Source organism: Pseudomonas sp. SWI7, assembly GCF_006351945.1.
GTDB classification, from domain to species: domain Bacteria; phylum Pseudomonadota; class Gammaproteobacteria; order Pseudomonadales; family Pseudomonadaceae; genus Aquipseudomonas; species Aquipseudomonas fulva.
The window spans coordinates 2,688,051-2,745,721 of sequence record NZ_CP040930.1 but is presented as its reverse complement, the minus strand read 5'-3'; the positions used below and the strand labels follow the sequence as shown (position 1 = coordinate 2,745,721).

General features: G+C 62.6%; 50 protein-coding genes (2 of these 50 cut by a window edge). 21 read left to right on the top strand and 29 right to left on the bottom strand.

Annotated features, from left to right (window positions below; translation table 11 throughout):
• Positions 1–434 carry the 5' end (the start) of a diguanylate cyclase domain-containing protein gene (locus FH041_RS12595; RefSeq protein WP_027914561.1) on the bottom strand. 1,039 nt of this gene lie to the left of the window's left edge, so 434 of the gene's 1,473 nt are visible here — the first part of the coding sequence; it begins with the start codon at positions 432–434; its stop codon lies beyond the left edge, outside the window.
• 215 nt (positions 435–649) lie between these two features.
• Between FH041_RS12595 and FH041_RS12590 the strand changes: the two genes are divergently transcribed.
• Complete coding sequence (locus tag FH041_RS12590; protein ID WP_027914562.1) at positions 650–1,060, top strand: hypothetical protein; 411 nt, start codon at positions 650–652, stop codon at positions 1,058–1,060.
• Between the two features lie 33 nt (positions 1,061–1,093).
• Here FH041_RS12590 and FH041_RS12585 read toward each other — a convergent pair whose 3' ends face one another.
• Positions 1,094–2,200 (bottom strand): enoyl-CoA hydratase/isomerase family protein, encoded by a 1,107-nt coding sequence (locus FH041_RS12585; protein WP_088522931.1) that lies wholly within the window; start codon positions 2,198–2,200, stop codon positions 1,094–1,096.
• Between the two features lie 126 nt (positions 2,201–2,326).
• On the opposite strand from FH041_RS12585, the gene ung reads away from it, so the two are divergent.
• Positions 2,327–3,019 carry a uracil-DNA glycosylase gene (gene ung / locus FH041_RS12580; protein ID WP_027914564.1) on the top strand — a complete coding sequence of 231 codons (693 nt, stop codon included), beginning with the start codon at positions 2,327–2,329 and terminating at the stop codon, positions 3,017–3,019.
• A gap of 28 nt (positions 3,020–3,047) precedes the next feature.
• Here the strand turns inward: ung and FH041_RS12575 are convergent, their stop codons facing one another.
• From FH041_RS12575 to FH041_RS12555, 5 genes are all read right to left on the bottom strand, one after another.
• A complete protein-coding gene (locus tag FH041_RS12575; protein ID WP_027914565.1) occupies positions 3,048–4,082 on the bottom strand; it encodes an AbrB family transcriptional regulator in 1,035 nt (344 codons plus the stop codon).
• Positions 4,075–5,589: a tripartite tricarboxylate transporter permease gene (locus FH041_RS12570; protein WP_023534356.1), complete on the bottom strand. Its 1,515-nt coding sequence runs from the start codon at positions 5,587–5,589 to the stop codon at positions 4,075–4,077. The genes FH041_RS12575 and FH041_RS12570 overlap by 8 nt, the downstream gene beginning before the upstream one ends.
• Positions 5,590–5,592: 3 nt before the next feature.
• A complete protein-coding gene (locus tag FH041_RS12565; protein WP_049696475.1) occupies positions 5,593–6,051 on the bottom strand; it encodes a tripartite tricarboxylate transporter TctB family protein in 459 nt (152 codons plus the stop codon).
• 115 nt (positions 6,052–6,166) lie between these two features.
• The gene (locus FH041_RS12560; RefSeq protein ID WP_028687230.1) at positions 6,167–7,147 is read right to left on the bottom strand and encodes a tripartite tricarboxylate transporter substrate binding protein; all 981 of its coding nucleotides are present in this window, start codon (positions 7,145–7,147) and stop codon (positions 6,167–6,169) included.
• A gap of 32 nt (positions 7,148–7,179) precedes the next feature.
• On the bottom strand, positions 7,180–8,469 hold the full coding sequence (locus FH041_RS12555) for an OprD family porin (RefSeq protein WP_028687231.1): 1,290 nt from the start codon (positions 8,467–8,469) through the stop codon (positions 7,180–7,182).
• Between the two features lie 198 nt (positions 8,470–8,667).
• Here FH041_RS12555 and FH041_RS12550 point away from each other — a divergent pair, with 198 nt between their 5' ends.
• Both FH041_RS12550 and FH041_RS12545 read left to right on the top strand, forming a co-directional pair.
• A complete protein-coding gene (locus FH041_RS12550; protein ID WP_027914569.1) occupies positions 8,668–9,339 on the top strand; it encodes a response regulator in 672 nt (223 codons plus the stop codon).
• Complete coding sequence (locus tag FH041_RS12545; RefSeq protein ID WP_028687232.1) at positions 9,332–10,711, top strand: sensor histidine kinase; 1,380 nt, start codon at positions 9,332–9,334, stop codon at positions 10,709–10,711. The genes FH041_RS12550 and FH041_RS12545 overlap by 8 nt, the downstream gene beginning before the upstream one ends.
• 45 nt (positions 10,712–10,756) lie before the next feature.
• Here FH041_RS12545 and FH041_RS12540 read toward each other — a convergent pair whose 3' ends face one another.
• Positions 10,757–11,563: an HDOD domain-containing protein gene (locus FH041_RS12540; protein ID WP_023534337.1), complete on the bottom strand. Its 807-nt coding sequence runs from the start codon at positions 11,561–11,563 to the stop codon at positions 10,757–10,759.
• A 56-nt stretch (positions 11,564–11,619) separates the two neighbouring features.
• Positions 11,620–12,561, bottom strand: coding sequence for a folate-binding protein YgfZ (locus FH041_RS12535; RefSeq protein ID WP_027914571.1), 942 nt, complete (start codon positions 12,559–12,561; stop codon positions 11,620–11,622).
• Positions 12,562–12,696: 135 nt separating this feature from the next.
• Between FH041_RS12535 and FH041_RS12530 the strand changes: the two genes are divergently transcribed.
• The 3 genes from FH041_RS12530 to FH041_RS22810 all read left to right on the top strand — a co-directional run bounded on the left by FH041_RS12530 (position 12,697) and on the right by FH041_RS22810 (position 14,297).
• Positions 12,697–12,951, top strand: coding sequence for a succinate dehydrogenase assembly factor 2 (locus FH041_RS12530; RefSeq protein ID WP_023534507.1), 255 nt, complete (start codon positions 12,697–12,699; stop codon positions 12,949–12,951).
• Positions 12,935–13,393: a protein YgfX gene (locus tag FH041_RS12525; protein WP_027914572.1), complete on the top strand. Its 459-nt coding sequence runs from the start codon at positions 12,935–12,937 to the stop codon at positions 13,391–13,393. The genes FH041_RS12530 and FH041_RS12525 overlap by 17 nt, the downstream gene beginning before the upstream one ends.
• A 685-nt stretch (positions 13,394–14,078) precedes the next feature.
• Positions 14,079–14,297, top strand: a complete 219-nt coding sequence (locus FH041_RS22810) for a hypothetical protein (RefSeq protein WP_168199542.1) — start codon at positions 14,079–14,081, stop codon at positions 14,295–14,297.
• A 220-nt stretch (positions 14,298–14,517) separates the two neighbouring features.
• On the opposite strand, the gene nadB is transcribed toward FH041_RS22810, so the two are convergent.
• A complete protein-coding gene (gene nadB / locus FH041_RS12520; protein WP_110607312.1) occupies positions 14,518–16,122 on the bottom strand; it encodes an L-aspartate oxidase in 1,605 nt (534 codons plus the stop codon).
• A 433-nt stretch (positions 16,123–16,555) separates the two neighbouring features.
• On the opposite strand from nadB, the gene rpoE reads away from it, so the two are divergent.
• From rpoE to pdxJ, 10 genes are all read left to right on the top strand, one after another.
• Positions 16,556–17,137 carry an RNA polymerase sigma factor RpoE gene (gene rpoE, locus FH041_RS12515; protein WP_003252049.1) on the top strand — a complete coding sequence of 194 codons (582 nt, stop codon included), beginning with the start codon at positions 16,556–16,558 and terminating at the stop codon, positions 17,135–17,137.
• A 31-nt stretch (positions 17,138–17,168) separates the two neighbouring features.
• Complete coding sequence (locus tag FH041_RS12510) at positions 17,169–17,759, top strand: sigma-E factor negative regulatory protein (protein WP_023535291.1); 591 nt, start codon at positions 17,169–17,171, stop codon at positions 17,757–17,759.
• Between the two features lie 12 nt (positions 17,760–17,771).
• Positions 17,772–18,731: a MucB/RseB C-terminal domain-containing protein gene (locus tag FH041_RS12505; protein ID WP_132579072.1), complete on the top strand. Its 960-nt coding sequence runs from the start codon at positions 17,772–17,774 to the stop codon at positions 18,729–18,731.
• Between the two features lie 226 nt (positions 18,732–18,957).
• Complete coding sequence (locus FH041_RS12500) at positions 18,958–20,343, top strand: DegQ family serine endoprotease (RefSeq protein ID WP_371259679.1); 1,386 nt, start codon at positions 18,958–18,960, stop codon at positions 20,341–20,343.
• A 182-nt stretch (positions 20,344–20,525) separates the two neighbouring features.
• Positions 20,526–22,325: a translation elongation factor 4 gene (gene lepA / locus FH041_RS12495; protein WP_023535281.1), complete on the top strand. Its 1,800-nt coding sequence runs from the start codon at positions 20,526–20,528 to the stop codon at positions 22,323–22,325.
• Positions 22,326–22,330: 5 nt separating this feature from the next.
• A complete protein-coding gene (gene lepB, locus FH041_RS12490) occupies positions 22,331–23,185 on the top strand; it encodes a signal peptidase I (RefSeq protein WP_023535203.1) in 855 nt (284 codons plus the stop codon).
• A 157-nt stretch (positions 23,186–23,342) separates the two neighbouring features.
• Positions 23,343–24,032 (top strand): ribonuclease III, encoded by a 690-nt coding sequence (gene rnc / locus FH041_RS12485; protein WP_023535270.1) that lies wholly within the window; start codon positions 23,343–23,345, stop codon positions 24,030–24,032.
• Positions 24,025–24,927, top strand: a complete 903-nt coding sequence (era, locus tag FH041_RS12480) for a GTPase Era (protein WP_023535257.1) — start codon at positions 24,025–24,027, stop codon at positions 24,925–24,927. The genes rnc and era overlap by 8 nt, the downstream gene beginning before the upstream one ends.
• A gap of 79 nt (positions 24,928–25,006) precedes the next feature.
• Entirely contained in the window at positions 25,007–25,690 is a 684-nt protein-coding gene (gene recO / locus FH041_RS12475) for a DNA repair protein RecO (protein WP_027915379.1), read from the top strand.
• Between the two features lie 60 nt (positions 25,691–25,750).
• A complete protein-coding gene (gene pdxJ, locus FH041_RS12470; RefSeq protein WP_219857981.1) occupies positions 25,751–26,473 on the top strand; it encodes a pyridoxine 5'-phosphate synthase in 723 nt (240 codons plus the stop codon).
• Positions 26,474–26,481: 8 nt separating this feature from the next.
• On the opposite strand, the gene cmoB is transcribed toward pdxJ, so the two are convergent.
• The 7 genes from cmoB to FH041_RS12435 all read right to left on the bottom strand — a co-directional run bounded on the left by cmoB (position 26,482) and on the right by FH041_RS12435 (position 37,433).
• Positions 26,482–27,438 carry a tRNA 5-methoxyuridine(34)/uridine 5-oxyacetic acid(34) synthase CmoB gene (gene cmoB, locus FH041_RS12465; RefSeq protein ID WP_027915378.1) on the bottom strand — a complete coding sequence of 319 codons (957 nt, stop codon included), beginning with the start codon at positions 27,436–27,438 and terminating at the stop codon, positions 26,482–26,484.
• Complete coding sequence (cmoA, locus tag FH041_RS12460) at positions 27,435–28,178, bottom strand: carboxy-S-adenosyl-L-methionine synthase CmoA (protein ID WP_027915377.1); 744 nt, start codon at positions 28,176–28,178, stop codon at positions 27,435–27,437. The genes cmoB and cmoA overlap by 4 nt, the downstream gene beginning before the upstream one ends.
• Before the next feature lie 136 nt (positions 28,179–28,314).
• A complete protein-coding gene (locus FH041_RS12455; RefSeq protein ID WP_027915376.1) occupies positions 28,315–28,707 on the bottom strand; it encodes a protease inhibitor I42 family protein in 393 nt (130 codons plus the stop codon).
• A gap of 111 nt (positions 28,708–28,818) precedes the next feature.
• Complete coding sequence (lon, locus tag FH041_RS12450; RefSeq protein WP_027915375.1) at positions 28,819–31,239, bottom strand: endopeptidase La; 2,421 nt, start codon at positions 31,237–31,239, stop codon at positions 28,819–28,821.
• Between the two features lie 134 nt (positions 31,240–31,373).
• Entirely contained in the window at positions 31,374–33,785 is a 2,412-nt protein-coding gene (locus tag FH041_RS12445) for a glucose/quinate/shikimate family membrane-bound PQQ-dependent dehydrogenase (protein WP_028687583.1), read from the bottom strand.
• A gap of 27 nt (positions 33,786–33,812) precedes the next feature.
• Positions 33,813–35,147: a carbohydrate porin gene (locus FH041_RS12440; RefSeq protein WP_027915373.1), complete on the bottom strand. Its 1,335-nt coding sequence runs from the start codon at positions 35,145–35,147 to the stop codon at positions 33,813–33,815.
• 240 nt (positions 35,148–35,387) lie between these two features.
• Complete coding sequence (locus FH041_RS12435; RefSeq protein WP_027915372.1) at positions 35,388–37,433, bottom strand: TonB-dependent receptor; 2,046 nt, start codon at positions 37,431–37,433, stop codon at positions 35,388–35,390.
• A gap of 160 nt (positions 37,434–37,593) precedes the next feature.
• Here FH041_RS12435 and FH041_RS12430 point away from each other — a divergent pair, with 160 nt between their 5' ends.
• Positions 37,594–37,815: a VF530 family DNA-binding protein gene (locus FH041_RS12430; protein WP_027915371.1), complete on the top strand. Its 222-nt coding sequence runs from the start codon at positions 37,594–37,596 to the stop codon at positions 37,813–37,815.
• 1 nt (position 37,816) lies between these two features.
• Complete coding sequence (locus FH041_RS12425; RefSeq protein ID WP_027915370.1) at positions 37,817–38,440, top strand: Pr6Pr family membrane protein; 624 nt, start codon at positions 37,817–37,819, stop codon at positions 38,438–38,440.
• 140 nt (positions 38,441–38,580) lie between these two features.
• Here the strand turns inward: FH041_RS12425 and FH041_RS12420 are convergent, their stop codons facing one another.
• The 5 genes from FH041_RS12420 to FH041_RS12400 form a co-directional block, all read right to left on the bottom strand.
• Complete coding sequence (locus tag FH041_RS12420) at positions 38,581–39,342, bottom strand: siderophore-interacting protein (RefSeq protein WP_027915369.1); 762 nt, start codon at positions 39,340–39,342, stop codon at positions 38,581–38,583.
• Positions 39,335–39,871 (bottom strand): PadR family transcriptional regulator, encoded by a 537-nt coding sequence (locus tag FH041_RS12415; protein WP_027915368.1) that lies wholly within the window; start codon positions 39,869–39,871, stop codon positions 39,335–39,337. Before FH041_RS12415 ends, FH041_RS12420 begins: the two co-directional genes overlap by 8 nt.
• 84 nt (positions 39,872–39,955) lie before the next feature.
• The gene (locus FH041_RS12410; protein WP_027915367.1) at positions 39,956–43,105 is read right to left on the bottom strand and encodes a transglycosylase domain-containing protein; all 3,150 of its coding nucleotides are present in this window, start codon (positions 43,103–43,105) and stop codon (positions 39,956–39,958) included.
• 125 nt (positions 43,106–43,230) lie between these two features.
• A complete protein-coding gene (locus FH041_RS12405) occupies positions 43,231–44,850 on the bottom strand; it encodes an FMN-binding glutamate synthase family protein (protein WP_027915366.1) in 1,620 nt (539 codons plus the stop codon).
• 29 nt (positions 44,851–44,879) lie between these two features.
• Positions 44,880–49,208 carry a DEAD/DEAH box helicase gene (locus tag FH041_RS12400; protein ID WP_132579071.1) on the bottom strand — a complete coding sequence of 1,443 codons (4,329 nt, stop codon included), beginning with the start codon at positions 49,206–49,208 and terminating at the stop codon, positions 44,880–44,882.
• A gap of 131 nt (positions 49,209–49,339) precedes the next feature.
• On the opposite strand from FH041_RS12400, the gene FH041_RS12395 reads away from it, so the two are divergent.
• On the top strand, positions 49,340–49,753 hold the full coding sequence (locus tag FH041_RS12395; RefSeq protein ID WP_027915365.1) for an NUDIX domain-containing protein: 414 nt from the start codon (positions 49,340–49,342) through the stop codon (positions 49,751–49,753).
• Here FH041_RS12395 and metR read toward each other — a convergent pair.
• From metR to FH041_RS12360, 7 genes are all read right to left on the bottom strand, one after another.
• Positions 49,737–50,654 (bottom strand): transcriptional regulator MetR, encoded by a 918-nt coding sequence (gene metR, locus FH041_RS12390; RefSeq protein WP_023535218.1) that lies wholly within the window; start codon positions 50,652–50,654, stop codon positions 49,737–49,739. The two genes, FH041_RS12395 and metR, sit on opposite strands and share 17 nt — an antisense overlap.
• A gap of 117 nt (positions 50,655–50,771) precedes the next feature.
• A complete protein-coding gene (locus FH041_RS12385; RefSeq protein WP_027915364.1) occupies positions 50,772–52,100 on the bottom strand; it encodes a sigma-54 dependent transcriptional regulator in 1,329 nt (442 codons plus the stop codon).
• On the bottom strand, positions 52,097–54,001 hold the full coding sequence (locus FH041_RS12380; RefSeq protein WP_132579069.1) for an ATP-binding protein: 1,905 nt from the start codon (positions 53,999–54,001) through the stop codon (positions 52,097–52,099). Before FH041_RS12380 ends, FH041_RS12385 begins: the two co-directional genes overlap by 4 nt.
• A gap of 73 nt (positions 54,002–54,074) precedes the next feature.
• Positions 54,075–54,809, bottom strand: a complete 735-nt coding sequence (locus FH041_RS12375) for an amino acid ABC transporter ATP-binding protein (protein WP_027915362.1) — start codon at positions 54,807–54,809, stop codon at positions 54,075–54,077.
• Entirely contained in the window at positions 54,806–55,477 is a 672-nt protein-coding gene (locus FH041_RS12370; RefSeq protein ID WP_027915361.1) for an amino acid ABC transporter permease, read from the bottom strand. Before FH041_RS12370 ends, FH041_RS12375 begins: the two co-directional genes overlap by 4 nt.
• Positions 55,478–56,224, bottom strand: a complete 747-nt coding sequence (locus FH041_RS12365) for an amino acid ABC transporter permease (RefSeq protein WP_023535216.1) — start codon at positions 56,222–56,224, stop codon at positions 55,478–55,480.
• A gap of 142 nt (positions 56,225–56,366) precedes the next feature.
• Entirely contained in the window at positions 56,367–57,284 is a 918-nt protein-coding gene (locus FH041_RS12360) for a glutamate/aspartate ABC transporter substrate-binding protein (RefSeq protein ID WP_027915360.1), read from the bottom strand.
• 335 nt (positions 57,285–57,619) lie between these two features.
• Here FH041_RS12360 and FH041_RS12355 point away from each other — a divergent pair, with 335 nt between their 5' ends.
• Positions 57,620–57,671, top strand: the 5' portion of a protein-coding gene (locus FH041_RS12355; RefSeq protein WP_140174676.1) for an NEL-type E3 ubiquitin ligase domain-containing protein. It continues 4,061 nt past the right edge of the window; 52 of the gene's 4,113 nt are visible here — the first part of the coding sequence; the start codon lies at positions 57,620–57,622; its stop codon lies beyond the right edge, outside the window.

Below are 57,671 nucleotides of genomic sequence, written 5' to 3'. Positions count from 1 at the left end.
TCGCGCAGGCGGAAGTACCAGGCATCACGCCAGGCCTGGGGCTGGACCTGCTTAAGCACGCCCTTGGCCTGGTAGTAGGTCAGCGTGCGTTCGGAGACGAAAAAGGACGTGAAGATGTCCTGCTTGCCCGTCACCTCGCCCAGGTAGCGGGTCATGCGCTGGGCATCCTGCTCACCGGCCAGCACCCAGTCACGCAGGAAGGTGTCCTGGGCCATCATCGATGCGATCAGAACAGGGCGGATCAGGTCTTTCTGGATTTCCGAATAAACCGTGTCGGAAGTCAGGGGCAGTTCGGTATTGATGATGCCGTCACGTATGGCGCTGCGCGAGGAGAAATAACTCAGCAGCGACGTGGCGAGGAAACCGCAGGCCAGCAGCATCAGCAGGGCGGCGATTAACGAACGCTGCGATGACGGAGCGGAGCGTGAAGGCATGATCTTCCCATGATGTGTGCCGGGCCGCACATTCTAGTGTTCTGGGCACTAAATAACTGCAAGATTTTGTTTGGAAGCTGCAGCTGTATCAAATTATTACCAGTATGGCACTGCACGAGTTGGCGCTTGTCTGATTCCATGTCGATCAACGTGTTGTGCATCGACGCTCGGCAGCGTTCGCTGTGCGGGCACCTCAGCGGTCCGGGAGGCCGCCTATGTCCTATCGAATTCTGCTTGTGGCCCTGCTCGGGCTGACGCTTGGCGCCTGTGCGCCGTACGCTGGACGGTCGACCTACTACCGCTCCGACTATTACGTCACGGACCGGTATGTCTCGCCTGGCTACGCGCCCGGCTATTACCGCTACGGTCGTTATCCGGTGGCGCCACAACCGCGCTACTACTACCAACCGGTGCCTCGTTACCATGCGCCGCCCGGCTACCGACCGTTGCCGCCGCCCGACGTGCGCCGCTGGCACGGCAACCCGCGCTACGATTATGGTCATCGCCAGCGCTGGGACTACAGGCGTGACCGTGACCGGCACGACTACCGCAACGATGGCCCGCGCTATCAGGATGGAGGTCGACATCAAGGCGGCTGGGGTGACAGGCGTGGACGAGGACACTGATCAGGTGACAAGCACCCTGTCACTTACGCGCCGCTAGTGCAGGTCCGACAGTGGGTGATGGCCTTCCCAGGGTGCTTGGAAGTGTGCCTGTACCACGGCTGCGGGCACATGGTCCACATCCGGCCAGTGCCAGCGTGGCTGGTGATCCTTGTCCAGCAGGCGTGCGCGCACCCCTTCGCTGAACTCAGGGTGGCGACAGCAGTTCAGGCTCATGGCGTACTCCATCTGCAGCACCTGCGCCAGTGACAAGTACCGGGCCCGACGGATCTGCTCCCACACCAGATGAGCCGTCAGCGGGCAGCCCGCCAGCATGCGCTCGGCGGCTGCCGAGAGCAGTGGGTCCTCGTGCTGGCGCAGGCCCGCCACGGCCCGCCAGGCAGCGCCTGCGCAGGTGACATCGAGCAATGCGTCGATGAGCGCGCGGCGCGGCAACCACTGGGCTGTGGGTAGCGTTTGGCGGGCACAATGCTCCTCAGCCCTGAACAGGCTGTTGAGCTGGAGCGCGGTCTGCTCCTGCCAGTTCACCTGCAGCAGTTCATCGATCAACGCCGCTTGTCGGTCTTCGCCCATGAAGCGGTCGGCCAGCCCCAGGTCCAGCGCATCGCGCGCATTGACAGGCGCACCGGTGAGCCCCAGGAACAACCCCAGCTTGCCCGGCAAGCGGGCCAGGTACCAACTGGCCCCAACATCGGGGTACAGACCAATGCTGATCTCTGGCATGGCCAATGCGCTGCTGGGGGTCACGATGCGTACGTTGGCGCCCTGAAGCAAACCCATGCCGCCGCCCAGCACATGGCCATGGCCCCAGCACAGCAGCGGCTTGGGATAAGTGTGCAGGGCATGGTCCAGGCGATATTCGGCGGCGAAGAACGACGCGGCCAGCGGTGGCACGCTGCCAGGCTGCTCGCGGCACGCCTGGGCCAGCGCCCGCACGTCGCCACCGGCGCAGAAGGCCTTGGCGCCATTGCCACGCAGCAGCACACAGGCGATGCCCGGGTCTTGCGCCCAGCTGTGCAACTGCTCGGCCAGCGTCTCTATCATTGGCAGGTCGAGGGCATTGAGCGCCCTTGGCGCATCGAGGGTGACGATGCCCAGGCGAGCGCCGTCGGCGCCTGTCAGGACTTGGCAGTGAATGCTCATGGCTTACCTCATTCAGGTCACCGCTCAAGTATGGCCTGCCTGGTCGATCCCGCCGGGCACTGGTCGGATCGTTTGACAAGCGTCGGTGTCACCCCTAGTGTCGCCCCATTGTTTACGGAAGCCCACATGACTGACGACGATCGCATCAAACTCGAGCCCAGTTGGAAAGCCGCCTTGCGTGCCGAGTTCGAGCAGCCTTACATGCAGCAGTTGCGCGAGTTCCTGCGTGGTGAATATGCCGCCGGCAAGCAGATCTACCCGCCTGGCCCGCTGATCTTCAATGCACTCAACTCCACCCCCCTGGATCAGGTCAAGGTGGTGATCCTCGGCCAGGACCCGTACCACGGCCCAGGGCAGGCCCATGGCCTGTGCTTCTCGGTGCAGCCTGGCGTGCCGACGCCGCCGTCGCTGGTGAACATCTACAAGGAGCTGCATCGCGATCTGAATATTCCCATCCCCAACCATGGCTACCTGCAAAGCTGGGCCGAGCAGGGTGTGTTGCTGCTCAATACCACCATGACCGTGGAGCGGGGCAACGCGGCATCCCATGCCAAGAAAGGCTGGGAGTTCTTCACCGACCGTATCATCGAGGTGGTCAGCGAACAGTGCGAGCACGTGGTGTTTCTGCTGTGGGGCTCCCATGCGCAGAGCAAGCAGAAGCTGATCGACGGCACCAAGCACCTGGTGCTCAAGTCTGTGCACCCCTCGCCGTTGTCGGCGTACCGCGGTTTTCTTGGCTGTGGACATTTCAGCCGTGCCAACGGTTTTCTCGAGCAGCGCGGGCTAGCGCCCATCAACTGGGCGTTGCCACCGCTGTGAGCCAGGCGGGGCCGTCAGGCCCCACAGGTCATGAGGGCCGCGTGCTCATCCAGTAACGGAACAGGGGCTCGGCCAGGAACAGCACGAAGAGCAGGCGCATCACTTGCAAAGCGGTCACCAGGGGCACCGACAGTTGCAGCGTTTCGGCGGTCAGGCTCATTTCAGCGATGCCCCCGGGCATCATGCCCAGCGTCAGTGAGCGCAGGTCCAAGGCTGTCAGCAGGCTCAAGCCCCAGGCGGCAGCGCCAGCCAGGGCCATGCTCAAGGCAGTCGCCACCAGCGTGCGCCCCAGAAATGCCGGGGCTCGGCGGAAGAACGCACGGTTGAAGTGGCAGGCCAGGCCGCTGCCGATCAGCCATTGGCCGATCTGACTGGCGCCATTGGGCAGGGCAATCTGCAAGTCGGCGGCCAGGCTGAAGGTGGCTGCCACCAGCAGCGGCCCGAACAGCCATGGGTTGGGCTGTTGCAGCCGCTGCCAGAGCCACCCGGCGGCCACCCCCAGCGGTGCGATGAGGGCCAGCCAGGCCCAGCTGACGCTGCCGGTGTGGTTGAGCGCTACGCCATCGCCCAGCAGCAGCTTGAACAGCGCCGGCACGCACAGCACCACGGCCAGCACGCGCAGGCTCTGGGCTGCGGCTACCTGGCTCAGTACCGCGCCATTGCGCGCACCCAGGTTGACCATTTCACCGGAGCCGCCTGGCATGCTGGCAAAGAACGCGGTGGCGCGGTCCTCACCCGAGCGGCGCAACAACCACACGCCAAGCACGCTTGAGACCGTGGTGAACAAGGCGCCGAAGAAGATCAGGGCGAAATGACTGCCCACTTGCTCGATGACCTGGGGCGTGAAGTGCAGGCCGATGCCCAGGCCGATGATGCATTGCCCGCAGCGCCGGCCATTGGGTATCTCTGGCAACTGCCAAGGGCTCAGGCAACGTACCGCGATGATCGCCAGCAACGAGCCGACCATCCACGGCAAAGGCCAGCCGACCTTGCTGGCGGCGAAACCGCCAGCAAGGCCGACCAGCCCAGTTGCCCAGTACAGCGGCAACGCGCGATCAGGCATCGGCCATGGCCCGGCGCTGCAGGCTGCGTTTGCGCCAGATGCGCACCATGGGCAGCGCGAGCATGAGCGCTACCAGTGCCCAGACACCCATGCTGATCGGGCTCGACCAGAGAATGCCCAGCTCGCCATTGGAAATCGACAATGCACGGCGCAGGTTCTGCTCCATCAGGCCACCCAGAATGAAGCCCAGCAGAATCGGCGACAGCGGGAAGTCCAGCTTGCGCAGGATATAGCCCATGATGCCGATGCCGACCATCAGGAACAGGTCGAAGGTGGTGGCATGCACGGCGTAGACGCCGATCCCGGTGATGATGGCGATCACCGGCACCAGGGCCCAGTTCGGTACGGCCAGGATGCGGGTGAAGATGCGGATCATCGGGATGTTCAGGATCACCAGCATGATGTTGGCGATGAACAGCGACGCGATCAGGCCCCAGACGATGTCAGGTTGCTGTTCGAACAGCAGCGGGCCAGGGGTGATGTTGTAGAGGGTCAGCGCGCCGATCATCACCGCCGTGGTTCCCGAACCCGGTACGCCAAGGGTCAGCATGGGCACCAGGGCGCCACAGCAGGAGGCGCCGATGGCCGTTTCCGGTGCAGCCAGGCCACGGGCGTCACCCTTGCCGAACTTGCCGCTGGCACCGGCCATGCGTTTTTCGGTCATGTAGGCCACCGCACTGGCCAGCGTGGCACCTGCGCCTGGTAACACGCCCATCACGAAGCCCAGCAGGCCGCAGCGAATGTTCACCGCGAACACCGACGCCGCTTCCTTGAAGTTGAACAGCATGCGCCCGGTGGCCTTGACTGCCTGGTGGCCGTGGTGGGTCTTTTCCAGCAGCAACAGAATTTCGCTGATCGAGAACAGGCCCAGCACCAGCACGACGAACTGAATGCCGTCGGCCAAGTGCACGCTGTCACCGGTGAAGCGGTACACGCCACTGTTGGCGTCGATGCCCACCGCCGACAAAAACAGGCCGATCAAGGCGGCGATGAAGGTCTTGAGCGGCTTGTCGCCGGCCATACCGCCCAGGGCGACGATGGCGAACACCATCAGCACGAAATACTCGGCCGGGCCGAAGGCGATTGCCCACTTGGCCAGCAGGGGGGCGAACAGCACCATGCCGCAGGTGGCGATGAAAGCGCCGATGAACGAGCTCCAGGCCGACAGGGACAGGGCCACGCCCGCCAAGCCCTGGCGGGCCATTGGGTAGCCGTCCAGGGTGGTCATCACCGTCGATGCTTCGCCCGGGATGTTTAGCAGGATCGAGCTGATCCGGCCACCGTACTCGCAGCCCAGGTACACTGCAGCCAGCAGGATCAGCGCCGACTCCGGAGGCAGGCCCAGGGCGAAGGCGATGGGAATCAGCAGGGCCACGCCATTGATCGGGCCCAGGCCCGGCAGCAGGCCGACGACGGTACCGATCAGCGTGCCGGACAGGGCAGTGACCAGGTTGTAAGGGGACAGGGCGACGCCGAAGCCCTGGCCCAGGTAGCTCAAGGTATCCATGTGTCAGTTCTCCAGTACGCTCAGCAGGCCAAGGGGCAGGGGCACGTCCATGACGCGGTCGAACAGCCAGTAGAGGAAAAGGCTCATGCCAACCACGACGATGACGCTGTGCAGCCAGCGACCGCCATACAGGCGCGCCATGGGCACACCGGCCAGGATGGCGCTGAGGATGAAGCCAAGGGACTCGAAGGTGGTCGCGAAAATCAGCAGCAGGCCAATGCAGGCGGCGATCTTGGTCAGGGTCGCCTTGTCCAGCGCCGGCTCGTCGTCCTTGTGCACGATCGGCGTGGGGCGGATCGCCATGTACAGCAAGCCCAGGCTCATCAGGCCGAGCATCAGCAGCGGGTAGGCACGTGGGCCTACCGGCTCATAGGAAAACGCCGCCTGATACGGCCAGGCCATCACGGCCAGGGCGGCGCACACGGCCAGCAGAATCAGGGCGAAGATGCGTTGCAGGATCATGGAGGAATCCTCGGTAAGTAGCGATGGGAGCGGCACACCCGTGAACCTGGGCCAAGGCCCAGGCCATGCACGGCAGCGTCTGCCTGCTCCTGCCAGGAAAAACCGGCAGACTGGGTTACTGCACCAGGCCGAATTCCTTGGCCAGCATCTTGTAGTCAGCGACTTGCTTCTTGACGTAGCCATCGAGCTCTTCACCCGTCATGGCGAAGGGGAACAGCTCACGCTGGTCACGCAATTTGGCGAAGTCTTCGGAGGCCAGCATCTTGTCGAACGAGGCTTTCCACCAGGCGTAGTCTTCGTCGCTCACTTTCGGGCCGAGGTAGAAGCCGCGCACCACAGGCCAGACGATGTCATAGCCCTGTTCCTTGGCAGTGGGGATGTCCTTCATGGCCGGGTCGTCCAGGCGTTTTTCCGAGAACACGGCCAGCAGGCGCATGTTGCCGCTCTCGATGTGCGGCATGGAGTCGGAGATGTCGGTGGAGCCTACCTGGATATGGCCGCCGAGCAATGCCGTGGCGATTTCGCCGCCGCCTTCAAGTGCCACGTAGCGCAGGTCGCGTGGGTTGATGCCGGCAGCCTTGGCGATCAGGGCGGTTTGCATCCAGTCCTGGCTGCCTACGGTGCCGCCGGAGCCGATCACCACCTTGCTCGGATCTTTCTTCAGCGCCGCGACCAGGTCGTCGAGGGTTTTGTAGGGCGAGTCGCTCTTGACTGCGATCGCGCCGTAGCTGGTACCGACGGCAGCCAGCCATTTCACTGCATTTTCATCGAAGCGACCGAACTTGCCCTGGGCCAGGTTCAGCAGCGAACCGCTCGACCAGGCCACCAGGGTCCCGGCATCGGCTGGGCGTTGGGCTACTACCGCGTTGTAGGCCACAGCGCCGACACCGCCAGGCATGTAGGTCACGCGCATGGGCTTGCTCAGGATCTTCTCCTGCACCAAGGCGCTTTGCACCAGCTTGCAGGTCAGGTCGAAGCCGCCGCCAGGCGAGGCCGGGGCGATGCATTCGGGGCGTTTGGGTTCGGCGGCCAGGGCATTGCCTGCCAGCAGCAGGCAGCCGGTTGCCAGTACGATACGGCGCAGTGAAAAGGTCATGGTCTATCTCCGTAGGCGTTGTTGTTATCGGGTTACCACAGGGCGACGCTGTAGCTCACCAGCAGCCGCACTTCGTCGGCGTCACGGGCGAAATTGGAGCGGAAGGTCGCGTTTCGCAGGCGCACCGCCACGTTTTTGAGCGGGCCGTTCTGCACCACGTATTTCAGCTCGGTATCACGCTCCCATTCCTTGCCCTCGCCACCGCTGGCACGGCTGACGTTGTCGCCGCTGATATAGCGGGTCAGGAACGTCAGGCCAGGCACGCCGAGTGCGGCAAAGTTGTAGTCGTAGCGGGCCTGCCAGGAGCGCTCGTCGGCATTGGCGAAGTCGTTGATCTGGACGAAGTTGACCAGGTAGGGGTCGGCGCCATCGACATAGGGGAACGCGCTGTCGCCGGTCAGCTGCTGCCAGCCGGCGCTGAACTTGTGCCCACCCAGGGCATAACTGACCATGCCGTTGAAGGTGGTGTTGTCGATGCTGCCGGCCCTGGCAGCCCCTGCGTCATCGCTCAGCGCCAGGCGCAGGTCGAAGGCCAGTGCGCCTGGGCCTACGGCTTGGGTGGCGAGCAGGCCGATGAAGTGCTGGCGGTAGATGTCATCCAGTTGGGCGAAGTGATAGCTGCCGGTCAACCGGTCGCTGAACTGATAGTCCAGCCCCGCCAGCGACAGGTTGTCTGCGCTGAACGAGCCACCGAAGCGGCCGTTCTTGTTGTTCAGTGCCAGGTCTTCCCAGTTGGTGTCGTCACGGTCCTTTGCCTTGTCCAGGCGCCCACCAGTGAAGGTCAGGCCCTTGATTTCCTTGGAGGTGAGCAGACCGCCTTCGAAGGTTTGCGGCAGAATGCGGCCATCGTTGGGGCGCAGGGTGGGCAGGGAAGGGATCAGGGTGCCGATCTTCAGTTCGGTCTTGGAAATCTTGGCCTTGGCGGTCAGGCCGAGCTTTGAGTACTCGTCGGCAGCCTTGCCATTGTCATGGGTGGGCAGCAGGCCACTGCCGGTACGGTCAGGGCTTGAATCGAGCTTGATGCCCATCATGCCCAGCGCATCCACGCCGAAGCCTACGGTACCTTCGGTGTAACCGGATTCGAGGTTGAGCATGAACCCCTGGGCCCATTCGTCGCGCTTGGATTGTTGCGCACTGGTGCCATCGCGAAAGTCGCGATTGAAGTACATGTTGCGGGTTTCGAAGGTGGCCGTGCTGTCTTCGAAGAAGGCGGCCTGGCTGAGCGGGGCGACGCCGGCGAGCGCGAGGGCGCTGGCGATGGCGCTGGGGCGTGCGGCGAGGGAACGAGCAGGTGCGAGCGCCTGCGGCTGCAATGACAGCATCGTTGTGGCTCCGTTTCTTGTTCTTATTCGATTGCACCTTGCTGGTGCTTTATTCGGCGCTCGGGGCGACCGTGGTGCGATGCTAGGTAACGAACCTTTCGCTAACCTTTCAGCGTGAAAGGTTTGTCGCGCCGGCTTCACAGGCCGCGGCGGCGGGGTACACTCCGCGCCATCGCCCCACCTAACAGGGACAATCCGATGCGTGTGCTGCTGGTAGAAGATCATCTGCAATTGGCCGACAGTGTGGCCCAGGCCTTGAAAAGTCTGGGCCTGACTGTGGATGTGCTGCATGACGGGGTGGCTGCCGACCTGGCCCTTGGCAGTGAGGACTACGCCGTGGCCGTGCTCGACGTGGGCTTGCCGCGCATGGACGGCTTCGAGGTGCTGGCCCGTCTGCGCGGACGTGGCAAGACCGTACCGGTGCTGATGCTCACCGCCCGCAGCGACGTCAAGGATCGGGTCCATGGCCTGAACCTGGGGGCTGACGATTACCTGGCCAAGCCGTTCGAGCTGACCGAGCTTGAGGCGCGGGTCAAGGCGCTGTTGCGCCGTAGTGTGCTCGGGGGCGAACGCCAGCAGCGCTGCGGGCCGCTGGTGTATGACCTCGATACCCGACGGTTCACCTTGGATGAGGCCCCGTTGTCCCTGACTTCCCGCGAGCAGGGTGTGCTCGAAGCCTTGATCGCCCGGCCGGGCCGGGTGATGAGCAAGGAGCAGTTGGCGGCCCAGGTGTTCGGCCTGGACGAGGACGCCAGCCCCGATGCCATCGAGATCTACGTTCATCGCCTGCGCAAGAAGCTTGATGGCCATTCGGTGGCCATCGTCACCTTCCGCGGCCTGGGTTACCTGCTCGAGCATCGCGATGCGTGAGAATGTCAGCCTGCGTGGGCGCCTGCTGGGTAATCTGGCGCTGCTGCTGGTGGTCCTGATGCTGGCCAGTGGGCTCAGTGCCTACTGGAACGGCCGCGAGGCGGCGGACACCGCCTACGACCGGACACTGCTGGCGTCCGCCCGTACCATCGCTGCGGGCCTGTCGCAACGCGACGGGTCGTTGAGCGCCGATGTGCCCTATGTGGCACTCGACACCTTTGCCTACGACAGCGCAGGACGTATCTACTACCAGGTCCTGGACATCAACCAACGGCTGATTTCAGGGTATGAAAAACTGCCGCCCCCGCCGTCTGGTACACCGCGTACAGACGACTACCCCGCCTTGGCGCGATTCTATGATGCGACGTATCTGGGGCAGAACGTGCGAGTGGTCAGCCTGCTCAAAGCGGTGAGCGAGCCGAACATGAACGGCATGGCGGAAATTCGCGTGGCTGAAACCGATGAGGCGCGGGTGAGCATGGCCCGGGGCCTGATGGGGGATACGTTGCTGCGTCTGGGCATGTTGGCCCTGGGCGCTTTGGTGATGGTGTGGTTCGCCGTCAGTGCGGCGCTGCGACCGCTCGAGCGCCTGCGCACGGCGGTCGAGGAGCGCCAGCCGGACGATCTGCGCCCATTGCCGGTGGTACAAGTGCAGCCTGAATTGCGGCCACTGGTGGGGGCGCTCAACCACTTCACCGAGCGTTTGCGTGCACAGTTCGAGCGCCAGGCGCAGTTCATCGCCGATGCTGCCCACGAGCTGCGTACGCCCCTGGCGGCGCTCAAAGCGCGGGTGGAACTGGGTTTGCGCGCCAATGAGCCGCAACAGTGGCACCAGACGCTGGAAGCGGCGGCGCAGGGCACCGACAAATTGACGCACCTGGCCAACCAGTTGCTTTCACTGGCGCGTGTGGAAAACGGCGCGCGTGCGATCGCCGAGGGGGGCGCCCAGCGCCTGGACCTCAGCCAACTGGCGCGCGAGCTGGGCATGGCCATGGCGCCGTTGGCGCACAATCGTGGCGTTGCACTGGCCCTCGAGGCGCAGGCACCGGTATGGCTCAAAGGCGAGCCGACGTTGCTCAACGAGCTGTTGAGCAACCTGGTCGACAATGCCCTGGCCCACACCCCAAAGGGCGGCAACGTCATCCTGCGCGTGCTCGCGCCTGCGGTGCTCGAGGTGGAGGACGACGGCCCCGGCATTCCAGAAGCCGAGCGCGAGCGGGTGTTCGAGCGCTTCTATCGCCGTAGCGCCCTGGGCAGCGGGTTGGGCCTCGCGATCGTGGGGGAGATCTGCCGGGCTCACCTGGCGCAGATCAGCCTGCATGATGGCGACAACGGCGGGCTGCGCGTGCGGGTGAGTTTCATCGCTGACTAAGCGTGGGCGCTCGGATCAATCCGGCCGCCAGGCAGAGCGAAGCCCTCAGCGCAACAAGCTGCGGGCTTCGAGCAGATCCTCGGCGTGCAGCTCGCTCCCCATGGGCAAGCCCAGGTGCCGGTAGGCTGGCAAGGCCGCCAGCGGCCTCTCTCGCCCACGCTGGCTGATGCAGCGGGCGATCTGGACCACATCGATGTAGTCGATGCGGTCGGTCTGTCGATCCAGGTCCTGAACCAGGCCTGGCAGCTTGACCAGCTGTTCGGGAAACTCCCATGCCTTGAGTATCTTGTCGCCCAGTACGGGCTGGATCAGTTCGATGACATGGTGCAGGCAGACCGGATCGGACAGCAGCTCGTTGTGCTCTTCGGCGTAGATCAGAACTGGCAGCGCGCCGATCTGGTTGACCAGGCCGCCCAGTGCCGCCTGATCAGGCTTGAGCCGCGTGTAGCGCCGGGCCAACTCGTAACTCATGCCGGCGACCTCAAGGCTGTTGGCCCAGATTTCGCGCAGTTTTTGCTCAACTGCAGGCGAACGCGCGTGGAAGATCTGCTCGATGACCAGGCCGATGGCCAGATTGCAGCTGTAGTTGATGCCCAGGCGAGTGATCGCCGTGTGCAGCTCGGTCACCTCGACCGTGGCCCGCAGCAGCGGGCTGTTGACCACCTTGATCAGGCGTGCCGACAAGGCGGCATCGCGGCCGATCACCCGGCTCAAGGCCGCCACGCTGATCTCGCTGTCTTCGGCGGCCTCGCGGATGCTCAAGGCAACCTCAGGCAAAGTCGGAAGTACCAGGTCATCCTTTTCAATGGCATCCAGCAGTTGCGCCTGGACCATTTCGGCCAGCTTGTTCATGGACGTGTCTACCGCAGTGGTGAAGCGGCCCCGCTGTCAAAGCGGGGCGGGGCTGGTCAGCGCTGGATTTCCCTGTCGCGGTCCAGTTCGTAGGGCAGGGGCAGTACCTGCAGGGGCGGGCCTTCGAGATGACCCAAGTGCAGGTTGCCATCCTCCACGGCATCGGCTGCGATCACCGCGAGCAGCTCACAGCCACTGCCGGTGCTGGCCGCCATCACCACATCGCCTACCGAGGAGCCATGCACGGGGGAGAAGAGCTGCTCCCCAGGTGCCGGCAGGGTTTGCTGATCGATTGCCAGGCGGTACATGCGACGCTTGAGCTTGCCCAGGTACTGCATGCGTGCAACGATTTCCTGGCCGGTGTAGCACCCTTTCTTGAAGCTGACGCCATCGACGGCTTGCAGGTTGATCATTTGCGGAATGAACTGCTCGCGGGTAGGCCCCAGCACCTGACCGATCCCGGCGCGGATCTGCCCCAGCAGCCATGGGTTGAGGCCGGCTTCGGGTAGTGTGTCGGCCAGGGTCTTGCGAACCTCGCCTGCCTGATCTGCCGGTACCCAGAGCTCGGTGCGGCCGGTGCTGACCGTTACAGCGATCAGCCCTTCCTGCCGCGCCGTGCTGCCGGCTTCGGGCGCCAGTTCCAGCCCCAGTGCCACAAGCGCTGCCTGGCCGTCGTGCAGGCCGAAACGCACCCAGGCGGCGCTTTCGTCGGTCAGGGTGGCCTTGGAAAACACAGCGTATTTCTTCAGGTCGGCCAGCTGAGGCTCCAGCAATTCACTGGCCATGGCCAGGAGGTAACCGTTGCCTTCAGGCAAGATTCTGAAGCTGGACTGCATGCGCCCCTTGACCATGCAACGTGCGCCAAAGCTGGCGTATTCGGGGCTGAGGTAGTTGATGTTGCAGGTCAGCTGGCCCTGCAGGAATTTGCCTGCATCGGAGCCGCGGACAGCGAGAATGCCTTCGTGGGACAGAGGGCAGAAGAAAGCGGTATCGGCCATGGGTCATCGCGGTGGCTTAAAGTCTGGGGCCATCATAGAACGCTGGTAACAAAATAGGTAGGTGACTTAGACCAACAGTTGGCTGTCGCTTCGCGCGGCTGGCTGTATACTGGCGGGCCACTCGAGGAGGGCCCCATGGTCGAACAAACTGAACTCAACCGGCTTTTCTGGCATAGCCGCCGCGGTATGCTGGAACTGGACGTCCTGCTAGTGCCTTTCACCCAGGAGGTCTACCCCAGCCTCAACGAAACCGATCGTCAGTTGTATGTTCGGCTGCTGAGCTGTGAGGACCAGGACATGTTCGGCTGGTTCATGGAGCGTACCGAGTCCGAGGACCCGGAGTTGCAGCGCATGGTTCGCATCATCCTGGACCGTGTCCAACCCAAGTGAGTGGTTCGAATGCCGCTGGCAGGGCTCACGCCTGTTGCTGGTGGCCTACCTGATCAGCCAGGCGCTCGCCTGGTTCGCCGTGCTTGTCAGCCCGTTACCGTTCTGGTTGGGGCTGCTGGTGATCGCTGCATGTAGTGTTCATGCGGCGTGGGCTATTCCGCGTCGTATTCTGTTGACGCATGTTCAGGCTGTCACCGGGCTTCGTCGTGACGGAGCCGGCTGGTGGGTGTTTTCACGGGCCCGGGGGTGGCAGCCTGTGCGGCTGTGTCGTGACAGCATCGCGTTGCCCGCGCTCGTAGTGCTGAGATTCGTACCGGTTGGGGCAGGGTGGGGGCGCAGCCAATGTGTGCCCTGGGATGCGCTTGGGATCGATGAGCATCGGCGTTTGCGGGTGAGGTTGAAGTTCAGCCGCAGGCGCTGGGTGGCGCCCATGCAGCACTAAACTATGCAGGCTGGCGCCGCGTCTGCCCTTGCCCTTGCCCTTGCCCTTGCTCTTGCTTTGGCTTCTAAGCGCGCGGTAGTTCAGGCACTGCAGATCGCGACTTCAGGAGGCCGAGCGCAGGGCTTGCGGAGGGAGGTGACAGGCATGGATGCCTGTCAAGCGCTGGGCCCCAGGATGGGGCCTGCAGCGCGGTCCTCCCGGGAGCAAGCCCGGAGCGAGGGAACCCCGGAGCGTAGCGTAGGGGCCGGATGATAGGAGCAGGCGGTTTTTGCTTACTTTTTGACAAGACAAAAAGTGAGCCGCCGTAAGGGCGGAAGGGTGACTGTGCGCCACCCGCGCCAATGAATACCAACTTGCTGTATGCGCCCACGCTTTGAACTTCGAATTTCGAACTTCGAAGTTCGAGCTTTGAGCTTTGAGCTTTGAGCTTTGAGCTTTGAGCTTTGATTGCATTGGTGTGGGTATTGAAAGAGAGCATAGTCCATTTGCGATGGCGACGCTTAATCACCTTTTCGCCCTTACGGCGAGTCACTTTTTGTCAAACGCCACAAAAAGTAACCAAAAAAGGCTGCGCTCCGTTCATACGGCCCCTACGCTGCGCTTCGGGGTTCCCTCACTCCGGTCTTGCTCCCGGGAGGACCGCGCTGTAGGCCCCATCCTGGGGCCCAGCGCTTGACAGGCATCCATGCCTGTCACCTCCCTCCGCAAGACCTGCGTTCGGCCTTCTGAAGTCGCGAAGATCAAAAGCAAGATCAAGATCAAGATCAAGATCAAGATCAAGATCAAGATCAAGATCAAGATCAAGATCAAGATCAAGATTAAGATTAAGATCAAGATTAAGATTAAGATCAAGATCAAGATCAAAGGCAAGAGCGTTGGGGTGCTTCGTGGGTGCGAGTTATGAAAGATTCAGAAAGTTAATATATGAGCTCGCGTTATACCGGTTTTATATCAGGGGTATGCTGTTTGGCACAGTGCTCGCTGTTAAACACATCTCAATAAGCAGCAGCGTATCCCTAAACAGCACGCACGCGCGTAGAAGCGGTCTTGCCGGGACGCCAGACCGGCCCCGACAATGTGGGCCGCGAAGCTAAATCCTGCAGTCCCCATCTTCCCCCAACCATTCAATCGGGCTCAAGCACCGTGTCTCTGGCCTCGCCAAGCATCGCCGGATAATCCAACGTGTAATGCAACCCCCGGCTCTCCTTGCGCTGCATCGCCGAGCGAATCATCAACTCCGCCACCTGCGCCAGATTGCGCAACTCGATCAAATCCCGACTGACCTTGTAGTTGCTGTAGAACTCGTCGATTTCATCGAGCAACAACCGCACGCGATGCTGCGCCCGCTGCAACCGCTTGCTGGTTCGCACGATCCCCACGTAATCCCACATGAAGCGCCGTAGCTCATCCCAGTTATGCGCAATGATCACATCCTCGTCCGAGTCCGTGACCTGGCTGGCATCCCACCCAGGCAAGGCCATTGGCATGCCGACATTCTCGAGGTTCGCCTGGATGTCGGCCGCCGCAGCCCGACCGTAGACGAAGCACTCCAGCAGCGAGTTGCTGGCCATGCGATTGGCGCCATGCAGCCCCGTGAAGCTGGTTTCACCAATCGCATACAGCCCCGGTACATCCGTGTGCCCCCGGTCGTCCACCATGACGCCACCACAGGTGTAGTGCGCTGCCGGCACCACAGGTATCGGCTGGCGGGTGATGTCGATGCCAAAGCCCAGGCACCGCTCGTAAACGGTAGGGAAATGGTTCTTGATGAACTCGACAGGCTTGTGCGAGATGTCCAGGTAGACGCAGTCCACCCCCAGGCGCTTCATTTCATGGTCGATCGCCCGTGCCACGATGTCGCGCGGGGCAAGCTCCTCGCGTGGGTCGAAGCGGGGCATGAAGCGCTCCCCGTTGGGCAGGCGAAGCAGGGCGCCTTCGCCACGCAAGGCCTCGGTGATCAAAAAGCTCTTGGCCTGCGGGTGATAAAGGCACGTAGGGTGGAACTGGTTGAACTCAAGGTTCGCGACCCTGCAGCCAGCCCGCCAGGCCATGGCGATACCATCGCCGCACGCGCCATCTGGGTTGCTGGTGTACAAGTACACTTTCGCCGCCCCACCCGTGGCCAACACCGTGAACCGCGCGCCGAACGTGTCCACTTGGCCCGTGTTGCGGTCCAGCACGTAGGCACCCAGGCAGCGCTCGCCGTCCAGGCCCAGGCGCCGCTCGGTGATCAGGTCCACCGCCACACGCTGCTCCAGCAGCTCGATGTTCGGGCGCTGCCTGGCCTGGGCCAGCAAGGTGTTGAAGATGGCCGCGCCCGTGGCGTCGGCGGCATGGATGATGCGCCGGTGGCTATGGCCGCCTTCACGTGTCAGGTGAAATTCGAAGCCTGCGTCGACCACGCCGTTGGGCTCATCCCGGGTAAACGGCACGCCTTGCTCGATCAGCCACTCGATGGCTTCGCGGCTGTGCTCCACGGTAAAGCGAACAGCGTCTTCGTGGCACAGGCCACCGCCGGCATTGAGGGTGTCCTCCACGTGGGACTGAATCGTATCGGCGCCGTCCAGTACGGCCGCTACGCCCCCTTGGGCCCAGTAGGTCGAACCGCTGGCCAGGTCACCCTTGCTCAGCACCGCAATGCGCAGATTCGCAGGCAGGTTCAGGGCCAGGCTCAGGCCCGCTGCGCCGCTGCCGATAACCAGGACATCATGTTGGAATTGTTGGCTCATGTCAGGACACTAGTAATCTTCGGAGGGGGCACGGCACAATAGTCATGCGTCGATGGCATTGTGAAACTATCGTTTAATGGCCGGGTGGCCTTTATAGCAGCCTCGGGTGGCCCTTTTCCATGCCGCTCGCCCGGTAACGGCAGGCATTGTGGGAACTTTCCAGCGTGGCTGGAAATCCTATGAAGGCTGCCCGCACGCCAACAATTTGCCGCGGCGACGCAGGGTGGTAGCTCGACATTGGGCTCACCTGCGTATTCGTAACCTGATTATCGACGTTGTCGGCTGCTGCCGTGCCGCGTCTTCCGTGCACGCCGCTCAAGGTCTGCAGGAAACTTGCTTGGAGGGGAGAACTTTTGCGCAAAGCCCGAGTCTATGGTTGCAAGCCTGAGCGATGGCTGCTGCAACGCTCCTTCGAGATCACCGAGGAGTGTTCATGCTAACCCAGGAAGAAGATCAGCAACTGGTCGAGCGCGTACAACGCGGCGACAGGCGAGCTTTCGATCTATTGGTGCTGAAGTACCAGCACAAGATTCTCGGGTTGATCGTGCGGTTTGTCCATGACACCCACGAAGCCCAGGACGTTGCACAAGAAGCGTTCATCAAGGCGTACCGTGCGCTTGGCAACTTCCGCGGTGACAGTGCGTTTTATACGTGGCTGTACCGCATCGCCATCAACACGGCGAAGAACTACCTGGTGTCCCGTGGAAGACGGCCGCCAGACAGCGATGTGAGCTCCGAGGATGCGGAGTTTTACGACGGCGATCATGGCCTCAAGGATCTTGAGTCTCCAGAGCGCTCCTTGTTGCGGGATGAGATCGAAGGCACTGTCCATCGCACCATTCAGCAACTGCCAGAAGACTTGCGTACGGCGCTGACCCTGCGAGAGTTCGATGGCCTGAGTTACGAAGACATTGCCAGCGTCATGCAATGTCCAGTGGGTACCGTGCGCTCTCGTATCTTCCGCGCTCGGGAGGCCATTGACAAAGCCTTGCAGCCTTTGCTGCAGGAAACCTGAGACAGCGGCTACAGCCAAGAGAGGAACCGCCATGAGTCGTGAAGCTTTGCAGGAATCGCTGTCCGCGGTAATGGATAACGAAGCGGACCAACTGGAATTGCGTCGGGTGTTGAATGCCGTCGACGATGCCGAAACCCGTGCTACCTGGTCCCGTTACCAGGTAGCCCGTGCAGCCATGCACAAGGAGCTGCTGCTGCCTAACCTGGACATCGCCTCGGCGGTATCCGCAGCGCTGGCCGATGAGGCCGTGCCTGCCAAGGCCAAGCAAGGCCCATGGCGCACCGTAAGCCGCGTGGCTGTTGCCGCGTCGGTGACCCTCGCCGTACTGGCAGGTGTGCGCCTGTACAACCAGGATGATATTACCGGTGCCCAGCTTGCGGCCCAGCAGCCTGTTCAGCAGGGTGTGACCGTGCCGCAGGCCCAAGGCCCTGCCGTGCTGGCCGGCTACAGCGAAAGCAGCGATCAGCCGACTGGCCCGATGGCCAACGGTGTTTTGCAGAACCAGGCTGGCTGGGACCAGCGGCTGCCAGGTTACCTGCGCCAACATGCCCAGGAGTCCGCTCTGAAGGGTTCTGAAACCGCACTGCCTTACGCTCGCGCCGCCAGCCTGGAAAACCGCTAATTAGGGAGGCTCATGCGCGCGCTACCTCTCCTGTCGCTGCTGCTCGGCAGCTGCATGACGGTGCTAGCGTTGGCAGCCAATTCTTCGCCCGAGGCGAACGAGTGGCTGAACAAGCTGGCACAGGCCGAGCAACGACAGAGCTACCTGGGCTCCTTCGTTTACGAACGTAACGGCAGCTTTTCAACCCACGATATCTGGCACCGTGTCCAAGAGGGCAAGGTCAGCGAGCGGCTGCTGCAGCTCGATGGCGTCGCCCAGGAAATCGTGCGCGTCGATGGCAAGGTACAATGCGTCAGTGGCGGGCTTGCCGAAGGTATTTCGGCGCCGCCCGATAGCGCGCCACGCCGCCTTGACCCCCTCAAACTCATGAGTTGGTACGACCTGTCCGTGTCCGGCAAGTCTCGTGTTGCAGGCCGGGACGCGGTGGTCGTGTCACTTTCACCGCGTGATCAGCACCGTTACGGTTACGAGCTGCATCTGGACCGTGCAACGGGCTTACCGCTGCGCTCGCTGATGCTCAACGAGAAAGGTCAACTGCTTGAGCGGTTCCAGATGACCCGGCTTGAAGCACGCATGCCTACCGATGAAGACCTGCGCCCCAGTTCGGCCTGCAAGCCCGTGGTGGCAGCGGCGCCTGCCGGTGGGGCTGTCTCTGGGTGGCGCTCCGATTGGCTACCGTCGGGGTTCGAAGTGGTCAATAGCGCCATCCGCCGCGAACCTGGGCAGGGCAGCCCGGTCAGCACCTTGATGTATGACGACGGTCTGGCGCGTTTCTCTGTCTTCATCGAGCCTGTGAAGGGCGAGGCTGGCGTTGATGTGCGTACCCAGTTGGGCCCGACATCGGCAGTATCGCGGCGCCTGAGTACGCCAAAGGGCCAGATGATGGTGACCGTCGTTGGCGAGATTCCGCTAGGCACGGCCGAACGCGTTGCCTTGTCGATGCGTCCTCAAGACGCTCAGGCGGGCCAGTGAGCAAAGGCTAATGGCGAGCGGTCCCGCTCAGGGCGTGGCTTTTTGAAATGAAATTAAAGCATTGTCATTTGCAATCTGACGGCAAATTTTCTATAGGTCAGGCTTCTGGGAGCCTGGCCATTGCTGCGTTGTGCAGGGTCGTTTCTTAATTACCGCTCGTTGTGACGGGAGCCGTATGTCAATACCTCGTTTGAAACCCTATCTATCGTTCTTCGCGGCCGTGCTGATGCTCGGGCAAGTGCTGACGGTCCAGGCTGAAGAAGCCCTGCCGGATTTCACGACGCTGGTCGAGCAAGCCTCGCCGGCGGTCGTCAACATCAGTACCAAGCAGAAGCTTCCGGACCGTCGCATCGCCGCAGGTCAAATGCCGGATCTCGAAGGCCTGCCGCCAATGTTCCGCGAATTCTTCGAGCGCAACCTTCCGCAGCAACCGCGTGCACCGCGTGGTGACCGTCAGCGTGAGGCACAGTCACTGGGCTCGGGCTTCATCATTTCCAGCGACGGCTATGTACTGACCAATAACCATGTCATCGCCGATGCCGACGAAATCATCGTGCGCTTGTCCGACCGCAGCGAATTGCAAGCCAAGCTGGTGGGTACCGACCCGCGCACTGACGTCGCATTGCTGAAGGTGGAGGGTAAGAACCTGCCTACCGTCAAGCTGGGGGATTCTGAAAAGCTCAAGGTCGGCGAATGGGTATTGGCCATCGGCTCGCCGTTCGGCTTTGACCATTCGGTGACCAAAGGTATCGTCAGCGCCAAGGGCCGCACCCTGCCCAACGACACCTATGTGCCGTTCATCCAGACCGACGTTGCGATCAACCCGGGCAACTCGGGTGGGCCGCTGTTCAACATGAACGGCGAAGTGGTAGGGATCAACTCGCAGATCTTCACGCGCTCCGGTGGCTTCATGGGCCTGTCGTTCGCGATCCCGATCGACGTGGCCATCGATGTCTCGAATCAGCTGAAGAAGGACGGCAAGGTCAGCCGTGGCTGGCTGGGCGTCGTCATCCAGGAGGTCAACAAGGACCTGGCTGAATCCTTCGGTCTGGACAAGCCTGCCGGTGCGCTGGTCGCTCAGGTGCTGGAAAACGGCCCGGCTGCCAAAGGGGGCCTGCAGGTCGGTGATGTCATCCTGAGCATGAATGGCCAGCCGATCGTCATGTCTGCCGACTTGCCGCATCTGGTAGGTGGCTTGAAGGATGGTGCCAAGGCCAAGCTGGACATCATTCGCAACGGCAAGCGCCAGACCCTTGATGTCAGTGTTGGCGCACTGCCAGACGACGATGCCGACATCGGCGCCGGTGCCGGCGACAGCAATGTCGAGCGCAGCAGCAATCGCCTGGGCGTTTCGGTGGCCGATCTTACTGCCGAGCAGAAGAAATCCCTGGAGCTCAAGGGCGGCGTGGTCATCAAGGAAGTGCAGGATGGTCCGGCCGCGCTGATCGGCCTGCGTCCGGGTGACGTCATCAGTCACCTGAACAACCAGGCCATCGGTTCGGCCAAGGAATTCACGCAAATCGCCAAGGAGCTGCCGAAGAACCGCTCCGTGTCCATGCGCGTGTTGCGCCAGGGGCGCGCCAGCTTCATCACCTTCAAGCTCGCCGAGTAAGCGCGGCGAATACGGGAGGAGGGCAGCGACAGCTGCCCTTTTTCATGTGCAGTGACATTTCAATGCCAAGCTGCAGGTGACGGCCGGGCAGAGGAATCTCCCACATCCTGGCAGCTTCAGGTACAATTGCCGGCTATTTTTCGGCGGGCGTCCGGCTCGCAGCCTTTTCCGAGTGTTGACCCGTGAGTGATTTGAGTCATATCCGCAATTTCTCCATCATCGCCCACATCGACCATGGCAAGTCGACGCTGGCCGACCGTTTCATTCAAATGTGCGGTGGCCTGACTGCGCGCGAAATGGAAGCCCAGGTGCTCGACTCCATGGACCTGGAGCGCGAACGCGGGATCACCATCAAGGCCCACAGCGTCACGCTCAACTACAAGGCCCAGGACGGCAAGGTCTACCAGCTCAACTTCATCGATACCCCCGGCCACGTCGACTTCACCTATGAAGTCTCGCGCTCGCTGGCGGCGTGCGAAGGGGCGTTGCTGGTGGTCGATGCCGGCCAGGGTGTCGAGGCCCAGTCCGTCGCCAACTGCTACACGGCCATCGAGCAAGGCCTGGAAGTCATGCCGGTTCTGAACAAGATGGACCTGCCACAGGCCGATCCCGATCGCGTCAAGGACGAAATCGAGAAGATCATCGGCATCGATGCCACCGATGCCGTGGCCTGCAGTGCCAAGAGCGGCATGGGGGTGGACGAGGTGCTCGAACGCCTGGTGCACACCATTCCCGCACCGACCGGCGATATCGACGCGCCACTGCAAGCCCTGATCATCGACTCCTGGTTCGACAACTACCTGGGCGTGGTCTCGCTGGTGCGCGTGCGCCATGGTCGCGTCAAGAAAGGCGACAAGATCCTGGTCAAGTCCACCGGCAAGCTGCACCTGGTCGACAGCGTGGGCGTCTTCACGCCCAAGCACACCCAAACCGCCGACCTCAAAGCCGGCGAAGTGGGCTTCATCATCGCCAGCATCAAGGACATCCACGGTGCCCCGGTCGGCGATACCCTGACCCTGTCTTCCACCCCGGAAGTCGAAGTGCTGCCTGGGTTCAAGAAGATCCAGCCGCAGGTATACGCCGGTCTGTTCCCGGTCAGTTCCGATGACTTCGAAGACTTCCGCGATGCCTTGCAGAAGCTGACGCTCAACGATTCGTCCCTGCAATACATGCCCGAAAGCTCCGACGCCCTGGGCTTTGGCTTCCGCTGCGGGTTCCTGGGCATGCTGCACATGGAGATCATCCAGGAGCGCCTGGAGCGCGAGTACGACCTGGACCTGATCACCACCGCGCCCAGCGTGATCTACGAGCTGGAACTCAAGACCGGTGAAACCATCGTCGTCGACAACCCGTCGAAGCTCCCAGACGTCTCGTCGGTCACCGACTTCCGCGAGCCCATCGTGACCGCGACCATCCTGGTGCCACAAGAACACCTGGGCAACGTGATCACCTTGTGTATCGAGAAGCGTGGCGTTCAGCGCGACATGCAGTTCCTGGGCAGCCAGGTGCAAGTGCGTTACGACATGCCGATGAACGAAGTGGTACTGGACTTCTTCGACCGCTTGAAGTCCACCAGCCGTGGCTATGCTTCGCTGGACTATCACTTCGATCGTTACCAGTCGGCCAACCTGGTCAAGCTGGACGTGTTGATCAACGGTGACAAGGTCGATGCCCTGGCATTGATCGTGCACCGCGACAACGCTGCGTACAAAGGCCGCGCGTTGACCGAGAAGATGAAGGAACTGATCCCGCGGCAGATGTTCGATGTGGCGATCCAGGCAGCCATTGGTGGCCAGATCATCGCGCGTACCACTGTCAAGGCGCTCAGAAAGAACGTACTGGCCAAATGTTATGGCGGCGACGTCAGCCGTAAGAAGAAGCTGCTCGAGAAGCAGAAGGCCGGTAAGAAACGCATGAAACAGGTGGGCAACGTGGAAATTCCACAAGAAGCCTTCCTCGCCGTGCTCAGGTTGGATAGTTAGGTCCTATGTCGCTAAATTTCCCGCTGTTGCTCGTCATTGCCGTGTTCGTGTGCGGTCTGTTGGGCCTGATCGACCTTCTGTTCCTGGCGCCGCGCCGACGTGCGGCGATCGCCACTTACCAGGGCAGTGTCAGCCAGCCGGAACCGGCGGTGGTCGAGCGCCTGAACAAGGAACCCTTGCTGGTCGAATACGGCAAGTCGTTCTTCCCGGTGCTGTTCATCGTGCTGGTGCTGCGCTCGTTCCTGGTCGAACCTTTCCAGATTCCGTCGGGGTCGATGAAACCCACGCTGGAAGTGGGTGACTTCATCCTGGTGAACAAGTTCTCCTATGGCATCCGCTTGCCGGTGATCGACAAGAAGGTCATCGAGGTGGGCGACCCACAGCGCGGCGATGTGATGGTGTTCCGCTACCCCAGCGACCCGAACGTCAACTACATCAAGCGGGTCGTTGGCTTGCCCGGTGACCAGATCCGCTACACCAACGACAAGCAGTTGTTCGTCAACGGTCAGCGGGTCGCCGAGCAACTGGTGGGTACCGAGCCTGGGACGCTGGGCAGCGCCCAGCTGTACAAGGAAAAGCTCGGTGCTGCCGAGCACCTGATCCGCAAGGAGATGAGCCGTTACCGTATGCCGCCGGACCAGCAATGGACGGTGCCAGCCGGCCATTACTTCATGATGGGCGACAACCGCGACAACTCCAACGACAGCCGCTACTGGGATGACCCCAACATTCCCAAGGAACTGCACGGCATGGTTCCGGACCGCAACATCGTTGGCAAGGCTTTCGCAGTATGGATGAGCTGGCCTGAGCCAAAACTCAGCCACCTGCCCAACTTGTCGCGGGTCGGACTGATCCATTGATACCCTTCGGCGCTGTCCATACAGCGCCGAATGCTTTTCTGACATAGGCTGTGTCTCAAGGATGGGAGATTCGCCGCCCAGCGTGCGGTGACCATGGCCAAACCGTCTTTCAGGATGCTGATTTGAACAACGCGTTTAACAACGATCGGGTGGCCGCATGACTGCTTCCCTTACCCGCCTGGAGCGAAAGCTCGGTTACACCTTCAAGGACCAGGACCAGATGCTCCTGGCCCTGACCCACCGCAGCTATGCCGGGCGCAATAACGAGCGTCTGGAGTTCCTCGGTGACGCCATTCTCAACTTCGTCGCCGGCGAGGCGCTGTTCGAGCGCTTCCCCCAGGCCCGTGAAGGGCAGCTGTCACGGCTGCGTGCCCGCCTGGTCAAAGGTGAGACCCTGGCCCGTCTGGCCCGAGGGTTCGACCTGGGCGAATACCTGCGCCTGGGTTCGGGCGAGCTCAAAAGCGGGGGCTTTCGCCGCGAGTCCATTCTGGCCGATGCGCTGGAGGCCTTGATCGGGGCCATCTACCTGGACGCCGACATGGACACGGCCCGCGAGCGCGTGCTCGCCTGGCTGGCCAACGAGTTCGAAGGGCTGACCCTGGTCGATACCAACAAGGATCCTAAAACCCGCCTGCAGGAGTTCCTGCAATCGCGCAGCTGCGAGCTGCCGCGTTACGAAGTGGTGGATATCCAGGGCGAACCTCACTGCCGTACGTTCTTCGTCGAATGCGAAGTCGTGCTGCTGAACAACAAGAGCCGTGGTCAGGGTGTCAGCCGGCGTATCGCCGAGCAGGTAGCCGCTGCGTCCGCATTGATCGCCCTGGGCGTGGAGAATGGCAATGACTGAGAACACCACTACCCGTTGCGGCTACGTCGCTATCGTCGGTCGCCCGAACGTCGGCAAGTCGACCCTGTTGAACCACATCCTTGGCCAGAAACTGGCCATCACCTCGCGCAAGCCGCAGACCACGCGTCACAACATGCTCGGCATCAAGACCGAGGGCCCGGTGCAGGCCATCTATGTCGATACCCCCGGCATGCACAAGGCCAACGACAAGGCCCTGAACCGCTACATGAATCGCAACGCCTCGGCCGCTTTGAAGGACGTCGACGTGGTGATCTTCGTAGTGGACCGCACCCGGTGGACGGATGAGGACCAATTGGTGCTCGAGCGCGTTCAGTACGTGACCGGCCCGGTGATCCTGGCGGTGAACAAGACTGACCGCATGGATGAAAAGGCCGAGCTCATTCCGCACCTTCAGTGGCTGCAAGGCCAGCTGCCCAACGCCGAGATCGTGCCCATTTCCGCGCAGCAGGGCCACAACCTCGAATCGCTCGAAGCGCTGATCGCCAAGCACCTGCCGGAAAACGAGCATTTCTTCCCGGAAGACCAGATCACCGATCGCAGCAGCCGCTTTCTGGCTGCCGAGCTGGTGCGTGAAAAGATCATGCGTCAGCTGGGCGCCGAGCTGCCTTACCAGATCACAGTGGAAATCGAGGAGTTCAAGCAGCAGGGGCATGTGTTGCATATCCATGCGCTGATCCTGGTCGAACGCGACGGGCAGAAGAAAATCATCATCGGCGACAAGGGTGAGCGCATCAAGCGCATCGGTTCCGATGCGCGCAAGGACATGGAAGTGCTGTTCGACGCCAAGGTCATGCTCAACCTCTGGGTCAAGGTCAAAGGCGGCTGGTCCGATGACGAGCGCGCCCTGCGCTCGCTGGGCTACGGCGACCTCTAAGGCTTACGCAGCCTGATGCGAGAGCGCCCCGGTCGGGGCGTTCTCGACAACGTCTGCCTCACGCGGGCTGGTGAATTTCATGGAACAACCTGTCGGTCAGCCAGCCTATGTGCTGCACAGCCGCGCCTACAAGGAAACCAGCGCGCTGGTGGACTTCTTCACCCCCCAGGGGCGCGTACGTGCCGTATTGCGCCGCGCGCGGGGCAAGGGTGGCAGCCTGGTGCGTCCCTTTGTGCCACTGGAGCTTGAGCTGCGCGGGCGAGGGGAGCTGAAGAACGTTGGCAGGCTGGAAACGGTCGGCATGGCACCCTGGCTGCACGGGGACGCTGTGTTCAGCGGTTTGTACCTCAATGAGTTGCTGATGCGCCTGCTCCCGGCAGAGGCACCTTCGCCTGGGTTGTTTGATCACTATGCGCAAACCCTGCAAGCTCTTCTGGCCGGCCGTCCGCTCGAGCCGCTGTTGCGGGCCTTTGAATGGCGGCTGCTCGATGAGCTGGGTTACGCCTTCTCGCTGCACATGGATGTCAACGAGCAGCCCATTGCCGCCGAGGGGCGGTACCGCCTGCGCGTGGACGCTGGGCTGGAGCGGGTCGAACTGCCCCAGCCTGGGCTGTTCGGTGGCACCGAGTTGCTGGCCTTGGCCGAGGCAGACTGGGAAATGCCAGGTGCTTTGCTGGCGGCCAAGCGCTTGATGCGCCAGGCCCTGGCCGTTCATCTGGGTGGCAAGCCGCTGGTCAGCCGCGAACTGTTTCGCAAGCGCTGATCACGACGTATGCTGTAGGGCTCAATCCAAGGAGAGCCTTTCGTGACTCACAGCAACCGCATGCTTCTCGGCGTGAACATCGACCATGTGGCCACCCTGCGCCAGGCCCGGGGTACGCGTTACCCAGACCCTGTCAAGGCGGCGCTGGATGCTGAAGAGGCGGGTGCCGACGGCATCACCGTGCACCTGCGCGAGGATCGCCGCCACATCCAGGAGCGCGACGTGTTGCTGCTCAAGGATGTATTGCAGACGCGCATGAACTTCGAAATGGGCGTCACCGAAGAGATGATGGCCTTTGCCGAAAAGATCCGCCCGGCGCACATCTGCCTGGTGCCTGAAACCCGTCAGGAACTCACCACCGAGGGTGGGTTGGATGTGGCAGGCCAGGAAGCGCGAATCAAAGCGGCGGTCGAGCGCCTGTCGCGGATCGGCGCAGAGGTGTCGTTGTTCATCGATGCCGACGAGCGCCAGATCGAGGCCTCGCACCGGGTAGGCGCGCCGGCCATCGAGCTGCACACCGGCCGTTATGCCGACGCGCAATCACCTACCGAAGTGGCTGAAGAGCTCAAGCGCATTGTCGATGGCGTGGCGTTTGGCATCGGCCAAGGCTTGATCGTCAATGCCGGCCATGGCCTGCACTACCACAACGTTGAGGCCGTGGCGGCCATCAAGGGCATCAACGAACTGAACATCGGCCACGCGCTGGTCGCCCACGCATTGTTCGTGGGCTTCAAGGCCGCCGTATCAGAAATGAAGGCATTGATTCTCGCGGCCTCGCGTTGAGCCAACGGCTATTTGCGCGCCACCAGCGTGGCGCGACGCGGGGCAGGCAAGCCCTCGATGGTTTTGCCTGAATCGCTGGGGTCGAGGAAATCACTGAGCGACTGATAGCGCATCCATTCGGTGCTGCGCTGTTCTTCCAGGCTCGTGACACTGACATCCACGCAGCGAACATCACTGAACCCAGCCCGGCGCAGCCAGCGCTCCAGGGCTGGGACCGAGGGCAGGAACCACACGTTGCGCATCTGCGCGTAACGGTCCTCGGGCACCAGCACCTGTTGCACGTCGCCTTCGATCACCAGTGTTTCCAAAACCAGTTCGCCGCCCTTGACCAGGCAGTCCTTGAGCGCCAGCAGGTGCTCGATAGGCGAGCGACGGTGATAGAACACCCCCATCGAAAACACAGTGTCGAAGCCCTCGAGGCTGGCAGGCAGGTCTTCCAGCGCAAAAGGAAGGTGCCAGGCCGGCAGGTTCGGCAAGTACCGTTGTACCGCCTGGAACTGACAGAAGAACAACCAGTTCGGGTCGACCCCGATGACCATGTCGGCGCCAGCGCCCAGCATGCGCCACTGGTAATAGCCATTACCGCAGCCAACGTCCAGTACCCGCTTGCCCTTGAGGTCCAGGTGCGGCGCAACGCGAGCCCATTTCCAGTCCGAGCGCCATTCGGTATCGACGTGCACGCCAAACAGATCGAAGGGGCCTTTGCGCCAGGGCGACAGCCCCATCAATGCCTGGCGCATTTGCACGCGGCTGGCATCATCGCAGTCGCAGTCCAGACGCAGTCCGTTTACCAGGTCGATTTCGCTCGGCTGCAGGGCCGGTAGCGCGTGCAGCGCACCACGCCAGCGGTCCAGGTCGCCATGACCTTTTTCCAGCTTGGCATCGAGTTGCGCCTGCAGGCCTTGCGACCATTCAGCCAGGGGGGTGCCCGCCAGACGGCGCGCCAGAGGGGAAAGATCGATCATGGTAGGGCTATCAACGAGGCAAAGTTAAGGCATTGGAACCAGGGCACCACCGTCGAGAACCCTGCATCGAGCAAGCGCTGGCGGTGGGTTTCCAGGGTGTCAGGCTTCATCACGTTGTCGATGGCGCTGCGCTTCTGGGCAATTTCCAGTTCGCTGTAGCCGTTGGCGCGTTTGAAGTCCAGGTGCAGGTCGTTGAGCAGCGCCTGCGCAGTGGCGTCGGCAAAGCACAGCTTTTCCGAAAGGATCAGGGCACCGCCGGGCAGCAGTGACTGGCGGATGCGGGTCAACAGCGCCAGTCGCTGCGGCGGTGCGATGAACTGCAGGGTGAAGTTCATCGCCACCACCGAGGCCGGTTCGAACGCCAGGTTGAGGATGTCCGCTTCCAGCACCTCGACAGGCAACAATTCCTGGAACATCGAGTCCTGGGCTGCGAGGTATTCGCGGCAGCGCTCGACCATGGCGGCGGAATTGTCCACGGCGATTACGCGGCAACCTTCCCCGCGCACGTGCCGGCGCAAAGCCTGCGTAACCGCACCGAGCGAGGCGCCCAGGTCATACAACGCCGTGCCGGGCATGGCGAAGCGTGCGGCCAGTACGCCCACATTCTCGACAATCGTCGGATAGCCCGGCACGGAGCGCTTGATCATGTCCGGGAACACGCGCACCACGTCCTCGTTGAAAACGAAGTCGGGTACCTGCGCCAACGGTTGGGCGAAAAGACGATCGGGATCTGTGGTCACGGCGGGCTCAAGGCTGGGTGAAACGGGGCGCGCATTTTATCGAATGGCGGGTGATCTTGCCATGCCAGCGTGGCGCCGATTGGCCTGGATCCTGCGTATGTACGGCAGATTCGCCCACGTACATCAACGCAAAGCGTCAGCGCACGACAACATTGCAATCGAAGGTTTGCACTGGCGTCACCTGCCTGGCCCAAGGCTGTTGATAGACCAGCTTCAAGGCGGCCTTGCCGCTTTGATCGGCTTGATAACGCCACGTCGAGAGGCCTTCGCTGCCGACCACATCCTCCTGATCGGGCGCGCTGTAGACCTCGGGCCCGAGGCTGAGGAGCACAGGCGTAGCGGCGGCTTCCACTCGCCAGCGGTAGCCAGTGGAAGGGTTGCTGGGAAGGGTCAGGTTCAACACCTGCCCTTTTTCCAGGTAGATCGGGCACTCACTGTCAGCATCCAGGGTGACAGGCTCGGGCCCGTGCTGGGCGCAGGCGGTTAGCAGAGTCAGCCCCAACGGGGCAAGCAGGCGTGAGGTGGACATAGGGGCTCCACGGGTTGTCGAGTGCCCGAGGATAACCGATTAAGCGGCACGGTAGTCATACCGAGGGAAGGATGAACCAGGGGGCTGCAGCACAGCCCCTGCTCCTGTACTTCAGAAAAGCACTTTGGCGACGTCGGCAAAGCGTTTGGCGAAATGCACCGTCAACCCTTCACGCAGGTAGTCGGGCAGTTCCTCGAAATCGCCGCGATTAGGCTCGGGCAGGATCAACTCGTGGATCTTCTGCCGGCGCGCCGCGATGACCTTTTCACGCACCCCACCAATGGGCAGCACCTGCCCGGTCAAGGTCAGCTCGCCGGTCATGGCCACACCTTTCTTCGGTGCCTGATCCCGTGCCAAGGACAGCAGCGCGCTGGCCATGGTAATGCCGGCACTCGGACCGTCCTTGGGGGTAGCACCCTCGGGGACATGCAGGTGAATGAACGCTTCGTTGAAGAAGGCCGGGTCGCCGCCAAACTGCTTGAGGTTAGAACTGACATAGCTGTACGCGATTTCAGCCGATTCCTTCATGACATCGCCGAGCTTGCCGGTCAGCTTGAAACCGCGGTTGAGCGTGTGAATGCGCGTCGCTTCGATTGGCAGTGTGGCACCGCCCATGCTGGTCCAGGCAAGGCCCGTGATCACACCTTTGCCCGCCAGCACCTGCTCACTGCGGAACACCGGTATGCCCAATGCGCCTTCCAGATCCTTTGGTCCGATTTTGAGCTTGGCGGTGGGGTCTTCAAGCAGCTTCACCACGGCCTTGCGCACCAACTTGCCCAACTGTTTTTCCAGCTGTCGTACGCCGGCTTCCCGGGCATAGCCTTCGATCACCAGGCGCAAGGCGCTGTCGGTGATACTCAGGCTGCTTTTGGCCACACCCGCCTTGGCCAGTTGCTTGGGCCAGAGATGGCGTTTAGCGATGGCCAGTTTTTCTTCGGTGATGTACCCGGAGAGGCGGATGACCTCCATGCGGTCGAGCAGTGGACCGGGGATGGAATCCAAGGTATTGGCGGTGCAGACGAACAGCACCTTGGACAGGTCCAGGCGCAGGTCCAGATAGTGATCGAGGAAGTCGACGTTCTGCTCGGGGTCCAGGGTTTCCAGCAGCGCCGAGGCCGGGTCGCCTTGGTAGCTTTGCCCCATCTTGTCGATTTCGTCGAGCATGATGACCGGGTTCATCACTTCGACATCCTTCAGGGCTTGCACCAGCTTGCCTGGCTGGGCCCCGATGTAGGTGCGGCGATGCCCCTTGATTTCGGCTTCGTCGCGCATGCCGCCCACGCTGAAGCGATAGAATGGGCGGCCCAACGATTCGGCGATGGACTTGCCAACGCTGGTCTTGCCCACCCCTGGCGGGCCCACCAGCAACACGATCGAGCCACTGATCTCGCCTTTCCATGCCCCAACGGCCAGAAACTCGAGGATACGTTCCTTGATATCGTCCAGCCCCGCATGATGCTGGTCGAGCAGCTTGCGGGCGTGCTTGAGGTCGAGCTTGTCGTCCCCGTAGATACCCCAGGGCAGGGCTGTCGCCCACTCCAGGTAGTTTCGGGTCACGGCGTATTCGGGTGAGCCTGTCTCCAGGATCGCCAACTTGCCCATCTCCTCGTCGATGCGCTTGCGTGCCTGGTCCGGTAGGGTCTTGCCTTCGAGCCGTTGTTCGAACTGCTCGAGGTCCGCGCTGCGATCATCCTTGGTCAACCCCAGTTCCTGCTGGATGACCTTCAGTTGCTCCTTGAGGAAGAATTCGCGCTGATGCTCGCCAATCTGCCGGTTCACCTCGGCGGAAATTTCATTTTGCAGGCGAGCGACTTCAACTTCCTTGCGCAGCATGGGCAGCACTTTTTCCATGCGCTTGAGCATGGGCACGCAGTCGAGCACCTCTTGAAGCTGGCTGCCGGTCGCCGAGGTCAACGCGGCGGCGAAGTCGGTCAGCGGGGAGGGGTCGTTGGGGCTGAAGCGGTTGAGGTAATTCTTTAACTCTTCGCTGTACAACGGGTTGAGGGGCAGCAGCTCCTTGATGGCGTTGATCAGGGCCATGCCATAGGCTTTGACCTCGTCGGTCGGGTCGGCCGGTTGGCGCGGGTAGTCGACTTCAACCAGATAGGGCGGGCGATGGTGCTTGAGCCAGGTCCGAATACGTACCCGCGTCAGGCCCTGGGCCACGAACTGCAACTTGCCGTTTTCCCGGCTGGCATGGTGCACCTTGACCAGGGTGCCGTACTCCGGAAGGGCCTTGGTGTCGAAATGGCGGTGGTCTTCAGGCGGCGTGTCCATGAAGAACAGCGCCAGGCAGTGGTCGGGAGACTTGGCCACCAAGTCCAGCGTCTCGGCCCACGGCTCTTCGTTGACGATGACCGGCAGCACCTGCGCCGGAAAGAACGGGCGGTTGTGAATGGGGATCACATAGACCTTGTCCGGCAGCTGTTGTCCAGGCAGGGCCAAGGCATGGCCGGTTATCGGCTGGCTACTGGTATGTTCGACTTCGTTGGAATCGTCGGCGTGTTCAGGGTAATCCTGCTGGTCGCTCATGGGGCACCTGCGTGAATGACTATGGTGCTTAGATGGGGCAAGGCAGGAAGGGTTTCAAGCCGCTGCCGGGCAGTGGCGTGCGCGCATGAAAAAGCGGAGCCTGCAAGGCTCCGCTTTTGGTGACACCGTGCCGGTTACTCGGCGAGTTTGTAGGCGATGATGTAGTCGCCCATCTTGGTGCCCAGCGAGCCGTGGCCACCGGCCACGATGAGCACGTACTGCTTGCCGTCCTTGCCGGTATAGGTCATTGGCGTGGCCTGGCCGCCTGCTGGCAGGCGGGCTTTCCACAATTCCTTGCCGTTGTTGACGTCATAGGCGCGCAGGTACTGGTCCAGCGTACCGCTCAGGAAGCCTACGCCGCCGGCGGTGACGATCGAGCCGCCCATGCTGGGTACCCCAACCGGCAGGCCGATTGGGACCGGCGTGCTGTCGCGGGTAGTGCCGTTCTTGTGCTTCCAGACCACCTTGTTGGTGAACAGGTCGATGGCGGCCACATAGCCCCAGGCAGGCGCCTGGCACGGCACGCCCAGCGGCGACATGAACGGGTGCATGGTGACGGCATAGGGTGCACCGGTGTTCGGTTGCACGCCGCTGGTCTCGCTCTCGCGCTTGCTACCGTCCGCAACCTGCTCACGGGGGATCATCTTGGAGACGAATGCCATGTAGTTGGGCGATGTGAACAGCAGTTGACGTACCGGGTCGACCGAGACGCTGCCCCAGTTGAACACACCCACGTTGCCTGGGTAGATCAGCGAACCCTGCTCCGATGGCGGGGTGTACTGGCCTTCGTAGCGCAGCTCGCGGAACTGGATGCGGCACAGCATCTGGTCGAACGGCGTGGCGCCCCACATGGCCTGTTCGGTCAGCTCAGGGCCGAGCAGGTTGAGGTCCGAACGGGCCTGGGTCGGCGAGGTGTGATCGCCCTTGACCGCGCCTTGCGGGGTCGGGATTTCACGGATCGGCACGATCGGCGTACCGTCACGACGGTCCAGCACGTACAGGCTACCCTGTTTGGTCGGCACGATGACCGCAGGCTTGACGCCATCGTCGGTCTTCAGGGAGACCAAGGTAGGCTGGCTGCCCACGTCCATGTCCCACAGGTCATGGTGGGTGAACTGGTAGTTCCAGCGGGCCTTGCCGGTCGCCAGGTCCAGGGCGACCACACCGGCGCTGTATTTCTCGGCGCCTGGCGTGCGGTCAGCACCCCATTGGTCCGGCGTCTGGTTGCCCAGTGGCAGGTAGATCATGCCCAGGTCTTCGTCGACGCTGGCAATCGACCACATGTTGGCCGAGTTGCGGCTGTACATCTTGCCCGGTGCCAGTGGCGCGGTGTCGTCCGGGTTGTTGCTGTCCCAGTTCCACACCAGGCGGCCGTCGTGTACGTCGTATGCGCGGATCACGCCAGACGGCTCGCTGGTCGACTCGTTGTCGGTCACGTGACCGCCAATGATCACCAGGTCGCGCGTGATGGCCACAGGCGATGTGGAGTAGTAGCCACCTGGCGTGAATGGCCCAAGGCCGGTGGTCAGGTCGACACTGCCCTGGTTGGCAAAGCCTTCGCAGACCTTGCCGTTGTCGGCATTGATGGCGATCAGGCGCGCGTCGGCAGTTGGCAGATAAAGACGGCGCGGGCAGGCCTGAGCCACGGCCTTGCCAGCATCGCTGATGGTCGGCGCAGGGCTGCCGTCACGGCTTACGTAGCGGTTTTCGTCATAGTACGAAACGCCACGGCACGTCATGTGGGCGAAACCCTTGAAGGTGCCCACCGGGCTCTTGATCTGCGGGTCATAACGCCAGATTTCAGCACCGGTGTCCGGGTCCAAGGCCAGCACGCGGCTGTGGGCGGTGCAGGCATAGAGCATGCCATTGGCTTTGAGCGGCGTGTTTTCGTTGGTCAGTTCCACCGGGTCGTTGTCACTGGGCAAGTCGCCGGTGCGGATACGCCAGGCCTCTTCAAGGCGGTAGGCGTTTTGCGCGGTGATCTGGCGCAGCGGCGAGTAACGGTCGCCGTGCTCGGTGCGGCCGTAGGCATGCCACTCGCCGTCGGGCATGGCCGGGGCGGTGCTGGCCATTTCGCTGGTGTCGCGACCCAGTTCGCCATACACCTCACCGGGGTGGGTGAACTGACTGGCGACGGCGCAGGCACCCGATGCCACCACGGCAACGGTGAGCAGGGCCGTGTTGGCTTTGCTGGCTGGCCCGATCAACGGTCGGCGCGACCAAGGCAGCAACAGCACTACACCGATGGCGAACCAGATGGCCAGACGCGGTACCAGTTGCCACCAGTCCAGGCCCACTTCGAGCAGTGCCCAGACCGTGCTGCCCAGCAACACGACGGCGTAGACACCCAGGCCGATGCGGCGCTGGGCCAGCAGGAGGGCGCCAGACACGGCAAACCCGATGCCGGCGATCAGGTAATACAGCGACCCGCCCAGCTGACTGAGCTTGATGCCACCGGCCAGCAGTGCCAGCCCCATCAACAACAGCAGGACGCCGATCAGGCGGGGTAGCCAGCGGCTTCCCTTGTTGGCACCTTCAGTGCTCATCGCATGTTCTCCGTTTGATATGTGTTTTTAGAAAGTGCTCTGGATTTTCAAGCCGCCGACCAGGGCGTTGTCGACCTGCGACACGCCGCCGGGGTGGCGGATGTATTGCAGGTTCGGTCGCACCGTGAGCCAGTCGGCCAGGTGAATGCCGTAGTACAGCTCGGCGCTGTATTCGGTGTCCTGTACTGGCAGGAAGCCAGGGTTGTCATAGTCGTAAAGCCCCGCGGCCTGGTTGGCCAGCCGGGCATTCTTGCGATAGGCCGGGTTGACATGCACACGGGCGACTGCAAGGCCGATGTCGTCCTTGGCCCGACTGTCGAACGGCCCTTTGAATACCAGTCCAGCCTGCACATAGTTGTCGATGGCATTGGTTTTCTTGTCATGCATCGTGGCGTTGGCGAATACGCTCAAGCCACGCGAGGCGTCCGATGCCAGCGCAGTCACCTGCTGCTGAGCACCCAGCCACACGCCGTGCTTGCTTGAGCTGCTGCGGTAGGCGGCACCGCTGATCGCTGCCGACTGCCCGTCGCTGTCCTTGAGTACATCGCTTGCCTTGGCATTACTGTAGTAGTACCCGGCGCGATATTCCCCTTTCATGCCTTTGATACGTGGGCTCCATACCAGTTCGATTGGCATCACCGCGCCTTGGGTGCCGCTGCCGCTGAGCTTGAAGCCGTTGCCCGACTCCAGGTTGGACGGGTTCTGCTCGAACACGCCAACCTGCGCGAAGAGGCTGTCGCTGAGGTTGTAGCGCACGCGCAGGGCCCACTGGCTGACGGGCCAGTTGTACCAGATGCCACCTACCCAGTTGCCCACCTGAGAGCCACAGAAGGCCAGGTTTTGGAAGTCGCAGGGGAAGCTGTTGAAGTCTTCACCTTCGCCAAAGCGGCCAAACTTGACGTCCAGCGCGCCGTCGAAATATTTCTGCTTGACCCACAGCTGCGTCAGGCGCCAGGTCTGACCGCGGCCCCACACTTCCTGCGCCGAGGTGAAGCCGCCGACGCGGGGGTCATTGATGCGGTCGTTGCTGATGTTCTGGCCATGGCGCTCGGTGACCGTGAGTTGGAACTCGGCGTCGCGCCAGCCGAAGATCTTTTCCAGGTCCATGTGGCTGCCGAAGGTGAACTGGTCACTGTAGCGGGCCGTGCGGTTGTGGTCGTAGCCACCGCGCAGGTTGCTGCCCATTTCGCCTGTGTAGCCCAAGGTGAAGTCATAACCTTGGTCGAGCAAGGCGGTACGGTGCCCGGCCCAATCACCGAACATCCAGGGAGAGTCACTGGCAAACGGCTCGTTGGCGTAGGCTGCGTTGGCCATGGCCGCTAGGGCGAAGCCGAGGTAGCTGGATTTTGGCAGTTGAAGCATGAGGTAGCGCTGTCTTCTGATTGTTGGAAAAACGGCAAGCGCATCGACAGGCAGGCCCTGGCAATGGGTTGACGAAGGGGGTAAATGGGTGAAGCGATTCAGCTTGGGGCGGGGAGGATATAGGGTAAAGCGTGGGAAAAAAAGACAAAATGTCGCAGTGCATTGTTACCCTTTGGGTAACAGTGCACTCAAATGGGGCGCGTGGCGCCCCATGTTACCCGTCGTGGCAGGCGGGCTACCTCAGAAGGTAGTGCGCAGGCCGACTTCCACGCTACGCCCCGGGGCCGGTGCGATATCACGCAGGATCGAGCTGGCATAACGCACCGTCTGATCCGTCAGGTTCTCACCCCGCACGAACGCCAGCCACTGGCTGTGGCCCACGTCGAACCGATAGCCCACGCTGGCGCCCAGGGTGGTATACCCATCGGTGCGGGTTTCATTGGCCGGTTTGCGGTGTTGAGCGGCGGCATGCTCAACGTCCACTCGCGCCTGCCAGCGGTCGAGCTCCCAGACCAGGCCGCTGTTCAGGCGCAGCGGGGCGATTCGTGGCAGGGGCTCGCCGGAATCGAGGTTCTTGGCCCTGGTGTAGTCACCCGACAATTCGAGCGCAAAGCTGCCATAGCGGTTCTGCGCCAGCTGCCACCGGTCTTGCGCCTCGATGCCGTAGAACCGGGCCCGAACACCTTGGTACTGGTATTCGGGAATGCCGTCGTGGTCATGGTCGTGGTCATGATCTTCGCCTTCATGATCATGATCGTGACCTTCGCGCAGGTTGCCGGTGCCGATCAGGCCGATATAGTTGCGAAAATGGCTGTAGAAAACGCCCACGCTGCCTTTGTGCGTTCCGTTGTCAAAGCGCAGTGCCAGATCGCCCGAAACTGCCTTTTCCTTGTTCAGGCTGGCATCGCCCACTTCATAGGCGCCGGTAGCCACATGTGCGCCGTTGGCATAGAGCTCATAGAAGGTCGGCGCCCGCTCGGTGTAGCCCAGGTTGGCGGCGAGCGACCAGATCGGGTCCAGTTGGTACACGGCACCTGACGACAGACTGAAGGCGTTGAAGCTGCTGGCGCTGTCGGCGTCTGCGAACTGCGCGTTGCCCTTGCCGTCCGGGTCGACGCGGGTGTGCTCCATGCGTGCCCCGAGGCTCAAATCCAGCCGGTCAGTGGCGTGCCATTGCTCCAGCAGGAACAGTGCAAAGCTGTCGGTATCGGTATGCGGCACGAACGCTTCTTCGCCCAGCGCTGAGAATTCGTTCCGGCTGACCTGCGCTCCCAGCACCCCTTCCACGGGACCCAAGGGTTGGTGGCGGGCCTCGACACGGGCTTCATAGCCCTTGTTCTTGAACGTGGTATGAACTTCGCCTTCTTCGATCTCACGATGTTGGTAATCGGTATACCCGGCATCGAGCTTCACCGAGCTGAACGGGCCGTCCAGGTCGCGAAACTGCGAGGCGAAGGCATAGTGGTCCTGCTCCATGTCCAGCCGAACGCCGGGCTCAGCCACCGAACCGTAGTTGGTGTCATAACGGCTGTAGGACAGGCCAGCATAACCGTGGTCCCAGTGGTAGGCACCGCCCAGTGCGCCGCCGTCCTGGCGGCCGTCGCTGTTTTCCAGGCGATGCTTGCTGCCGGGTGCATCGGCATCGCGGACCTGGGCGCTGCGTGCAAAGCCTGGGATGCGCAAATCATTGTACTGACGGGCGTTGGCATCCACGTGCAGGGCGAAGGCACCGTTGCCGGCCTCCAGCTTGCCGGCACTGCTGCGTGTGGTGTCGGCGCCACCGTAGCGCAGCTCGCCGGCGCCCTGGATGCCGTCGATAGGGGTATCGGGAATGCGGTTGTCGAACGTGTTCACCACGCCGCCAATGGCGTTGCCGCCATAGAGCAGGGCAGCGGGGCCCCGGACGATTTCGATGCGTTCGACAGTGACGGGGTCAAGGGGCACGGCGTGGTCGTAGGACAACGACGAGGCATCCAGCGCGCCGACGCCATTGCGCAGCAGGCGGATGCGATCCCCGTCCAGGCCTCGAATGATTGGGCGGCTCGCCCCTGGCCCGAACCAGGTGGAGGCCACACCTGGCTGTCGGTTCAGGGTTTCCCCCAGGCTGCTGTGCTGTTGTTGCAGCAGGTCAGTGCCTTCCAGCACCGTGCTGGGGCTGGCCAACTGGGCGCTGCCCAGCGGGTTTGCAGTGATGACCTGAGGCGAGAGTTCAACCCCCTGGCTGTTTGAGGTAACCATGCAAAGTGCTAGTGCGAGGGGAGAAAGGCGAAGCGGTGAGTGCACCATGAGCGGTAGCGGTCCTTGGCAGAGATGTTTATTGTTACAATATAACATCTCTATTTCAGCATAGCCTTGCCGCACGCCGCCAGCCTTATTTGTCCCGTGCAGGGTGCGCGACGATGCCTGCACTGGTGTAAGGTGCGCATCTTTGTACCGGAGTCTTGGCATGAGCACTGCCCAACACAACGCGCTGCACGGCAAGACCCTCGAGCAGATCCTGACCGAGCTGGTCGCCCACTATCAATGGCAGGGGCTGGCCGAACGCATCGATGTGCGCTGCTTCAAGAGCAACCCGACGGTCAAGTCGAGCCTTACCTTCCTGCGCAAGACCCCGTGGGCCCGCGAGAAGGTCGAGCAGCTGTACATCAAGCTGCAGCGCCAGGCCTGACATGCAGCGTCACCCGTGGTTGAGCACCATGGCCATGCTGGGCTGGCTAGGCCTGAGCGTGCAGGTATACCTGGTGCTCTGGGGGCGATGGCAGGAGCAGGCGAGCCTGATAGGTGGACTGATCAACGTGTTCGGCTACTTCACGGTGCTGACCAATACGCTGGTGGCCACTGTCCTGAGCTATGCCGCATTTGGCCGGGAAGGGGCGAGCAGGCGCTTTTTCCTGTCTCCTGTGGTCAGCTCGGCGGTGGCGGCGAGCATCGTGCTGGTGGCGCTGGCGTATAGCCTGTTGTTGCGCCATCTGTGGCAGCCCGAGGGTTGGCAATGGCTGGCAGACGAGCTGTTGCATGACGTCATGCCAGCGCTTTACGCCTTGTACTGGTGGTTCGAGGTGCCCAAGGGCCGATTGCGGCTGCACCACCTGGGGCTATGGGCGTTCTATCCTGCCGCCTATTTCGCCTATGCGTTGTGGCGTGGCAGTGAGATTGGCGTCTACGCCTATCCCTTCATCGATGTTGCCACCCTGGGGTATGCCCAGGTGATGATCAATGCGCTGGGTGTGCTGGCAGGGTTCTGGGCAATCGCCGGGGTGCTGCTCATGCTTGACAGGTGGAGAGCGGGATGAGGCAGGGCGTGCCGTCAATCAGGCAAATCAGGCATCCATCAAGTCTGCGCAGCAGCCCAGGGATTTGAGCGCCGCGACGGGCATTGCCAGGGCCGCCGCAGCCCCGTTGGCCTTGATTGACTGGCCTTGGCCACAGCCTTTCAGTCGTCGCTTGCTGAACCTTCGGCGCGCCAGTAGGCGGCAGCCTTGAGAGCGTCCTGCGCCACACCTTTGCTGATCAGCAATGTCTTGACCTGACGCGTCAGGTTCTTCTCCAGCGCTACCCAGGCGTACAAGGTCCCCTCGGGTAATGGCAAGGCCTCGACCGTGGCCACCAGGTCGTCCCGACCTCGTACGGACCAGGTCACGTCCACCTGAGCTTGGCTGGGCAAGGGCTGACGCTCCTGCTCATCGTGAACCTGGATGACGGCCACCACCCGTCGTCCCGCAGGCAGGGCTTCAAGACGGCGGCCAATGGCCGGCAAGGCAGTTTCGTCACCGATCAGCAGGTAGGCCTCGAAGATGTCCGGTACCACCATCGAGGCACGTGGCCCGGCGATATCCAGGGTTTGCCCCGGCGCCGCCTGCGCCGCCCAGGTCGAAGCGGGGCCATCGCCGTGCAGCACGAAGTCGATGTCCAGTTCGTTGGCTTGCAGGTCGATGCGCCGGGGGGTGTACTCACGCATGGTGGGCCGCTCGCCCCCTTCCCGATTGAGCGTGCGGGCATCAATGGCGTGCTGCTGCTCGGCAGTCTCGGCAAACAGCAGCTTGATATGGTCATCCGTGCCCAGGCTGGTGAAGCCCTGTAGCTCGGGGCCGCCCAGTGTCACGCGGCGCATGCGCGGGGTCAGGTCGGTCACACGCAGCACGTTCAGGCGGCGCTGGCGAATCTCGTGGTTGACGCGGTGGATGGCTTCACTCATCAGCGCTCTCCTGGTCAGGGGCATGGGGGCCGCCAGCGATGGCTTTGGCGGTCACGTTAAGCAAGTCGCGGACGCGCTCGATTTCCTCAGGTGTCCAGCGGCCATGGTGCATGTGCAAGGCGTGGCGCAGATTGCCCACGGCCTCGTGAATCTCAGCGGGGCGGTCGTGACCCCGCAGGGCATGCTTGCTGACTTCGATACGCACGCGTAACCCGTCCAGTGCCACGGCCTGCTCGGTCAAGGCGCTGCGGCCCGTGTCGGTGATGGTGTACAGCCGCTTGCTGCCTTGAGGCTGACCCTGGATGAGTTCGGCCTCCTCCAGGAAGTTGAGCGTGGGATAGATCACCCCTGGGCTCGGCGTATAGCTGCCATCGAAGCGTTTTTCGATTTGCCTGATCAGGTCGTAGCCGTGTCCTGGCTGTTCGCCCAAGAGTGAGAGCAGCAGCAGTTTCAGATCGCCTGGGGCGAACACCCGAGGGCCGCGTTCGCCGCGGCCGGGTTTGCGTTCGAAGTTTTCGGAATCGCGCATGCTGGAAAGTGCCTGTTCAAGATATATCTCAAGATAGTACTCAAGATGTATCTTCGGCAAACCACAAATGCTGATGATTCTTATCTACCCGTTCGATACATCCTCAGGTGAACGGGCAACTACGCTTGCCTGCTGCGGGGGGATGCATTCGTTAGGGTTGCCCGGCTGCAAGTAGGGCATGAGGATCGGCGCCATGCCCTTGAGCACCTGCACCGGCAGCGCAGAGGTGAACTTGAAGGCTTCCGCCGAGCGTCCGGGCACGAAGGCAGTCAAGGTGCCGAAGTGGTTATCGCCCAGGAAGAACACGAACGTCGCGGTGCGGTTAAGCGACCGTGAGCCTATCAGGCGGCCCCCGGCGCCGAAGCTCTCGATGCGGTTGTCGCCCGTTCCGGTCTTGCCGCCCATGACCAGAGGCGTGCCATCCTTGAGCATGAAGCTGCCGGAAATGCGCCGCGCGGTACCTGCGTCCACCACTTGCGACATGGCGCCCTTGAGCGCGCGCGCTACCTCGACCGGCAGTATCCGCACACCACGATCCGGGTCGCTGATCAGTTTGGTCTCGTACGGCGTGTCCGCTGCAAAGTGCAGGGTATCGATGCGCAGTGTCGGCAGCCGTACACCGTCGTTCTGAATGATGCCCACCAGTTCGGAAAGCGCGGCAGGCCGGTCACCGGAGCTGCCAATAGCGGTCGCCAGCGACGGGACCAGGTGATCGAAGGGATAGCCCACCCGCTTCCAGCGCTGATGAATGTCGAGAAACGCCTCGATTTCCACCATGGTCCGGATGCGGCTGTCCCGTGCGCCCTGGTGACGGCTCTTGAACAGCCAGCTGTAGACCTCCTGGCGTTCGAAGCGGCTGGCGTTGATCATTTCGCTCAAGGTCGATGCAGGGTGCTTGAGCAGGTAGCCCAGCAGCCACAGGTCCAGCGGGTGGACCTTGGCGATGAAGCCCTGGTCAGGCAGGTTATACCGCCCCGGGCCGTAGGCATCGTACATCTGTACCAGACGGTCGTCGGTCAGTTTGCTCTGGGCGAGCTTGCTGTCTTTGCTATGGGCCCGCACGAAGGCGTTGAACGTGGCCTGGCCAGCCTCAGGGAACAGGTAGCGGTGCACGGCCGCCAGGCGCTGGGGTGTCACGCGCATGCCGTCGAGGAAGGTGTCCAGGCGTTGCTGCGAGGTCTTGCGCTGGTACTTGCGCCAGAAACGCATCAGGTAGCTGGTCCCTTCCTTGTCGGCGAACTTTGCCAGGTACTCCTGCCGGCGCGGGTCAGCATCGTCCTTGAGCAGCGGCACCCTGTTCAAGGGCTGCTGATAGGTGACGTAGCGCACCACGTCGCGCATCAGGCGGATGAACGGCAGGTTGATCGATTCGCGCAGGGCGTCCTTGAGGGTAGGGTTGCGGCCGTTGTCTTCCTTGCGAAAGTTATTGAACACGTGCATGCCGCCGCCGGTGAAGAAGGATTCGCCAGTGCTGGCCGAATACTTGCGCTCAAGGGCGGCGTCGAGCATCGCGTCCAGGCTCTGGTTTCTGCTGTTTTGCATCAGCCAGTCCAGTGACCAGCGGCTGATGACGTCCAGGTCGGCGACCTCGACTTTCTTCAGCTCAGCCGCAGGCTTGCCGGCGTACTTGTCATGCAGCTCGGCGACGATTTCCAGGTAGGTGGTCAGCACCCGAAGCTTGGCGGTCGAACCCAGTTCCAGCTTGCTGCCTTCGTTGATGTCGAAGGGCTGGTCGGTGCTGTCCGTCTGGACCCGCACGCGTGAGCCATCGGCAGTGCGTTCGAACAGGGTGAAACTGTAGCTGACCTGGTCGGTGGTTTTGGCAGTCAGCAAACGCTCGCCAATCAGGCCGATCTGCGCGGCGAAGGCCGGGTCGGCCAGATGCTTAAGGTACTCGCTGACTTGCAGCTGCAGGTCAGCCTGCAAGGTGCTGGTGGCGGAAAGGTCCAGACGGTCGAGGTCGTACAGCGGGCGGTTGAGCATGGCCGAAAGACGGTTGCGGGCCAGGCTGATGCCCTTGTTGGTGACGATAGGCACGATGGTCGGCTGCGCGACCCAGTCACGGTAGACGGCCTTGCTGGCCAACGCGGCATCGGCCAGCGCCTGAGGGATGATCTGGTTCGCTGCCAGCACACGAACGTGGGCGTCGGTCAGCTCGGCAAGTTCCACGCGCCCCTTGGAGAGGTAGTGCGATGGCCGGCGCTGGGCAATCATCAACGACAGCACCTGACGCAGCGCAAGGCCGCGGGCCGCCAGGCTCTGCGCATCCGTGGCGGTGTCATTGAGCGCGCGGTTGACGTGCTCGAAGTCTGCTCCATACCACACGCGCAGGCCTTCGGCCATGCCGTGGACTTCACCATGACCCGGCACGGCGGACAGCGGCACGCTGTTGAGGTAATCACGCACGATGCGCTGGCGCGCCTCGGTGGTGTCCGGCCCGCCCTGATAGGCGCGCACGCTGGCAGAAATCATCTGCCTGATCTTCTCGGCGCCCGACACGGTCAACCCGTCGGGTGAATGGCGGTACTTCTCCAGCTGGGTGGCCAGGGTACTGCCGCCGGCGGATTGGCCAGGCAGGGCCAGGTAGCGCGCGATCTGGCTGTAGGCAGCCTTGGCGAAACGCGGCCAGTCCACTGCCGGGTTGTTGCGCGGATCACGGGTATCGAGCAGGTCGCGGTTCTCGATGAACAGCAGGCTGTTGACCACGACCGAGGGAATCGAGGCGAAGTCCGGGTACAGGTACTGGGGATACTGATACTGGTAGAGCATGTCGCCCCGGCAATCGGTAATCGCCAGACCTGCCTGGACCTTTTCGATATAGGGCGCGAACAGCCCATGATCGACGTAATTGACCAGCGCCGGCGAGAATCGCACTTGTTGGCTGATCAGGTAATCGCGCTTGAGCAGGCGCGGCAGGAACTCGCCGAGCGAGCTATAGCCCAGGCGCTTATCGAACGGTCCTTCGCCTGGGTACACGATCGCATCGCTGGGACCGGGCTGCAGCGAGTAGGTCAGGGTGCTCGCCAGCTTGCTGAACTCGCGCGATTGCAGCTCGGACGTGCGGAACTCTTCATAGGCCGCGAAGCCGACAGCGCCAGCGCCCACCAGCAGAATCAGGATGATCAGACGCCACCATAGCCGGCGCTGACGAGGGGACTTGGGTTCTGGCGTCTCGGCAGGCGTTTGTTCGGGTGCTTGCTTGGTGTTTGGTTCCGTTTGCCACAGTGCGCCCATAATCGTCTATCCAGCCAGGTATTTTCGTCTTGCTTGCCTGAAGCTTAGACGTTGCGCCGGGTATGTGAAAATTTTGTGGAAACTGCGGAATAAAGCGGGTGCGCGGCAGGGCCGCGCTCAAGCATTCAGGCGGCTACCTCGCTGTTGGGCTCAAAGCTGTCCGCTCGGGCCAGTTGCCACATGCGCGAATAGAATTGCCCATCGACCTCACCGGTCAGTAGCTCGCCCGGCTTGAGGAACACATGCATTTGCGAGAACAGCTTGATCTCGGTGGCTGAAATGCGCCGCACCAAGTGCTTGGCTTCGAGCTGCGACGGGTGTTCCAGCCCAGCTGCAGCCAGCATCTCGGCCAAGGCACGCAGGGTGTTGCGATGGAAGTTCAGCACCCGTTCGGCCTTGTCCGGCACCACCAGGGCACGTTGGCGCAGCGGATCCTGCGTGGCCACACCCGTCGGGCACTTGTTGGTGTGGCAGCTCTGGGACTGGATGCAGCCGATGGCGAACATGAACCCCCGCGCGGCGTTGGCCCAGTCCGCACCGATGGCCAGGACGCTGGCGATATCGAAGGCGCTGACGATCTTGCCGCTGGCTCCGAGCTTGATCTTGTCGCGCAGGTTCAAGCCCACCAAGGTGTTGTGCACGAACAACAGGCCTTCGCGCAGCGGCACCCCGATATGGTCGGTGAACTCCACGGGGGCGGCCCCGGTGCCGCCTTCCTTGCCATCGATCACGATGAAGTCAGGCAGGATGCCGGTTTGCAGCATGGCCTTGGCGATACCCATGAACTCCCACGGGTGACCCAGGCAGAGTTTGAACCCCACGGGTTTGCCGCCCGACAGTTCACGCAGTTGGGCGATGAACTGCATCATTTCGATTGGCGTGGAAAACGCGCTGTGCCGCGATGGCGAGATGCAGTCCTCGCCCAGCGGGACGCCGCGGGTTTCGGCAATTTCCTGGGTGACCTTGTGTTTGGGCAGTATGCCGCCATGCCCAGGCTTGGCGCCCTGGCTCATCTTGACCTCGATCATGCGCACCTGCGGGCTGCGTGCCTGCGCGGCAAATGCCTGCGGGTCGAAACGTCCGTCCGAGGTGCGGCACCCGAAATACCCGCTGCCCAGTTCCCATACCAAATCACCGCCGTGCTCGCGATGGTAGGGGCTGATGCTGCCCTCACCGGTGTCGTGGTGAAAGTTGCCCAGTTTCGCGCCTTGGTTCAATGCGCGAATGGCGTTGGCGCTGAGCGAGCCAAAACTCATGGCGGAAATGTTGAAGATCGAAGCTGAATACGGCTGGCTGCACTGCGGGCCGCCGATGGTGATGCGAAAGCTTGCCGGGTCAGCCAACGGCGCCGGGCGCATGGAGTGGCCGATGAACTCGAAGCCGGACGCGTAGACGTCGATCAGGGTGCCGAACGGTTTGTCCGAGACCTGGTTCTTGGCCCTGGAGTAGACCAGCGAGCGTTGGGCACGGGAGAAGGGCAGGGCGTCGCTGTCTGCTTCGAGCAGATACTGGCGGATTTCCGGGCGAATGGTTTCCACCAGGTAGCGGATGTTGCCCAGGATCGGGTAGTTGCGACGCACGGCGTGGCGTTTCTGCAACAGGTCGAACAGGCCTATCAGGCTGAGCAGGCCGGTTGTCAGGGTGAAGGGCCACAGCCATTGGTGGTGGATCAATGGCAGGGTTGCCAGGGTAAACACGATGCAGATGGCGAACACCGCATAACGGCTGAGAAGTGACAGGCTCATACAGGGTCCTTGCGATGGCTCGGTCAGGCTCACGGCCTGGGTTGAGCCCCGACCATAGCCAACTTGTCCGTCCCTGCAAAGGCCGTGTCGCGCAGCAGCAACTGCCGCCACTGCGTCTGCTGCGCCGCGCAAGCCTCGACCAGGTAGTCGTAACGCTTGCCCACCCGCGCAGCCACCGGCACGCCGTCGCGGTAGAGCAGCCGGTTGCCGCTGGTGGCAGGTACCTTGGCCCCCGGCAGCAACGTGCCGATCAGGTTCAGCGGATCACTGGCGCTGACCACCACCAGTGTGCCGTCCGCCGCTTGCCGGCGAATCTGGCGCAGCATTGCCACGGCTTCGGGCAAGGCGAACTGTTCGCCGGACAATCCGGCAATGAAGCGCCCGCCCCGTATTTCCCCACGCGCCTCCAGGCGATGGTAGCAGCGCAGCAGATCACGCCAGGGCGGCAGCACATCGCTCTCACGCGCCAACAGGCGCCAGCACATCACCCCGTAGCGCTGCAGCAGCAGGCGAGCAAGGTGTTCGATGCGCTGATCCTGATCCAGCTCGGCTTCGCTGCGCGCCAGCAGGGCCCAGCGCCCTGCATGGGCCATGCTGCTGGACAAGGGCAGGTGACCGAAGCGAGGCCGACGCGTGGTGCGCCGAGCGGCCGGGGTGATCAGGCTGCGCAGCCCGGTGAAGCTGTCGGCATTGGCCAGGCCTGCACCGACCAGCGCCTGCAGGGCCGTTTCCAGTTCGCTGGGGAGCAGGCGGGCCTCTTGGGCCAATTCGTCGAAGAACAGTGCACCCCGGGTTTTCAGGGCGTCATGCACCCGCTGGGCGCGTGGTCCCAAGGTGTCGAGACTCGGGGGTGGGGCCAGGCTTCGCCACAGCTGCAGGTGTTCGCGAGGCAGCAACACCACAGGCGTGCTGGCCACCGTGCTGGCTGACACGGTGTTTGCCAACCGGCTCCAGGCGAACTGCCCGCTGCGGCAAGCCTCGTCGAGCCAGCTGGGGCTGTAATCGCGTACGCGCGCCGGCAGCACGTCGGCTTCCCACGCCCCGGCCGCACTTGGAAATCCCTGCAGCTGGGCCAGCACAGCAGGCAGCGCCTGCGGCCCTTGCAACCGTTGCCCCGGATCAAGGTGTTGCCAGTGAAACAGGAAACGCATGAAGTCCTGCAGGCTGACGGGCTCGATCTCCCGGCGCAGGCGTTTGACGGTATAGCGGTGAATACGCGCCAGCAGGTGGCGTTCGCACCACTGTGTGGCTACTGCATCCGGGCTGAAATGGCCCCGTAGCACATGGCCTTGGGCCTCGAGCCGGGCCAAGGCCTGTTCCACCTCAGCGATGGGCTTGCCCAGCGGCGCCGCAAGCTGGGCGACGGTGACAGGCCCATGGCCGCTCAGCCGGGCACGCAGCAATTCGGGCAGCGCCAGGCCGTGGTCCACGGGTTGATCGAAGCCAGGCAGCGGTTCGACGGCAGGCACCAGAGGGCAATCGGGGTAGACGGCTTGCAACAGCGTCAAGCGCTCACGGGCCAGCCACAACGCCTGCTCAGGCAGGTAGACGGCCCGGCCCCGCTTGGCCAGCTGGTCAAGCAGCGTACGCCAGCGTGAGCCTGCCTGGGCTTCTGTCTGGCTGATGGCGCCCAGGCTCATCAGCGCTTCATGCATTTCATCAGCGTTGACCGGCTGCGGCCAAGCCTCGGCTGCCACCGCCGCGATCGCATCCGCATCCAGTGCACCCAGCTCATCGCCTGACTGCACATCCGCCCAGCGGCGATTAAGGACCGCCTGGGTACGACGCTCTTCAATCGGGGCATCATCCAGAAAGGTGTAAGGCCTGGCGTTGAGAATGGCTGAGGCCAGCGGCGAGGGCGCCGACAGGTCGCATGCCAGCAGGCGCACGGCACCGCTTTCCATGCGCCGCAGCAACACCAGCCAGCCCTTGCTATCCATGGCGTCGTGCAGGCAGTCGTCGAGGGTCTGACGAACCAGTGGGTGGTCCGGCACCTGCCGTTCACCGGGCAGATTCTCAAGGCAGGCGATCTGATCGGGGAATACCGAGGCGATCAGGTCCTCGCTTTTCATGCGCTGGATCTGCGGCGCAACTTTGCGACCACCGGCAAAACGCGGCAAGGCCATCGCCACACCCGCGTTCCAGCGCCAGCGCACACCGAACATCGGGGCGTCGAGCACGGCCTGGATCAGCACCTGCTCGGCGCTGCGGCTGTCGAGGTAGCGCCACACTTCGTCGAGGGCGAAGCTGTGGCTGGTTGACAGCGACAGCACGATAGCATCTTCACTGGCTGCCGCTTGCAGCTCGACATTGAAGGTACGGCAGAACCGCTTGCGCAGGGCCAGCCCCCAAGCGCGGTTGATGCGGCTGCCGAACGGCGAGTGAATGATCAGCTGCGTGCCGCCTGACTCGTCGAAGAAGCGCTCCATCACCAGGGTGTCCTGGGAGGGCAGGGCGCCCAGTACCTGCCGCGTACGGGCCAGGTAGTCGAGCAACTGTTCGGCACAGCTGGCGTCCAGTTCGAAGGTGGCTTGCAGCCAGGCCAGCACGTGCGGCAGCGAGCCACCGGCGTGTTGCAGGCGGTCATCGATCTGCCCTTGCAGCCTGGCCACGGCAGCGCTGAGCTCGCGGCTGCGCCCAGGGGCTTCGCCTAGCCAGAACGGGATCGTGGGGGGCTGGCCGTGTGCGTCTTCGACCCGGACTCGCCCGGCCTCCACGCGCAGGATGCGATAGGACGCATTGCCCAGCTGGAAGATGTCGCCAGCCATGCTCTCCACGGCGAAGTCTTCGTTGACGCTGCCGATGTTCAGCGCCTGGGGGTCGAGCATGACGGCGTAGTCGGCATTGTCGGGAATCGTCCCGCCACTGGTCAAAGCGGTGAGCTGGCTGCCACGGCGCCCTCGCACCATGCCGCTGACCGCATCGCGGTGCAGGTACGCGCCGCGCACGCCCTGGCGGCCGTTGTAGCCTTCGGCAAGCATGCCGAGCAAGGCGTCGTAATGTTCGTACGCCATCGTGTCGAACGGCATGGCCTGGCGCAGGCAGTCGAACAGCGCTCGCTCGTGCCAGGTCTGGTTGCTGGCCTCGGCGACGATCTGCTGGGCCAGTACATCCAGCGGCGCCTGCGGTACCTGTACTTCATCCAGCTCGCCGCGGCGCACGCAATCGAGCAGCGCCACGCACTCGATCAGGTCGTCTCGCGATGTCGCGAACAACCGTCCTTTGGGCACCCCGTCCACCTGATGCCCAGCACGCCCCACGCGCTGCAGGAACGCTGCGATCGAGCCGGGTGAAGCGACCTGGCACACCAGGTCGATGTCGCCGATGTCGATGCCAAGTTCCAGCGAGGCCGTGGCCACCAGCACCTGCAGCTCGCCGGCCTTCAGGCGCTGCTCGGCACTCAGGCGCCTCTCCTTGGACAGGCTGCCATGGTGAGCGGCCACCGCCGCCGCGCCCAGCCGATCGCTCAGGTGACGGGTGATACGCTCAGCCAGCCGCCGGGTGTTGACGAACACCAGGGTGGTGCGATGCGCACGGGCCAGTTCGGCCAAACGATCGTACACCAGCCCCCATGCATCCTGGTCGAGCACCGCCCCCAGTGGCACGGGTGGGATTTCGATGGCCAGGTCACGTTGACGCGCGTGCCCCACATCGACGATGGCGCAGGCCCGCCCGCTGCCCACCAGAAACTGCGCCACGCGTTCGACCGGACGCTGGGTGGCAGACAGGCCGATGCGTCGCAGCGGACGGTCACACAACGCTTGCAGGCGTTCGAGGGTCAGCGCCAGGTGGCAACCGCGCTTGTTGCCGGCCAGGGCATGGATCTCATCGACGATGACGGTGTGCACCGTGCGCAGGCCTTCACGTCCAGAGGCCGAACCCATCAGCACGTACAGGGACTCCGGGGTCGTGACTAGAATGTGCGGCGCCTGCTTGCGCATGGCGATACGTTCTTTCTGGGGCGTATCACCGGTGCGCACCGCCGTGGTGATGGTGGGGGCTGCGTGCCCTTGCGCTTGGAGCGCGCGCTGGATGCCCTCCAGCGGTACTTGCAGGTTCAAACGGATGTCGTTGGACAGGGCTTTCAAGGGCGATACATAGACGATTTGCGTGGTGGCGTGCAATGTGCCGCCCTGCTCCAGCCCCTGGCGAAACAGCGCGTCGAGCACTGCCAGGAATGCACTGAGCGTCTTGCCTGAGCCGGTCGGCGCTGCCAGCAGCACGGATTGTCCCGCCTGGATGAGCGGCCAGGCCTGGGCCTGGGCATCGGTCACCGACGGATAATGGCCTGAGAACCAGGCCGCAACGCCTGGATGGAACAGCTCAAGTACTGGATGGTTCGCGGCAGGAAGCGTCATGAGAAGGTTATGAAGGGTACAGGCCAGGTTGGCAAGTGACCGTTCGTCCGCCTGTGTCCGAGCCTGGCAGTGGCCTTGTCACGGTCGGGGAGGCATGGGATGCTCGCCGCCCATTTTCAGGGAGATCACCCATGGCCAATATCATCCGCATTGCCGCCGCATTATTGCTGGACCCGCAAGGTCGCACCCTGCTGGTGCGCAAGCGCGGCACCCAGGCATTCATGCAGCCGGGCGGCAAGATCGATGCAGGCGAAACCCCGGTTCAGGCGCTTGCCCGGGAGCTGCTCGAGGAACTGGGCCTGCAGATCGACCCCGCCAAGGCCGTGCGCCTTGGCCAGTTCAGTGCCCCGGCCGCCAATGAGCCGGGGTTCGAGGTGCAGGCCGAGCTGTTCCGGGTGGACTGCGCGGCAGCGGTAATGCCGGCGGCCGAAATCGAGGAGATCACCTGGCTGGCCGCTGACCAGACGCCAGAAATGCCCTTGGCGCCCTTGACCCGTGATCTGATCCTGCCGCTATACCACCAGTTGCTCAGCGTACCGCGCTGACACCGTCGAGGGTGGCGAACGAAGTGTCCTTGGCCGTCAGTAGAAAATCGCGCATGTAGGGCGCATCGAGCATGTCGGTGCGCACGGCCGCGTAGAGTGTCGCGAACAGGCCTTTTTCGCCCAGGCGCTTGCCTTTGACGTAGCCGCGAGAGCTGTATTCGTGCAAGGCCCAATGGGGCATGCCGCACACGCCCCGGCCGCTGGCCACCAACTGCATCATCATGACCGTGAGCTCGGAGGTGCGTACGGCCGCAGGTTCGATGTCGGCTGGCTCCAGGAAGCGGGTGAAGATGTCCAGACGGTCGCGTTCCACCGGGTAGGTGATCAGGGTCTGGTCCGCCAGGTCCTGGGGCACCATGTAGGGTTTGCTGGCCAACGGGTGTTGGTTGGCCACTGCCAGCATGGCTTCGTAGGTGAACAGAGGAACGTAGGTGATGCCGGCCAGGTCCAGGGGATCGGAGGTCACCACCAGGTCCAGGTCGCCACGGGCCAAGGCGGGCAAGGGCGCGAACGCGAAGCCTGACGCCAAGTCCAGTTCCACTTCAGGCCAGGCATCACGGAACTGATCGATGGTGGGCATCAGCCACTGGAAACAGCTGTGGCATTCGATGGCCATGTGCAAGCGACCGGCCGTGCCCCCCGCCAGTCTGGCGATATCGCGCTCGGCGCCACGCAACAGGGGAAGCGTGGCGTCGGCCAGTTGCAGCAGGCGCAGCCCGGCGCTGGTGAAGCGAATGGGCTTGCTCTTGCGCACGAACAACGTCAGGCCCAGGCGCTCTTCCAGCTCCTTGAACTGGTGTGACAGGGCCGACTGGGTCAAGTGCAACCGCTCGGCCGCTTCGACCAGGCTGTCTGCCTCGCGCAGGGCATGAAGGGTTTTCAGGTGGCGAATCTCCAGCACAGCTGACTCCGGGGGTAAGGCTGAGGGTGAACATCATGGAGTTGAGTTTCCCTCATGTTGCCGCCGCTGTCGACCGTGCCTTGCCTATCGACTGAGACGGTGCAGCGCCTGGGTAACTCAACCAAGCCCGTATTTCTTGACCTTGTCGAACAACGTGGTCTTCGCCATGCCCAACTCCTGGCTCGCCTGGCTCAAGTTGCCGCCGGTGCGCTGCAAGGCGTCACTGAGCAGGTTGCGCTCGAAGGCCTCCACAGCTTCGGCAAAGCCCAGCCCTTGGCTGCTGGTGCCCGTAGGGCCTTTCTTGAAGGCGGGCAGACCCAGCGCATAGCGCTCGGCCACGTTACGCAATTCGCGAACGTTGCCCGGCCAGTCGTGGGCCATCAGCCGTGACAGGGTCTGGCTGTCCAGAGTGGGCGTCTCTCGGTCGAACCGCAGGGCCGATTGTTGAAGGAAGTGTTCGAACAGCTGCAGGATGTCTTCGCGGCGTTCGCGTAGCGGTGGCAGTTCGAGGGTCACCACGTTCAGACGGTAATACAGGTCGCTGCGGAACTGCCCGCTCTGACCCAGGCTGTCGAGGTCGGCCTTGGTCGCCGCAATGAGCCGGCAATCCACTGGAATGCTCTGGTTCGAGCCGAGCCGTTCCAGGGTACGCTCCTGTAACACCCGCAACAGTTTGATCTGGAGGTTGATCGGCATGCTTTCCACTTCATCGAGGAACAGCGTGCCGCCGTTGGCGTGCTCGATCTTGCCGATGCGGCGTTTGCCAGCACCGGTGAAGGCGTTGGCTTCGTGGCCGAATATCTCGCTCTCGAACAGGTTCTCTGGCAGGCCACCGCAGTTCAGTGCCACGAAGGGCTGGCCCTGGCGACGGCTGAAGTCGTGCAGGCAGCGGGCCACCAGTTCCTTACCGGTGCCTGTTTCACCCTCGATCAGCACATTGGCAGAAGTGTCCGCCACGTTGGCGATCAGTTCGCGCAGGTGCTGCATGGCGGGCGAGCGCCCGATGATGCGCCCTTCCAGGCTGCTTTGCCCGGCAAGCTGGCGGCGCAGCGCCGACACTTCGCGGGACAGACCGCGCTGCTCGAGCGCACGGCGCACCACATCGACCAGCCGCTCGGGCGAGAAGGGCTTTTCCATGAAGTCATACGCGCCGTTGCGCATGGCGCCGACGGCCATGTCGATATCGCCGTGCCCGGTGATCAGGACGACTGGCAGGCTGCGATCGCGTGCCTTGAGACGGTTGAGCAGCTCTAGGCCATCGATACCCGGAAGGCGAATGTCACTGACCACGATGCCGGCAAAATCATCGCCAATGCGTTCGAGCGCCTGTTCGGCACTGCCCACGCCTTCGCAACCGATGTCCTCCAGCGCCAGTGCCTGCTGGCAGCCAAGAAGGACATGGGGGTCGTCTTCGACGATCAGAACGGTAAGGGGCGCTTGGGTCATGGAAAGTCTGCCGATTCGGTGGGGGTGGATGCCAAGGGCAGGATCAGCACGAAGGCTGTGCCGCCGCTGGCAGGATGCTCGACACTGAGGCTGCCCTTGGCGGCCGCAGCAAGGCTGGCCGAGAGGGTCAGGCCCAGGCCAAGGCCATCGTCGCCCGGCTTGGTGGTGAAGAACGGTTCGAAAAGATGCTTGCGTGCCTCCGGATCGATACCATGGCCGTTGTCGCGCACCTGCAAGCGGTATTTGTCACCTTGCAGTTCGCCTTCGAGCCACAAGGCCGGCTGGGGCTGGACAGCCATGGCATCCAGGGCGTTGCCGATGAGATTGACCAGAATCTGCTCCAGGCGGGTCTGGTCGATGGCCAACTGCAGGTCTTCGTAATCGCGGTGTACCTGTAGGTGGCTGCTATTGATGCGTTCTGCCAGCACCTGCAGGCTGGCTTCGACCGCCTTGGCCACTGCGGCCTGGCCGCTGTCGTCGCTGCGTCGGGCGAATGAACGCAGGCTGGCGGTGATGCGGCCCATGCGGTCGACCAGGCCATTGATGGTGCGCAGGTTGGTACTGGCGGTATCCAGAGCGCCGCGTTCGATGAACCGAACGGTATTGCCCGACAAGGTACGCAGCGCCGCCAAGGGTTGATTGAGCTCATGGGCAATACTGGTGGACATCTGCCCGATGGCCGCCAGTTTGCCAGCCTGCACCAGTTCGTCTTGGGCCTGGCGCAGGGTCTGCTCGGCATGACGGCGCTCGCGTATCTGCCCCTTGAGCCGCTCATTGCTGGCCCGCAGGTCGGCCGTACGCTCGGCGATGCGACGCTCAAGCTGGCTATTGGCTTGCTCCAGCGCCTCGCGGGCTGCCAGGCGGGTGGCGATGACTTTGCGTCGCTCGTTCCAGGCGATGCCCAGAATGGTCAGCAAGGCAAACGCCACGCCAACCAGAATACCTTGCACCATGGACTCGCGGCGCAGGTCCTGAAGCGGCGTCAGCAGCGTGAAGTGCCAAGGCGTATCGACCAGGCGACGTGTCTGGGCCAGGTAGGCCACCTCATGCGGGTTGCCCTGGGCCGTTTCGCTGTTGGCCGGGAAGGTCAGCTTTTCCACCCCGTCGGCCAGGGTCTCGCGCCCCAGCGGTTGCAGCTCGTTGAGCGGCCACCAGTAGTATTGCAGGCTGCGCGCCAGGCGCTCCTTGGTTTGCGGGGTCAGCGGACGGACTGATTTGAGGCGTCGAGCCGGATCGCTGGAAAGAATGATGATCCCGTTCTCGTCGCTGACGAACGCTTCCAGGCGGGCGCGCTGCCAACGTTCCTCCAAGGTATCGAGGCGCACCTTGATCACGGCCACGCCGATGATCTTGCCATGCTCCTCGAGCCCATGGGCCAGGTAGTAACCGGCTTCGCCCGTGGTGCTGCCGATGCCGTAGAAACGCCCCGGTTCGCCACGCACGGCGGTCTGGAAATACGCGCGAAACGACAGGTCTTCACCCAGGAAGGAGTCGGTATCGCGCCAGTTGCTGGTGGCCTGCACCCGCCCCTGGGTGTCGAGCACGAAGATCGCGCGGCTGCGGCTGCGCCGGTTGAGGCCTTCGAGGTATTCGTTGACGGTTTGCCGTGAACCTCCATCAGGGTCGGTCAGCAGGTGCGACACACTGTCTTCGAGTTCCAGCAGGCTGGGAAGGTAGGTGTACTTGCTGATCTCGCTTTCGACCGTGCGTGCATGCAATTCCAACTGGCGTTCGCCATTTTCACTGAGCACCCGTATGCCGTTGCTCTCGCTGATCAGGAACCCGGCCATGCCCAGCCCGATCATCAGCAGGATGATCAGCGGTGGTAACAGCAGTTGGCGAACAAGGCGGGCTTTCACGGCAGGCTTGGCAGGTAACAGGAGCGAGGGGTCGCATTTCATCACAGTGACCTCGTCACGACCAGCGCCCGCTGCCCGCAAGGGCGGCGGGGCCGAGCGGCTCGATGAGGCAGGATCAGTGCTGAAGGATCTTGCTCAGGAAGTGCTGGGTGCGTTCGTGACGGCCTTCGGGGTTGCCGAAGAAGTCTTCCTTCTGGCAATCCTCGATGATGTTGCCCTTGTCCATGAAGATCACGCGGTTGGCCACTTTGCGAGCAAAGCCCATTTCGTGGGTCACGCACATCATGGTCATGCCTTCGTGGGCAAGCTCGACCATCACGTCCAGCACTTCGTTGACCATCTCCGGGTCCAGGGCCGAAGTAGGCTCGTCGAACAGCATGACGATCGGGTCCATGGACAATGCGCGCGCGATGGCGACCCGTTGCTGCTGACCGCCGGACAACTGCCCGGGATGCTTCTTGGCGTGGGCACTCAAGCCGACGCGGTCGAGCAAGGCCAGGCCCTTCTTGGTGGCTTCGGCCTCACTGCGGCCCAGCACCTTGCGCTGGGCAATGGTCAGGTTTTCGGTGATGGTCAGGTGCGGGAACAGCTCGAAATGCTGGAAGACCATGCCCACGCGCGAGCGCAGCTTGGGCAGGTTGGTCTTGGCGTCGGCGATCGAAGTGCCGTCGACCACGATGTCGCCCTTCTGGAAAGGCTCCAGCGCGTTCACGCACTTGATCAGGGTGGACTTGCCCGACCCCGAGGGACCGCATACCACCACCACTTCACCTTTCTTGACCTCGGTGCTGCAGTCGGTCAGCACCTGGAAGTCCCCGTACCACTTGTTGACGTTCTTGATGGAAATCATACGGTGATCCTTTTTTGCAGGCGCTTGACCAGCCACGAAGCGGAGAAGCTGATGATGAAATACACGATGCCGGCGAAGATCAGGAACTCGTGGGAGCGCCCGATGATGTCGCCGTTGGAGCGTGCCGAGTTGAGGAAGTCGACCAGGCCTACCGTGTAGACCAAGGACGTGTCCTGGAACAGGATGATGCTCTGCTGCAGCAGCAACGGCGTCATCTTGCGGAAGGCCTGGGGCAGGATGATCAGGCGCATGGTCTGGCCATAGGTCATGCCCAACGCCTGGGCTGCGCCCATCTGGCCTTTGGAGATCGACTGCACACCGGCACGCACGATTTCGCAGAAGTAGGCCGCCTCGAACATCATGAAGGCGACCACGCAGGAGGTGAAGGCCCCCACCGGCGTATCCTGCCCAGTGATCCAGCGCAGCACGAACGGCACCGCCAGGTAGAACCAGGTGATCACCAGCAGCAGCGGGATCGAACGAAAATAGTTGACGTAGGCGCCGGCCAGCCTGGACAGCAGTTTATTCGACGACAGGCGCATCAGCGCCAGCAGGGTGCCCAGCACGATGCCGCCGATGACGCCCATCACCATCAATTGCAGGGTCATGGCCATGCCATCCCAGAGGGCGGGCAGGGCGGGGATGATTTCGCTGAAATCCAGGTCCATTTACTTGCCCCCCACAGAGATCAGGCCAGGTACGGCCACTTTCTTCTCGACGATACGCATGAGCAGCATCAGGCCCATGTTGAGGGTGAAATAGATCAACGTGGCCAAGGTGAACGCTTCGAACAGGTTCGCCGAGAACTCGGCAGTCTGCTTGGTTTGCGCCAGCAGCTCCATCAGGCCGATCAACGAAGCCACCGAGGAGTTCTTGAACACGTTCAGGAATTCGGAGGTAAGTGGCGGAATGATGATGCGGTAGGCCTGTGGCAGCAGCACGTTGGTGTAGATCTGCGGCAGGCTGAAACCCATCGCTCGCGCGGCGGCTTCCTGGCCACGCGGCAGGGCCTGGATGCCGGTGCGAACCTGTTCGCACACGCGCGCGGCGGTGAACAGGCCCAGGCACACGACCACACTGATCAAGGCCGACGTGGTCGGGTTCAAGTCCTGCTTGAACCATTCCTGCAGCCCCTCTGGCAGCAGGTCCGGCACCAGGAAGTACCAGATGAACAGCTGCACCAGCAAAGGCACGTTGCGGAACAGCTCGACGTATGCGGTTGCGATACCGGAAACGAGCCGGTTAGGCACGGTTCGCATCACGCCCAGGATCGACCCCAGCAGCAAGGCGATGATCCAGGCGGAAATGGCGATGGCGATGGTCCACCCCAGGCCGGTGATGTACCAGTCCAGATAGGTTTCGCTGCCCACGCCAGTGGACTTGAAGAATACGCCCCAGTCCCAGTTGTAATTCATCGGGATTTCCCCTCAGACGATTGTTTCACAGGCACCTTCCAGCATCCGAGGGCAAACTGCCCTCGGATGAAAGGTTAGACACTAACGGGGAGCCTGCCCGTTTAATTCGCGCCTTGCAGCGCGGCAGGCTCCAGGCTGGGGGTCAGGATTTCTTCTCGTCCGCCGCCTTGTCGGTCGGCTCGGCGATCAGCTTCTTGAGCTCGTCGCTCATTGGGAACTGCAGGTTCAGGCCTTTAGGCGGGATTGGCTGCTGGAACCACTTGTCGTAGCTCTTGTTGACTTCACCGGACTTGAAGTAGCCAATGATCGCGTCATCCACGGCCTTCTTGAAGGGCTCATCACCCTTGCGCACCATGCAACCGTAGATTTCGTAGGATTGCGGCGTACCGGTGATGACCCAGTCCGACGGCTTGCGAGCCTTGGCCATTTCGCCAGCGAGCAGCGCGTCGTCCATCATGAAGGCCACAGCGCGACCGCTCTCGAGCATGTTGAAGGCTTCACCGTGGTCCTTGGCGGAGATCACGTTCATCTTCATCTGCTTGTCGGCGTTCATGGCCTTGAGGAGGCGTTCGGAGGTGGTGCCCGCGGTGGTCACCACGTTCTTGCCAGCCAGATCTGCGAAGTCCTTGTAGGCCGGCTGGCCGTCCTTGACCTTGGTCAGCAGACGGGTGCCAACCTCGAAGATACCCACCGAAAAGCTGACTTGCTGCTGGCGCTCGACGTTGTTGGTGGTGGAGCCGCACTCCAGGTCGACGGTGCCGTTCTGTACGAGCGGGATGCGGGTCTGGGAAGTGACCAGGTTGTAGCGGACCTTGATGTCGGTACCCAGTTGCTTCTTCAGGGCCTCGACGACGGCCAGCTGGATATCGTGGGAGTAGCCGACGGGCTCTGGCTTGCCGGCCAGGTAGGAAAACGGGATGGAGGAGTCGCGGTGGCCCAGGGTGATGGTGCCTGAATCCTTGATCTTCTTCAGGGTGCCGGTGAGTTCTTCGGCCATGGCCGGCGAAGCGATCACAGCAGCCGCGATGGCGGCGCCCAGCAATTGACGAACGATACGCATCAAATTTTCCTCGACGTGTTTGTTTTTTTTATGGAGCCGTTGGCGGACTCTTTCGTTCAACGGATACGGCAGCGGTTGCATCCGGTTGAATGGATATGAGCAGAAGTCGTGCCAAGGTCCGTGAAGCATGTTAGCCCCGCTGAAAGCAAGGGCGTTAGCCTTGTTCGACTAATTCGAGTTTTTCAGCAGGGTCGGAAATTCGAATTACCGTCATTTTTATGTTCGGTTATCCGAATGAGTGCTCACCATTGTGCACCTAGCCATATGTATATGTAACACCTGTCCATGACAGCTCGATGTTCTGCTGCGGCATTTCCCAGACCAGAGGAAGATCCGTGGCAGATAACGCACTACCTCACGTTTCCGTTGATGCGCTCGTGGCGAGCG

Coding starts and splice junctions, on each gene's coding strand:
- FH041_RS12395 (WP_027915365.1), top strand. CDS start 49,340: ATGGCCAATATCATCCGCATTGCCGCCGCATTATTGCTGGACCCGCAA.
- FH041_RS12425 (WP_027915370.1), top strand. CDS start 37,817: ATGCAGCGTCACCCGTGGTTGAGCACCATGGCCATGCTGGGCTGGCTA.
- rnc (WP_023535270.1), top strand. CDS start 23,343: ATGACTGCTTCCCTTACCCGCCTGGAGCGAAAGCTCGGTTACACCTTC.
- FH041_RS12565 (WP_049696475.1), bottom strand. CDS start 6,051: ATGATCCTGCAACGCATCTTCGCCCTGATTCTGCTGGCCGTGTGCGCC.
- FH041_RS12410 (WP_027915367.1), bottom strand. CDS start 43,105: ATGGGCGCACTGTGGCAAACGGAACCAAACACCAAGCAAGCACCCGAA.
- FH041_RS12560 (WP_028687230.1), bottom strand. CDS start 7,147: ATGACCTTTTCACTGCGCCGTATCGTACTGGCAACCGGCTGCCTGCTG.
- era (WP_023535257.1), top strand. CDS start 24,025: ATGACTGAGAACACCACTACCCGTTGCGGCTACGTCGCTATCGTCGGT.
- FH041_RS12435 (WP_027915372.1), bottom strand. CDS start 37,433: ATGGTGCACTCACCGCTTCGCCTTTCTCCCCTCGCACTAGCACTTTGC.
- recO (WP_027915379.1), top strand. CDS start 25,007: ATGGAACAACCTGTCGGTCAGCCAGCCTATGTGCTGCACAGCCGCGCC.
- FH041_RS12575 (WP_027914565.1), bottom strand. CDS start 4,082: ATGCCTGATCGCGCGTTGCCGCTGTACTGGGCAACTGGGCTGGTCGGC.
- FH041_RS12570 (WP_023534356.1), bottom strand. CDS start 5,589: ATGGATACCTTGAGCTACCTGGGCCAGGGCTTCGGCGTCGCCCTGTCC.
- FH041_RS12370 (WP_027915361.1), bottom strand. CDS start 55,477: ATGGACCTGGATTTCAGCGAAATCATCCCCGCCCTGCCCGCCCTCTGG.
- lepB (WP_023535203.1), top strand. CDS start 22,331: ATGTCGCTAAATTTCCCGCTGTTGCTCGTCATTGCCGTGTTCGTGTGC.
- FH041_RS12500 (WP_371259679.1), top strand. CDS start 18,958: ATGCTCGGGCAAGTGCTGACGGTCCAGGCTGAAGAAGCCCTGCCGGAT.
- lon (WP_027915375.1), bottom strand. CDS start 31,239: ATGAGCGACCAGCAGGATTACCCTGAACACGCCGACGATTCCAACGAA.
- FH041_RS12535 (WP_027914571.1), bottom strand. CDS start 12,561: ATGGCCGATACCGCTTTCTTCTGCCCTCTGTCCCACGAAGGCATTCTC.
- FH041_RS12555 (WP_028687231.1), bottom strand. CDS start 8,469: ATGCTGTCATTGCAGCCGCAGGCGCTCGCACCTGCTCGTTCCCTCGCC.
- FH041_RS12550 (WP_027914569.1), top strand. CDS start 8,668: ATGCGTGTGCTGCTGGTAGAAGATCATCTGCAATTGGCCGACAGTGTG.
- FH041_RS12365 (WP_023535216.1), bottom strand. CDS start 56,224: ATGAATTACAACTGGGACTGGGGCGTATTCTTCAAGTCCACTGGCGTG.
- FH041_RS12505 (WP_132579072.1), top strand. CDS start 17,772: ATGCGCGCGCTACCTCTCCTGTCGCTGCTGCTCGGCAGCTGCATGACG.
- FH041_RS12400 (WP_132579071.1), bottom strand. CDS start 49,208: ATGACGCTTCCTGCCGCGAACCATCCAGTACTTGAGCTGTTCCATCCA.
- FH041_RS12530 (WP_023534507.1), top strand. CDS start 12,697: ATGGTCGAACAAACTGAACTCAACCGGCTTTTCTGGCATAGCCGCCGC.
- FH041_RS12455 (WP_027915376.1), bottom strand. CDS start 28,707: ATGTCCACCTCACGCCTGCTTGCCCCGTTGGGGCTGACTCTGCTAACC.
- FH041_RS12360 (WP_027915360.1), bottom strand. CDS start 57,284: ATGCGTATCGTTCGTCAATTGCTGGGCGCCGCCATCGCGGCTGCTGTG.
- FH041_RS12585 (WP_088522931.1), bottom strand. CDS start 2,200: ATGAGCATTCACTGCCAAGTCCTGACAGGCGCCGACGGCGCTCGCCTG.
- rpoE (WP_003252049.1), top strand. CDS start 16,556: ATGCTAACCCAGGAAGAAGATCAGCAACTGGTCGAGCGCGTACAACGC.
- FH041_RS12405 (WP_027915366.1), bottom strand. CDS start 44,850: ATGAGCCTGTCACTTCTCAGCCGTTATGCGGTGTTCGCCATCTGCATC.
- nadB (WP_110607312.1), bottom strand. CDS start 16,122: ATGAGCCAACAATTCCAACATGATGTCCTGGTTATCGGCAGCGGCGCA.
- FH041_RS22810 (WP_168199542.1), top strand. CDS start 14,079: ATGCCTGTCACCTCCCTCCGCAAGACCTGCGTTCGGCCTTCTGAAGTC.
- ung (WP_027914564.1), top strand. CDS start 2,327: ATGACTGACGACGATCGCATCAAACTCGAGCCCAGTTGGAAAGCCGCC.
- FH041_RS12540 (WP_023534337.1), bottom strand. CDS start 11,563: ATGAACAAGCTGGCCGAAATGGTCCAGGCGCAACTGCTGGATGCCATT.
- FH041_RS12420 (WP_027915369.1), bottom strand. CDS start 39,342: ATGAGTGAAGCCATCCACCGCGTCAACCACGAGATTCGCCAGCGCCGC.
- FH041_RS12590 (WP_027914562.1), top strand. CDS start 650: ATGTCCTATCGAATTCTGCTTGTGGCCCTGCTCGGGCTGACGCTTGGC.
- cmoB (WP_027915378.1), bottom strand. CDS start 27,438: ATGATCGATCTTTCCCCTCTGGCGCGCCGTCTGGCGGGCACCCCCCTG.
- FH041_RS12375 (WP_027915362.1), bottom strand. CDS start 54,809: ATGATTTCCATCAAGAACGTCAACAAGTGGTACGGGGACTTCCAGGTG.
- FH041_RS12510 (WP_023535291.1), top strand. CDS start 17,169: ATGAGTCGTGAAGCTTTGCAGGAATCGCTGTCCGCGGTAATGGATAAC.
- pdxJ (WP_219857981.1), top strand. CDS start 25,751: ATGCTTCTCGGCGTGAACATCGACCATGTGGCCACCCTGCGCCAGGCC.
- FH041_RS12545 (WP_028687232.1), top strand. CDS start 9,332: ATGCGTGAGAATGTCAGCCTGCGTGGGCGCCTGCTGGGTAATCTGGCG.
- FH041_RS12445 (WP_028687583.1), bottom strand. CDS start 33,785: ATGAGCACTGAAGGTGCCAACAAGGGAAGCCGCTGGCTACCCCGCCTG.
- FH041_RS12415 (WP_027915368.1), bottom strand. CDS start 39,871: ATGCGCGATTCCGAAAACTTCGAACGCAAACCCGGCCGCGGCGAACGC.
- FH041_RS12440 (WP_027915373.1), bottom strand. CDS start 35,147: ATGCTTCAACTGCCAAAATCCAGCTACCTCGGCTTCGCCCTAGCGGCC.
- FH041_RS12380 (WP_132579069.1), bottom strand. CDS start 54,001: ATGAAATGCGACCCCTCGCTCCTGTTACCTGCCAAGCCTGCCGTGAAA.
- FH041_RS12385 (WP_027915364.1), bottom strand. CDS start 52,100: ATGACCCAAGCGCCCCTTACCGTTCTGATCGTCGAAGACGACCCCCAT.
- FH041_RS12430 (WP_027915371.1), top strand. CDS start 37,594: ATGAGCACTGCCCAACACAACGCGCTGCACGGCAAGACCCTCGAGCAG.